Origin of the sequence: Acinetobacter lwoffii (genome assembly GCF_024129735.1) — a bacterium.
GTDB lineage: Bacteria > Pseudomonadota > Gammaproteobacteria > Pseudomonadales > Moraxellaceae > Acinetobacter > Acinetobacter lwoffii_H.
On sequence record NZ_JAMXXK010000003.1, the window covers coordinates 57,672 to 101,887 of the forward strand.

Here is a 44,216-nt window from a genome sequence, read left to right on the forward strand (position 1 = left end):
TGCTGAAATAAAGGATCGGTTTCATTCTGGATTTTTGCTGCGATTTCAACTGAATTGAGCTGCTGATGACGCTGGATATAAGCCAGCGTTTCCTCGACGCGAAGCCGTACCCGGTTTTTCAGTTCAGCCGTGGCCTTACGGGTAAATGTCGTCGCAATCACCTGATGCGGATAATACTGGTCCAGAAAAATCCGCACCATCAGACTGGATAGCGTATAGGTCTTGCCGGTGCCTGCCGAGGCTTCAATCCAGTGTAGGCCCCGAAACTTCATGTCCTGAATCGGATTGGTAGAAATGGCTGTTTGCGTCTGCTGCTTTAAGAAAGTCATACGGCTATTTCACCCATTCCAGATGTTGATGAATTGGTGCATACAGGCCATGGGCAAAATCATGACAGCAGTTTTGCAAGGCCAGATCCGGATCCTGATCTTGCAAAATAAATTGCCAATCCTGATGCAAGACACTAGATTCATTCGAAGTCAATGGCTTAGCTGTTTTAGGACTATAACTGTTGTTCCAGGCTTCCAACAATTCCTGCATTTCCACAATGGTCATTTTACCCTGTTCATTCTCGGCCCACTGCCACTCTTTTTTCATCAGTAATTCTGCCGGCAAGACCAGCGGCTGCTGTTGACCAATTTCCCAGGCCTTTAACCAGAGCTGCAAATACTCATGTGCCTTGCTCGAACTCAAGCCAGAAAACTTCAGGGTTTTATTACTGAAAATGACAATGCGCTCCAGTTCTGGTGAGCGTGCATCGTCATTCAAGTAAGCCAGCCATAGCAGATACTCCAGCCAGATCTGGGCACGGCGTTTTTCCGAGGCCGAAGAGGATTGCATACTCAGCCAGTAGCTGCTGTGTGGAACCTGAGGCACGTTTATATGAATGATCAGTTCAGGACTGAACTGCAAGGATTGCTGGGTAACTGGCGTCAGTTCTTTATCCAACTGCAGCAAACGTTCTTGTAACAGCTGCTGTTCCTGCTGGCTGCCCAGCCAGGTGGCTTGCTGAGTTTTGCCCACCGGCAAACGGTCCAGCATCAGGTTCGGCTCAATCTCCTGCTCTTGCTGCAACAGGAAATCCCGTACCTGATACTGTTCCAGTTTGTTCAATAATAAGGGTTCCCGGGAACTCGGCAAATCGGCATAGCGAATCGTGGAAACCCCGACACTTTTCAGGAATAGACGTGCCGGGAAAATCATATCGCGGATCCATTCATCACCTTTGAGTACCCGGATTTCTTTTTGTTCTAGTGCCGGATAATGTGCATTAATCCAGCTGCTGCGTTTGCCTTCGGCACTGCGGATATACTCTGCTACCGCAAACCACTGATCCTGATAACGTGGTGTCTGCATATCTGTAAATCCGGCCGGATCAAAAGGCTGCAAGGGATGTACATGATAAAGCTGCCGGATATGTTGAGCGACCGATAGACCATGAATATCCACCATCGGATCGACTTCGGCATCCGGCTGTTCAGACTGGCAGATCAGCGCGATATGCTGAACCAGTTCCTGCAAGGCAGTGGATGGATCACGAGCCTCACCATCCTCCAGATCAAAGCCATTATAGAACAGCCATAGATTTTCCTGTGCCAGCAGCAAGGCATCCAGAAAGGCGCCCTGCTCGTCATCCAGACGGGAACGGTCACCGAGTTGCGGCTTCAGGCTGCGCATCAGATCAAACGGAACCTGTTGATTACGGCTCGGAAATTTACCGCTATCCAGATTCAGCATCACCACCAGTTTATAAGGCAATGGCCGGATCTGACCAATCTGGCTAAAAGTAATCTGTCCGGTCGGTTCGGCCTGATCCAGCTGCATCTCCAGGGTATTCTGAATTTCTTCCAGCACATAAGGCAGAGGCAGACTGAGTGCCACCAGTTCCTGACTGGCATGCGGATCATCCTGGTCATGATAATCGGCCAAGGTCAGCATCCGCATTTGCTTGTCGATAATCTCGGCAACGGTTTTGAGCGATTCCACGCCAGCATCACGGAACTCGTTCAGATCGGCGCGCAGATATTCCAGCCAGGTTTTGACTGGCGTGCGCTGTCCGGTTTCATGCAAAGTCAGCCAGTCACGGCGCTCTACCAGATCCTGATAAATCCGGATCAGGGTGGATATCAAGGGAAAATCACTGGTCAGAACCTTGGCATAACTCAAGGTGTCCTGAAACAGGGTATGTTCAGGAATCGCCAGACCCAACGCCAGACGGTCCAGCGCGAATTTAAAGCTAAACCGGTAATCCTCATCGCCTGCGCTCAGGCTTTGCTGTAAATGCTGCTGGTCCAGTCCACGTTTAAAGCCAGCATCTGTCAGCAACTGCAACATCCGTTCTACCTGACTATAGTCCAGACCATAATACTGCTGGGTCGCATTCAGGCTGAGCCAGTCGGCAAAGTCCTCAATACTGAAACGGCGACGTACCCACTGAATCCGGCCCAGTACCGCGCGCCAGGCATTGCTGACATCCAGACGCGACACCCCGGCAATCTGGATCGGTAAATACAGGTTATCTTTCTGCAGTCGTTTGCTGCCAATTTCACGCTCACGCGGTGGCGGGGCAAAGACACTGCGAATTGCCGGTTCGAGTTCTTTCAGACTTGGCGTCAGCACCAGAATATCACTAGGCTGACGCGGCACGTCATTCGTATCTTGAGCCAGCCAGTGAATCAGCTGTTCTTTAAGGACTTCCAGCTGACGTAATGAAGAATGACAGACATGAATCTGTACCGAATCATCATCAGGGCTTAAAGCATATTGATGCTGCTCGGGCTCGAGCAAATACAGGATATCCGACTGGATTTTGGCCAGCAGCCTGTCCTGATATTCATCCACAAAGACATCGGCCCAGAGACCCTCTTCCCCCGAAGACAGTTTAGAGAGTAGAGAAAAATGATCCCGTGCCTGCTTGCCGAATCGGGTCAGGAGCGGATGCCGCGATTCCCGGTCTTCGGCATTAAAGTTCAGCTGCTTGATCCTGAAGTCTTTTATTTCCGCATCATTCGGTTTACGTTGACGGGTCTTTTCAAAACGCTGAATAAAGCGCTCTTCCCGCTGCAAATCAAACCTGGCTTTCCAGTCCGGATCGACACTGTCGGCCCAGTATTCCTGCGAGGGGTTGAAGTGAAAAATATAGATATCAATGTATTGCCCCAGACGGCGTAAAAAATCCAGCTGGCTGGGTGGCAGTTCTAGCAGGCTAAATACCACAATCTGGGCCGGTAGTCGTTTTAGAGCCTGGGCGCGGGTTTCTGCATTCTCCAGCCGCTCCCAATACAGGCGTTCAATCTCCAGGATTTTGGCATAGTCATCCTGAAATACATGCTGCCACAACCAGCGTTGCCAGGCTTCCAGTTCACGCGCCTGAATCTTGACAAAATCCGCCACCTGCATCTCATGGCCATTTTCATCTTTGGGGCTATAGATCATTTGCTCGATATCGAGCGCAATATCCTGCCCCCAGGACTCTAACCAGTTACTCGGACAACTACAGTTGTTTGGAGGACAGTTACGCGCGCAATAACCGCGATAATCCATATAATGACTGAACAAACGCGACACCTGCTCGGCTACCCAGTACAGCATGCTCTGTTTTTTCAGCTGCTTCTCTGTACCCTGCTCCAGCCGGTCAGCACTGTCATAAATCCGCTTCACAATAGAATACAGCGGATGATCGACGTCTAAAGGAATCTGTTCAGGCAGAATACATTTACGCAATGCCTGAAACACGCGCCATTTGATGATAATGCGCGGAATATTGGCTTCACGGACCTGCTCCACTTCTTTAGGCGCATTCAATACCCATTGATAGGAAGTCCATTGAAAGGCGCGAATCCGGTGATGAAACTGGGTATTGGCGCTAATACCTTTTTTCTCGGCAATTTTCTGGGTCAGCCAAGTTTCTACTGCCGGAGATGGCACAATAAAGTGCCGGGTTTGTAACACCTCAAATGGATTCCGGGCAGTCTGGTTGACAATACGCAGCATACTATCCAAAAGCACATCAATACGTTGACTCTGAATAACATGAATGGCCATTGGTTCCCCTGAACTGCTGAATGTGGTTTTTACTACAAAACGATAAAGATTATTTACTATACATCCCGAGCGCTCTATGACACTTTAAAACCACACTTCAGTCGAAAAATTTCTTTGAAAAAAGCATCTTAAAGATGCTTGAATAGAAAAAAACAACATAGAGCTTAGGTAGTGCCCATGAAATTAGATAAAATTCCTGAACGTCTCGATCCGAGCCTAGATTTAGAACAAATCCGCGACGAATGCCTGGAACTCACCAAAAAACGCGCCTATTATTCTGCCGGTGCTGCGGTTATTCCAGTGCCGTTTATGGACGTGGTCATTGATATAGGTATCTTGTCGCAATTGATTCCCGAGATCAATGCCCGCTTCGGCCTGGCGCCTGACCAGATCAGTGTCTATGATCCAAAAACCCGTCAGATTCACTGGCAAGAGCTGCGTAAACGTGGCGTAGAATTTTCCGGTCTGGTGGTCGCACGTACGGCAGTTAAAAAATCTTTGAACAATGTTGCAGCGAAAGTGATGATAAAGCAAGTCACAAAATTCATTCCGCTGGGTGGTCAGCTGGTGGCCGCAAGTCTGGGTTATTTTGTCATGAAAAAAATTGCCGATGCTCATGTGCAAGACTGCTATCGCACCGCTAAAAGTATTCAGCAAAAACAGGTCGCCCAAGGTTAATCCTGTTTAAGCTAAATATTTTTAAACTGTTTAAAATTCTCTACTTCAGGCAGATTATTCTGCCTGAAGTTGTTTTAAAATAGCCTTTAGTACTTCGACCCGTGCGGTATGTTTATCATCAGACGCGATAATGTGCCAAGGCGCTTCCTCAGTCGAAGTATGTTCAAACATATCGGCTGCCGCTTTCAGATAATCATCCCAGCGTTCCCGGTTACGCCAGTCTTCTTCAGTAATTTTAAAACGCTTATGTGGTGTATCTTCACGCGCCTTGAACCGTGCTGCCTGTTCCTCTTTAGAAATGGCCAGCCAGATTTTCACAATCACCGTTTGATGCTTGACCAGGCTCTGTTCAAAACGGTTAATTTCCGCATAAGCTCGCTGCCATTCTACCGGACTGGAAAACCCTTCTACCCGTTCTACCAATACCCGACCATACCAGGAACGGTCAAAAATGCAGATATCATCATCGGTTTGCAGCTTGGTCCAGAAGCGCCATAAATAAGGACGGCTCAGCTCATATTTTTCTGGTGCGGCAATGGTATGAATTTCATATTCACGTGGATCCAGTTTTTTGACAATCCGCTTGATCGCGCCGCCCTTGCCAGCAGCATCCATGCCCTCAAACAGAATTACCACATTACGCGAATCGGAACGCATGGCTTTGGCGACCTTCGCGGTTAATTTTTTTAGTTCCGGTTTGTAATCTTCTGGCTGGGCTTGAGTCTTGGAAGGATGTTTTAACTGCTCGGGAATCTTGGCCTGTTTCCATCTTCCCTTGGCTCTGGCGGGATGATCCGGACAATGTTTCAAGGCACTCAGGATATACTGGGCAAATTGCTGGTCGCGCTGCTGCTCATCTTCGCCATCAATAATGAACCAGTCCTCGGTAAAGCGCTGACGCAGGCGCTGCAAGGTGTCATATTCTTTGCGATTGCGCCAGTCCAGACCATGCAGTTGATGCCAGTGAGTTTCAATCGGATCCATGGCATCCAGACGTTTTTGCAAGACTTTCCAGGACAGGTCAAACCAGACCTTGATCACATCGACATGGTTATTTTTCAGGTCCTGTTCAAAGGCCTGCATCTCTTGCAGATATTCATCAAACTGTGCATCACTCAGCGGGCTTTCAGCTTGCATGGCACTGCCAAGCAGATCACTGTACCAGTTACCAAACAGCACCATGATCTGGCCTTCGGCAGGAATAAAACGTGCATAAGGTTGCCACAAGGTCTGCTTCGGGCCGGCTAGCTGAGGCTTATCGGCTTTCACACGCAAATAGCGCGGATCGACCCATTCACGTAACTGTTTAACCGCTTCACCCTTGCCGGCCAGCTCAATGCCATTCACCAGAATCACCAGACTTTTGGCATTTTTCTGGCCCCGGGTCTTTTTTAAATTATATTGGGCATCAATCAGCTCGACAGACAGCTGATCTTCATCCATTAACTGAAATTGTGGTTGTTCCATACGCATCTTCAACCCTGATCTTTTATTCTGTCTGCAGTATAGCGAGGAGTTTCAGCGCAAAAATAGCTCTGGCAACGTTTTTCACACGATTAAATTGGCTATTTAAACAACAGATTGACATACAAATGCCCGATCTCTGTTCAATTTGTCATAGCAGGATTGTCCGGCAGCCTCTAAGATTCTTGCATCCTCCAATCATAATTGAAGCCTCATGTCCAAACTTGCCGTACTCGATGATCTGTTAGCGCATTATTATCAACTGGCTTATCACACCCGGCCTGACATTTTAAGCCGTTTACAGGATGTGCAGGCCTGGCAGAAAGTCCGCATGCAGCGCACTCATCGCGCCCATTTTGCTGAAAAACAAAACCTGTTGATGTCCGAGTATTTCCTGAACCGTCTCTACGGCGGCGCTGACTTTGATGCGCTGGCAGAACAGATTGCCCGGCTGATGAAATATGCGCATAAAGCAGAAAAAGTTATTCCGGAAAATGCCATTAAAACCGGCACCTCAGGCGTAGAGCTGGCTATTCTGGCGGTACAACTGGATGAACAGGTCGCGATTCAGTTATTACAGGATTATCATCCACATGAACCGCTAACTGACGAGATGATGCGCCTGACCTATTTGAAGCTGGATCAGGGTGAAGCACGCCTGAAACAGTTGGCTCTGCTGGATCAGCTCGGTATGAGTCTGGATAAATACATGCGTTCATTTGTGGTCTATACCGCCTTTAAAATGTGTAAGGGCGCGGCGAATAAATATAACTTTCAGGTAATGTATGAATTTATGCAGGATGGTTTTCTGGCCATGAAGCCACTCAAATCGGCAGAAAAATTTGTACGCACGTTCACGGCAACCGAACGCCAGATTATCGAGAAAGTACATTCTGGCGATCCGCTACCATTTCAGTAAATACCCGATGAGTATTTCTGCCAAGCGTGAATTTTTCTGTATATTATTCATAACAATTGCATCATGATTGCTGAATAAGCCTTTAGAATCTGTCATGATGCAGACAATGCAAGATTAACCCGATTGATATGTTAGGAGTGACTCCAATGTCGAATGAAAATACAACGCCTACCCCTACCCCCGAGTCGGCACAACAGACAGACAAAGTGAGCCCATTCTTAACTGAACCCCTTCCACAAGGCACCCCGCAAGGTCAGCAACAATCTTTAGAACAACGTCTGACTGACACGCCTGTGACGGGTACTGTGCCTAAATATAATCTGCCGCGTGGTGCCAATACCGGTAACGTCGGCTCAACCACACACTTCGGCTATCAAACTGTTAACAGCGAAGAAAAAGCCCAGAAAGTCGCAGAAGTGTTCCACTCGGTGGCGAGCAAATACGACATTATGAATGACCTGATGTCTTTTGGTATTCATCGCCTGTGGAAGCGTTTTGCAATCAATATGTCAGGTGTACGCCGTGGCCAGCATGTGCTGGATATCGCGGGTGGTACTGGCGACTTGGCTAAAGTCTTTAGCCGTGAAGTTGGTCCGACAGGTCATGTGGTACTGTCTGATATTAACGAATCCATGCTGAATGTCGGTCGTGACCGTCTGATTGATGCGGGCTGTACCAATGTCGATTTCGTTTTGGCCAATGCCGAAACCTTAGAACCATTTGCAGACAACAGCTTCGATCTTTTAACGATTTCTTTTGGTCTACGTAACGTGACCGATAAAGATGCGGCACTGGCTGCGATGTACCGCGTCCTTAAGCCAGGTGGCCGTTTACTGGTTCTAGAATTTTCTAAACCAGTGTTTGAGCCATTCTCTAAGCTGTATGACCTTTATTCGTTCACGGCATTGCCAATCATGGGTAAAATCATTGCCAATGATGCAGAAAGCTATAAATACCTAGCTGAATCGATCCGTATGCATCCAGATCAGCGCACCCTGAAAGGCATGATGGAAAATGCCGGCTTCCAGAATTGTGACTATCACAACCTGACTGGCGGGATTGTTGCGGTTCACCGCGGTTTCAAACTTTAAGGTTCCTTGCCTATGTGGTCAATTCTGGCACTCGGTGCTGTTGAACGCGTGATTCATCATGTGATTGATCTGGATGCCATTACCCGCATCCAGCTGAATGCCCTATCCGGTAAAATGCTGCGGGTGGTGATCGCCTCGCCACAGCTTTCGGTCGATGTGTTTTTTGATGAGGGCAAAGTTCGTCTGGAGCCAACGGCAACCGGTCATACCGAAACACCTTCGGTCTTTGAACAGCGTCCATTTGACGCAAGTTCCGCGACAGTCCTTGAAGCGACCGCAACCTTGCAGGTCAGCAATGTGGTGGAATTACTCAAGCTGCTGCTTTCCGATGAAGTGGGCAATATTCCATTGCAAGGCGACTACAAGTTATTGCAGGAAATCCAGCGCATCATGCAACAGGCGGAACTGGATCTGGCGGCGCACTTAAGTCCCTGGATTGGCCCGACACTGGCACATGAAATTGGTAAATTGCAACTGCTGCCCCAGCAGCTAAAACGTACCCTGCAAAGTCAATTATTCTTTGCCGAAGATGCCTTAAAAGAAGACAGTGGTCTGTTTGCCCCACGCTGGCAAATGGATGACCTGAATCAGGACACCCGTATCCTGAATCAAAATTTAGATCGGGTTGAAGCGAAAGTCCAGCAGCTTCGGGCCCAGATCGATACCTCAAACAATTCTACTCAAGACTAGGTACGCCGCTTTATGATTCCGCATGTTTCACGTTTACTCGAACTTTGGCGCATCGCCGCGCACTATCGACTCGACACGTTGTTTCCTGCGGAAGAATTACCAGAAAAAGCCCGGCATATTCTGTCTTTGATCCGTATGCATCCGGCCGCCTGGTCCAGTCGTGAACGTAAGAATCCACTCAAGCTGAAACTGGCTTTAGAAGAAATGGGACCGCTGGCCATCAAAATGGGCCAGCTGCTCTCCACTCGTCGCGACCTGATTGCACCTGAAATGTTACAGCAACTGGTTTTGCTGCAAGATCAGGTCAAGCCCTTTGACAATGACGTGGCGCGGATGCGCATTCAGGAATCGCTGAAAGCCGATGTAAATACCCTGTTTGCCCGTTTTGATGTGCAACCACTCGCAGCAGCCTCGATTGCACAGGTACATACCGCAGCCCTGCACGATGGTCGTGAAGTGGTGGTCAAGGTGACCCGTCCGAATATTCGCCAGCAGATTTTGCAGGATTTTGAAATTCTGCAATGGCTGGGGGACTTTTTGGAAAAACGTCTCGAAGCTGCACGTGCTTTACATTTGTCTGAAATTATTCAGGATTATCGTCAGATCATTTTGAATGAACTGGACCTGACCCTGGAAGCGGACAATACCCGCCGTATGCGCCATCACTTTACCGGCTCCAGCATGATGTACGTGCCGGAAGTGTATATGGACAGCAAAGATGTGCTGGTGGCCGAGCGCATTACCGGAGTGCCAATTTCAGATATCGCGACCTTTGACCGACTCGGCATGGATCGTGCTGATCTGGCACGTAAAGGCCTGACTATTTTCTTTACCCAGGTCTTTCGCGATAACTTTTTCCATGCCGACATGCATCCGGGCAATGTCTTTGTCGAAACCATCAATCCGAGCAATCCGCGCTTTATTGCGCTGGACTGCGCGATTATGGGTGAGCTGTCCAAACACGACCAGATGACCGTAGCACGCATGCTGCTGGCGGTCATGAACAGCGACTTCATGCAACTGATTCAGGTGGTGCATCAAGCTGGCTGGATTCCACCGGGTACCGATCAGGATGCTTTGGCTCGTGAAATGCGCCGCAGTGTCGGGCCGATGGTCTCTAAACCAATGCATGAGCTGGATTTTGCCGGTATTTTGATTGAAGTGATGGACATTGCCCGTCGTTTCCATCTGGAAATTCCACCGCAACTGATGCTGCTACTCAAAACACTAGTGCATGTCGAAGGCTTGGGAACCGACCTGTATCCGGAACTGGATATCTGGAGTCTGGCCAAACCGATCCTGACAGACTGGATCAAGGCCCAGATGAATCCGCAAAAGAACCTAAAAGAACTGGGACAGAAAATCCCGGATCTGCTTTTAGGGGCGCAGGATTTACCGACCCTGATGATCGACAGCTTAAATGGTTTAAAAAACCAGTCGGCATGGCATGCCAAACAGCTCAATGAATTACAAAGCATGCGCCTGCAAATGGAACATCAGCAAAAACGCAGCTGGATGTTTGGCAGCGTCATGGCCATTCTGCTGGCAATTGCGATTATTTCACCATGGTTTGTGTCGGTGATTCTGATTGTGTTGGCAAGTGTGCTTGCCGTCTGGCGAATTGCGAAATAAGCGATTTACATATGCAAAAAGCCTGAATAGTCTCAGGCTTTTTTATGTCTTAAAGATGAGGATGACTTCAAAGTCACCTTAGGACATATCTTGCCATTGGGTCTTTAAACCTATCGCTTAAAATAAGCACACATTTGACTGGTATAGGTTCAACCATGGTACAGATTTTACAAAAACGTGCGCCTGCGCTGACGATTCGTGCTGGCCATCTGGCACGTGAGCTGATTCTGCAACAAGGTTTGCAACCCGAACAGGTCGATATTGTACCTGGTGCTGCAGGTGGCCCAAAAGGCATCGGTATCCAGGGACTGGATCAGGCGATTTTTGGTGAGTTTTTTTCACGTGCACCTCAGCGTAGAACTTTGGTGGGTTCTTCGATTGGCAGCTGGCGTTTTGCCAGTATGGCTGCACATGGAGTTCAACAGGGAACCGAACGTTTGGGTGAGCTGTATACCAACCTCTATTTTCATAAAAAAATGACCCGTCAGGATGTCAGCGAAGTTTGCCGTGGCATGCTGCTGGATCTGGTACAAGGCAAAGAAAACGATCTGGTCAATCATCCAGATTATCATCTCGCAGTCATTTCAATTAAAGCCCAACACATTTTCCAGAGTGACAAGGCATTGCCGTTGCTGGCTTCTGTGGCTGGAATTCTTGGAACGACCGCAGTCGCGCGCCGGCACAGCCGTTATTTCATGCAACGTGTGATCAGCCAGCCCAATATCGGTGAACAGTTTAAAATCGCTGAAGATGGATTTACCACGCATTATCATGCACTGACCGAACAGAGTGTGTTGTCTTGGCTGATGGCTTCAGCCTCTATTCCCGGGGTAATGGCAGCGGTGAACAATATTCCGGATGCACCGCAGGGTTATTATCGTGATGGTGGCCTGATTGATTATCACATTGACCTGCCCTTTCAGAGCAAAGGCATTGTGCTGTATCCACATTTTACCGATAGCATTACCCCTGGCTGGTTTGACAAGTTATTTAAACGTACCTCAAATCCGGAAAATCAGGCACGAACTTTGCTGCTTTCTCCATCGCAGCAATATCTGCAAAGTTTGCCTTTGGGTCGTTTGCCTGATCGTAAAGACTTTAACTTAAAAGATTTGGATCAAACCCAACGGATTCAGCTGTGGAAGCAATGTATTGCGGAAAGTCAGCGTCTGGGCGATGAATTTCTGGAACTGGTCGAGAAGCAGAATTTTGCTGAGGTGATGCAAGCCTTGTAATTGGCAGCAGCTGCCCGATTATTTGTATAATTGCTTTAATTTTGTGAACTGTTGAAATTTATGCAGAAGTTTTTAGTTGTCCTGCAATACCTGTGTCTGGCCTTTGCCATTTATCTGATTTATAGCGTCAGCATGTCGCTGTATCGCCAGGATTTTGTCCTGATGGAACTGGTCGCTGATATCGGTACGATTCTGATCTGTATCGACCTGGCGGTGTTTTTATTTACCAGTAAAGGCAAGCCCGGCATTAGCATGGAAGAATATGCAAAAAGACTGGAACAGCCACCATCTAAACTGGTCTATGTGACACGAAAATTGGGGCATCTCGGTATTTTGCTGATTATCACCAGCTGGATTGTGCCGATGATTAACTCATAATGATCCAATAAAAAACCTCCCAATTGGGAGGTTTTTTTAAATTAAAGATATCTGAAAATTATTTAGAACCTTTAATCCCTGCTTGCAATAGCAATGCACCCAAACCACCAATTTTTTGCTCTTGTGGTTTAGCCGCTTGCGGTTTCTTGCCCTGAGGACGGTCGCCTTGCGGACGTGCTTGCTGTGGACGTTTGCCTTGAGGCTTACGTTCACCGCGCTGTTCATTATTTTCACGGCGTGGCTGACGTGGTGCTTTCGCTGGCGCTTCTGAACCTTCAGGACGCATCGACAGGTTCACGCGGTTACGTTCAGCATCGACATTCAATACACGTACTTGCACGATTTGACCCGGTTTCACCACTTTATGCGGATCCGCGACAAATTCATTAGCAAGTTCAGAAATATGCACCAAACCGTCTTGATGTACACCCACATCGACAAATGCACCGAAGTTAGTCACATTGGTCACGACACCTTCAAGCTGCATGCCTTCAGACAATTGCGCCACTTCGGTAATATCATCTCGGAACTTGGCAGTACGGAATTCTGGACGTGGATCACGACCCGGTTTTTCCAGTTCAGCCAATACGTCTTGAATCGTCGGCAGACCGAATTGTTCATCCGCAAACTTTTCAGCATTCACCTGACGAATGATTTCAGTATTGCCAATAATGTCTTTGACCGTGGTTGCTTTCGCTTCAACAATTTTGCTGACCAAAGCATATGATTCAGGGTGCACTGCAGAAGCATCCAGTGGCTCAGAGCCATCCAGAATACGCAAGAAGCCCGCAGCCTGTTCAAAAGTACGCTCGCCTAAACGTGGCACTTTCTTCAACGACTGACGGTTATCAAAACGGCCATTTTCCTTACGGAAGTCGACAATTTGCTGTGCAATCGATTTGTTCAGACCCGCGATATAACCCAAAATTGCAGAAGATGCCGTGTTGACATCCACACCCACCGAGTTCACACAGTCTTCGACCACCGCTTCAAGGGTTTTCGCCAGACCAGTCTGGTTCACATCATGTTGGTACTGGCCTACACCAATTGATTTCGGATCGATTTTCACCAGTTCAGCTAGTGGATCCTGCAAACGGCGTGCAATCGATACCGCACCACGAATAGATACATCTAGTTCAGGCAGTTCTTGAGAAGCCAATTCAGACGCAGAATACACCGATGCACCCGCTTCTGAAACAGAAACACGCGTCAGTTTTAGATCGCTGTTCGCTGCCATCATTTCAGCAACCAACGCTTCTGTTTCACGGCTTGCCGTACCATTCCCAATTGCAATCAGGTCAACATTGAACTCGCGGCATAAACGCGCCAGCTCAGCCAATGAACCTTCTTTATCATCTTTTGGTGCAAATGGATAAATCGTGCTGTGTGCAAGTACATCGCCAGATTCATTCACGACTGCCAGTTTCACACCGGTACGGATACCCGGGTCCACGCCCAAAGTGGTACGTGCACCAGCAGGTGCAGACAGCAGTAAATGACGTAGGTTTTCAGCAAAGACGTTCATCGCTTCTGTTTCAGCAGCCAGACGTTTTTCAGTTAGCAATGAATGTTCGATACTTGGGCGAACTTTACCCAGCCAGAACAGTTTTGCAGTTTGCTTCAAGAAATCCTGACGTGCTTGCGGTTGAACCGTTTCTAGATTGTATTCAGTCTCAATACGTGCCAATGGCGCATCATCTTCGCCATCCACTTTTAAGCCCAAAACGTTTTCTTGACGGCCACGCAGCATCGCCAATAAACGATGTGAAGGCACTTTGTTCAAGTTTTCAGAGAAATCGAAATAATCACGGAATTTTTTACCGACTTCTTTTTTCTCATCACTGGCAACCAAACTTTTCAGCACGGCAGTTTTTGCAAATGTCGCTTTAAGTTCAGTGGTCAGCGCGATATTTTGCGCCCAGTCATCAATCAGGATGTGCTGGATCGCATCAAGCTGGCTTTCAGTATCTGGGTAATCTTCATGGCTAAAACCCACCAAAGCTTCAGCTGGATCAACGGCTTCATTAAAGATTTTTTCGGCAATCGGGCCTAGACCGGCTTCTTTGGCCTTGAATGATTTACTGGTACGTTTTGGACGGTACGGCGCGTAAATTTCTTCTAATGCATTTTTGGTTTCAGCGGCATTCACACGCGCCAATAAATCATCAGATAATTTATCTTGTTCTTTGAGTGATTCAATCACCTTTTCACGGCGCTCATACAAATCACGCAAGTATGATAAACGCGTATCGAGTTGACGTAGTTGCGTATCGTCTAAGCCTTGCGTTACTTCTTTACGGTAACGTGCAATAAAAGGAACACTGGCACCTTCATCAATAAGCTTGATGGCAGCCTCAACTTGATTTGGACGTACGGCAAGTTCTTTTGCCAACTGCTGAACTAAGTCAGTCATCGTGTTTGATCCCACAAGGATAAGTACTAAATGGCATGATTATAAAGACCGGGTCTATAAAATCCACCATTGTTTTTATTAATTTACCTCATCTTTATATTATGAAGTGCCACAGTTTTCAGCTTTTCCCGATAAAGTTTGTATGAACTTTGCTTTTTATCCAGCTTAAAATCGTATTTTTTGCTCATTTAGATGTATATATTTGGTATCTATGTCTTGATTTTAACTGCAATATTTGGTGCTTTAGAGCATAGTCAATTAATATCAATGAATCGTATACTCAAAGCCTATTTGATTTTTGTTTATGACGACAATAAAGAATAAAGGAGCATCTCATGAGTTTAGTTGTACCTGCTGAAAAAGCCGATGCCGTACATACCGAAACGGACCGGGTCGAACGGATCCTGGTGGTTGATGATGATGTTCGTCTGCGTACCTTATTACAGCGTTTTCTCGAAGATAAAGGTTTTGTGGTTAAAACTGCACATGATGCCACGCAGATGGATCGACTTTTACAGCGGGAACTGTTTTCTCTGATCGTGCTCGACTTTATGCTTCCGGTCGAAGATGGCTTGAGTATCTGTCGTCGTTTACGCCAATCCAATATCGATACGCCTATCATTATGCTCACCGCTCGTGGTAGCGACTCGGATCGTATTGCCGGTTTAGAAGCAGGTGCCGATGATTACTTGCCTAAACCGTTTAACCCGAATGAGCTGCTGGCACGTATTCGTGCGGTATTGCGCCGTCAGGTACGTGAAGTGCCGGGTGCACCAAGCCAACAGATGGAAGTGGTTTCTTTTGGCCCATGGTCGCTAGATCTCTCTACCCGCACTCTGACCCGTGAAGGCCAAGTGGTAACGCTCACTACTGGTGAGTTTGCAGTACTGAAAGCACTGGTTCAACATCCACGCGAACCATTAACCCGCGACAAGCTGATGAATCTGGCGCGTGGCCGTGAATGGGGTGCCATGGAACGTTCAATTGATGTTCAGGTGTCACGTTTACGCCGTCTGGTTGAAGAAAATCCTGCGCGTGCACGTTATATCCAGACCGTATGGGGTGTGGGTTATGTCTTTGTTCCAGATGGTGCTGAATAAAGGAAAAATTATAGGATAAAGATTACCCCAGTCTATTGTCCCTAAAAGTCATTCGCTGCTGTTTGAGCCTCCCTTCTTTAAAGGCTCGTATACAAATGCGCGAGTTCAGCGAATGGCAAAGTTTTTACTTGCGTAACAGTGTTACTCATTTTTTCAAAAAAAGTAACACAACAAGCTCCTTCCATCGAAGGTTCAAGCAGTAAGATTCCATTACAAATATTATTACTGCTCAATTTGGAAAATGCCTACAGGGAGCTGGTGTGAAACTCGACCCCATCGATCCACAAAAATTTACCGATTTTGTCAGCTACTCGGAAAAAAAGCGTACCCGCGGGGAACGCTTTCTCGACAAGATCAAACCGCGTTCTGCTGCCATGCGTACCACGGTACTGGTGGTTTTCGTGGTCTGTTTCAGCCTGTTCATGTCCTTATGGTTCTTTTGGCGTACCCTGTTTTTACCTGAAATCCAGCAACATGCGCGTTATCTGGCCATGGAACTGGAAATTCTCAACAATCCCGATCTGCGCCTGTATCACAAACAGCAGGAAGTCGACATTGACGATTGGTTAAGAAATCGGGTCGGCATTGAATACGTGACCAATCCAGCAGAATATCCCACTGTCCGTGAAAAGCTGATTGCAGAATTTTTTACCCGGCAGATCGAAACCAAACTGGCCAAAGAGTTACGTATCGAACAAGCCACAGTCTATTTCCAGTTTAAGCCGAGTCCACGTATCTGGATCCAGACCCCTGAAATGAATGGCCACTGGGTACAGGAACCTTTAAAGACTTATGCCAATTATAGCAATGAACTGATTTTGGGCTGGTTGCTTGGCACGCCGATTATTGTCGGCATCATTATTTTGACCTTGGTGCGTCAGCTCAACCGTCCTTTACGCCGTTTGCAGAATGCCGCCAACAGTTATAGCCGAATCGGCTCAGCACCCTATCTAGATACCAATCATGGTCCACTGGAAATCCGTCAGGTCAATCATGCCTTTAATCAGATGATTTATACGCTGGACCAGACCGAGCGGGAACGCCGAATCATGCTGGCCGGCATTTCACATGACTTGCGCACGCCCTTAACCCGAATCCGCCTCAGTGCCGAAATGATGCCAGATGAAGACTTTCTCAAAGAAGGCCTGATTTATGATGTCGAAGATATGGACGCGATTCTGGATCAGTTCATTTCCTATATGCGCGACGGTTCCGATGAAGAACCGCAGGACACCAATGTCAATGTACTGCTACAGGAACTGGTCAAGCAGTTTAAACCGCTAGATATCCGTTTCACCCCACAAGATATACCGACCATTCAGGCACGTAGCATGTCGCTAAAAAGACTGATTGGCAATCTGATCAACAACTCAAAACGCTATGGTTCAGAACCAATTGAGCTTTCTGCGCATGTTGAAGAAGATCAACTGTTGATTTGTGTCGCAGACCATGGCGAAGGCATTCCGGAAGATCAGATTGAAGCCTTGATGCAGCCTTTTGTTCGGGGCAATTCGGCACGAACGGTACAAGGCAGTGGCTTGGGGCTGGCCATTGTTAAACGGATTGTCGATATTCACCATGGTCAATTACGTATCCATAATCGTCCTGAAGGTGGGCTGGAAGCTATCATTTCACTACCCGTGAATCAGGCGAACCCTGAGACACTTCCCCCCGCCACTACACTCGATAAAATTCGCCAAACCTTGACTGATCACTTTTAAGAAGTGATCAGTAATTCAACAAATGACTTTTTAGTTTTTCTATACAATTCATTTTATAGTTCACGAATTCAATCATTTAAAAATCATCATTTTTTATTATACCTACATTTAGCTAAAAAATTAGACCTTAGCCTAACACCTATGCACAATACATTTTTTGAGCGGTACAATCCGTATCATAGTTTAAGAATTAATGAGAGTTAAAATGTCTTTAGATCGTATCCGTTTAGCCTCCCTACACAACAAAGTCATCAGCCCTGAACAAGCGGCTGAATTCATCCAAGATGGCATGACTGTGGGTATGAGTGGCTTTACTCGCGCTGGTGAAGCGAAGGCGGTTCCTTTAGCTTTGGTTCAACAGGCAAAAGCAAATCCATTAAAGATCACGTTAATTACTGGTGCATCACTAGGGAACGATCTAGACAAACAACTGACTGAAGCTGGTGTATTGGCACGTCGTTTACCGTTCCAGGTAGACAATACTTTACGTAAAGCGATCAACAACGGCGAAGTGATGTTCATTGACCAGCACTTGTCTGAAACTGTTGAGCAAATGCGTAACCTGCAGTTGAAAAAACCAGACGTTGCGATCATCGAAGCCGTAGCAATTACTGAAGATGGCGGCATCATTCCAACAACATCTGTTGGTAACTCTGCAAGCTTTGCGATTTTTGCTGAAAAAGTGATTGTAGAAATCAATACCAACTTAAGCCCGGCATTTGAAGGCTTGCACGATATCTACATCCCGACCTATCGTCCAACGCGTCAACCGATTCCATTGACTCAAGTTGATGAGCGTATCGGCACGCATGCGATCAATATCGATCCATCTAAAATTGTTGGTATCGTATTTAACAGCGAATTGCACGACTCTCCATCTACTGTAACTGCACCAGATGATGAGACGCAAAGCATTGCCAACCATTTGATCGCTTTCTTTGAAAAAGAAGTGGCTGAAGACCGTCTACCGAAAAACCTGGGACCTCTTCAAGCAGGGATCGGTTCAATTGCAAATGCCGTATTGACCGGTCTGAAAGATTCAAACTTCGAAGACCTGATCATGTACTCAGAAGTTCTGCAAGACTGTACTTTTGAATTGATCGATGCAGGTAAGATGAAGTTTGCTTCAGGTTCGTCTATTACGCTTTCTGCTAAATATGGCGAAAAAGTATTTAACAACCTTGAACAATACAAAGACAAACTGGTATTACGTCCACAGGAAATTTCAAACCATCCTGAACTGGTACGTCGTTTAGGTATTATCGGCATCAACACTGCACTTGAGTTTGATATTTACGGTAACGTGAACTCAACTCACGTATGTGGTACCAAAATGATGAACGGTATTGGTGGTTCAGGTGACTTCGCACGTAATGCGCATTTGGCGATCTTCGTGACCAAATCCATCGCGAAAGGTGGTGACATCTCTTCTGTAGTGCCATTTGCTTCACATATCGACCATGCGGAACATGATGTTGATATCCTAGTGACTGAACAAGGTCTTGCGGATCTTCGTGGTTTGGCTCCGCGTGAGCGTGCACGTGCAGTGATTGATAACTGTGCGCACCCAATGTACCGCGATGCGTTGAATGATTACTTTGACCGTGCATGTGCAAAAGGCGGCCATACCCCTCATCTTCTTCGTGAAGCGCTTTCTTGGCACTCAAACTTCGAAGAAAATGGTCACATGCTTGCTGTTGAAGCTGCAGTAAAAACTGCATAATTGACTGCATTCACAAAACGCCCTACGGGGCGTTTTTTTATGGCATTTTTATATTTTTTTTGAATAGTCAGAACCTGATTATATTAAGGAAGCCATCTGGCTATCACCTACTCTTTCTTCTTTTATTTATCCTGCCGATCTGCTGTAGAAATACACTTCTGATGCTCAAGGGCTTTAAATTCTGATTCTTCACCCTCATACTTGAACACAAGAGCAAAATTAGAGACATGACATGCGCGTAGATATCTGGTCAGATGTGGTTTGCCCCTTCTGCTATATTGGTAAAAAACGTTTAGAAGCTGCTGCACAAGAAGCAGGTATTGAGCTAGAAGTACATTGGCACAGTTTCCAGCTCGATCCTGAAGCACCGGTACGTCAGGAAATTTCTAACTCTGAGCGTCTGGCGCAAAAATATGGCCGTACTGTGGCTGAAGTCGAAGAAATGCAGCGCAATATTGCTGAAATGGCCAAAGCCGAAGGTATCGAATTTAACTGGGAAGGTGCCAATTCAGGCAATACCTTTAATGCGCATCGCCTGATTCACCTGGCGCAAAGCAAGGGTCTGGGCAATGAAGCACAGGAAGCATTCTTCTATAGTTATATGACCCAAGGTCTGGCGATTGGAGAACGTGAAACGCTGGAAGATGTCGCAGCGCGTATTGGCCTGAATCCGGTCGAAGTCGATGATCTGTTGGATTCGGAGGAATATGCTGATTTCGTCAAATTCGATCAGGAAGTGGCACACGAACAACTCAAAGTGACTGGTGTGCCTTTCTTTGTTTTTGATCAACGTGTGGCATTGGCAGGCGCGCAGCCTAAAGAAGTTTTCCTGCAAGTATTTGAAAAAGCGCTCGATACATCAACCAACAGTCAGGCAGCACAGTGCTCACCAGAAACGTGTGACACGCCAGACCAAGCTAAATAAAACAACGTTCAATAAAAAAACCCCATTTTAAATGGGGTTTTTTTATTTGTTATTGAATGGCATTCGCTTAATCAACCAGAAAACTAATTTTTAAATTGACACGATATTCCGTGATTTTATTTTCTTTAATGACAACCTTCTGTTCATTGATCCAAGCACCTTGTACATTTTTGACCGTTTCTGTGACTTTTTGAATGCCCGTTTGAATCGCATCTTCAAAGCTTTTATTGCTGCTTGAATTAACTTCTACCACTTTTGCAATTGCCATAATAAAACTCTCAGCATGAAAATGAATGGAATTCCATCTTAGTCCATTCTCAGAAGATTGCAGCAGCCCGTAAACAAGCGATAGCAAAAACTTACATGGATTGAACAAAGCTCGAAATTCAATCTTAAATTGGCAGATCAAAAACACATCGCCGCTTGTTTTGGCACTCGATCAAGTCCAGATTCTCATCGCCAAAACAAAGCATAAAGTCCTGTAAAATCATAAAAATCAAACTAGAGTAAATACACTAATTTATTGTTTTATAGAGTAATTTATCTAAAATTTACTGCCTGAATTTGCCGAATCTATCATTTTATATTAAGTCTTATTTGCTATTATTTCACTCGAATTAAGTTTAAATATTCTCCTCTGTTCAAGTCATTGAACACTCTGATATTAAAGGTCATCCTATGAATGCTCTTAAATTTGCTTTCGCAGCAACTGTTATGGCTTTTTCTGTTCAAGCGTCTGCACAAATGGCGCAAGTGGTTCATCTGCCAGACTTTCCAGCGACTAAAGCACCTGCTGAAACAGTAAATGCAGAGGCTGCGACTGCAGCAACTGAAAAAACAGCTTAATGCAAAGCTGTTCTTTCATTAAAACAGGCTGATTGATTCAGCCTGTTTTTTTTGATCATATTGAACACATTCAATGTGAAAGATGCTCGACTCTAAAAAAATATCGACTATTTCCTACTCTCATTTTTTCTATTGATTTTTATCACTTTTAATTAAAAAATTTGTTTATAAAATACTCAAAATAGATCACTATTTTATGTGATCTCTGCTTATAATTGCAGCAATATAAATAGATTAATGATAAGAAAATTTTATATGCATGAACTTCAGGCATTGGTACAGGGCAAAATTCCGCCTCAGTCAGTTTCTATTGATTATTTAATTGAGATGGCGGAAAGCTATACAGACTCGAATTCTGCTGAATACAGACTGGTCGAGCTGGCGGTTAACATTGTACTGGCACAAACCCTGGATAAAGCACTGAAACATCTCTAGAGATCAAAAAAAATGAATGCTTTAGAAAAAGCACACTTAATTAAAGAACTACATGGACTGGCGCAGCAACTGGAGCATAAAGTCCTGCCTTTCTATGAAATTGCCCGTTCTAAAAAAAGGATACGCGATATTTTTAATCTGTGTGATGAGCCTATTTTCAAAACCCAGATTTCAGCATTTAAAGCCCGCACTCAGCCTGAACTTGTCGCCTACCAATTTTCTGCTAACACGTCTTATCATCTAAGCTTTCGTGGCTATTTCACCGAAGTCTTGGCGCTGGAACAAGCATTGTCTGCCCATCCGGATTCTGGCTGGGCAGTTTTACATCATCCTGAACGTGGCTGGCAAATCTGGCTGATTCCGGCCCCCCAATCTCCTGCCCTGCACAGCCAATGGGCTGAATTGCAACACTGCTATATCTGGCTGTTGCAACAACAGCAGCGGTTTTCTTGTCTGCAACAGGATCCCCCCTTAATCGTTCCTGCCTTATCCTTAAACGAAGCTGAAACCAGCTCAAAAGCTATGGAAACAACCAAATATCATCGGGGACGACCGCGCGTAAGAATTCATGCACTAGAATTAAATCGCTCAGATGAGTCAACCAATCAGATACAAATTGAACGCGAGGCGTTAAATCCTCAGTTAAAAACTGAAACGACCATTCCGCAAGAACAGATCACAGCCTCCGAATTGATTCAATTCCCTGCACAGATTCAACTAGGCGAACTAAACGCCCATGTACACCCTTTAGGCTTAGAAGAAACCAATATCCAGCGGCTCTGTGCTTTAGAAATGACTGAGAAGATCGAGCATCCTGCCTATTTGGATATCGCACTGTATTATGCAGCAGAAGATAATTGGCAGGCACGTCAGGTTTATTTGGTTGAACAACTGAATCTGCAAGGCCAGTTTGTTAAATATCTGATGCTCTTAGGGGTACCGAGTCAGTTGCAGGCTCACTATTGTATTCAACATTGGCTTACCCACCATCAACGCCAGGCTGCTGCGATTAAATCACTGGCCTGGTCTGTTATAAGCATCAGGTTCATGCAACTCGAGCTTTTTTCAACGGCTTACTTGCAGCAGGCTGAAACAGTCTGGACAAAGCCAGATTACCATCCTTTTATACCCGCCCAGTTTATTCAGAAGCAAAAATTTATCTCGTTTCAAGAAGCTGCTGCGAATTTTTCTACTCCTGTACTCTTACTGCAGGAACATCAAAAAATCCGAGTGATTCATGGTGAAAAACGCATGTCTATGGCAGAGAAGGAGCTGGCCTATCCACACATCTTGCTGCAACGCGACAAACAGCTAAATTGGCAGAATATTCACAATATTATTTTAACAATGCCGCAACCGATTCATGTGCTGGAACTTTATCGGGAAATTCAGGCTCAAATGATTGAATAATTGCTGTTATTTTGTAGCTTTAACTTGCTTTTTAAGGCGATTTTTTAGAAAACTACAGCTAAATATAAGCATACAAGAGCAACAAATATCTCATGCAAATAAACAGGATTACTCAAACTTTACTGCTCTCTCTGGGCCTAGGAATGAGCGGTAGCATTTCCTGGGCAAATTCAGTCACAGCTGCTCCTGCCAGTTCAACAAATACAGAGCCCAGCCGATCAGGCTTACTGGATCAGATTCCACGTTTGATCGATGCAACACCAACGGTTCTGCCAGAGCAATCAAGTGTCGCCATCGTTCCATCCACGCTAGAGACAGAAAATTATTCATGGGCGGATCAAAAACAGAAAGGCATCCGCGAATGGGCTGATCGTACTGCACATAAAATTGATAACTGGTTTGGTGAAACCGATCCGGATCAGCCAGCTGCAGCCACATTACGGATCATTCTAGATAATCGCTGGGATGAATATGAAGGCTATGAGATTAAGCCCCGAATCCGCGGCAAGATCAAGCTTCCGACCTTGGAACAAAAGCTGAGTGTGGTTTTTGGTGATGACAGTCTGGACAATGAATTAGACAGTAATGTCGCGATTACCAATGAAAATCCTGCCACTTCCGGAGATAAACGTCTGGATACTAAACGTGCACGTGAAGATAACAGCTCTTTTGCCTTACGTTGGTCTGAATGGTCAGATCGCATTCCTTTCGAAACCGATCTGGATCTGGGCTTGCGTTCTGGAGATGATATTTACCTGCGTGTCAAAGCCAGTAAAGATTGGACGCTGGAAAATGACTACTCTTTTCATGCCGAACAGATTTATCGCTACGGCATTCAAAGCGAAAACTATTTACGGACCAATCTGGAGCTAATCCATGCCCGTCCCAATCAGGCCTTTTTCTCCAATCAGCTTAGTCTGACTTATGCAGATGATCAAGACGATGATCTGACCTGGGACAACTACACCTTCAGGCAACATCAGTTTTTTCAGGACAACCGTTTCAGTTACGGCATTTATACCGGTGGTTATCTAAATGACAAGGATCTGCGTCTCAACCGCTGGGGCCCCTATGTGTCGTGGAGACAACCTTTTTTACGTGAATGGTTTTTTGTCCAGACCGACCTGAACTATTTGAATGATCATCGCGAAGATCGTGATCACTATGTCGGAGCTTTGGTGCGTTTAGAAGCGTTATTTTAAACTGACTGATACGAGAAAATAATAAAAGCCCATCATTCATGGGCTTTTTTCAATATTACTGAGGCAATCAGCGCGGTAAGTATTAGCTGGTTTTATTCAAGATAATACGATCACTGCGTAGCACTCGTTTTTGCTGTAATGAAGGTTGCTCCATCACTGGCATATTGAAGCGAATACGATCGCTATGTTGCACACGTTGTAGTTTTGCTGCCTCTACTTTCGCAACTTTATAAAAACTGATTCGATCTGTGCGTACCATTTTTTCTGCAGCAGGTGCCGCTAGACTAACTTGGCTCATCGACATCAGGATTACAGCGCCCATACTGATCATCAGCTTAGATTTCATAACATTCTCTCTCCTTACTTAATGATCGTAATTATAAATCAAAAAACCAGTATTAATTTAAAATTCAGATTTAAAATCCGCAGGGATTTTTTTATCTTCACTATCGTTTTTCCAGATCATTTCTAGAAATGAAAAATGAAGCAGGCATAAAAAATCCCTCCGAAGAGGGATTTTCTCATTCAACACATCACCAGTTAAGCAAGCAGCAAGCTATTAATCCGCTTGACATATTCAGCAGGATTTTCTGGTAATCCACCTTCTGCAATCACTGCCTGGTCAAAGATCACATTGGCCAGATCATCAAACTGCGCCGAGCCATCCAGTTTTTTCACCAACGGATGTTCCGGGTTGATTTCCAAAATCGGCTTGATATCCGGCACAGGCTGACCTGCATCTTTCAGCATACGAACCAGCTGTGGAGACAATTCACCTTCTCCAGTCACCAGACAAGCCGGAGAATCGACCAGACGCGTCGTCACCCGCACTTCTTTGGTCTTGTCTTTTAATGAATCCGTCAACTTATCCACCACCGGTTTAAACTGGGCTGCGGCTTCTTCAAGGGCTTTCTTCTCTTCGGCATCCTGAAGGTCACCTAAGTCAACTGCACCTTTCGACACGTTTTGCAAAGGCGTACCATCGAACTCATTCACAAAGTTCATCGCCCATTCATCCACGCGTTCAGTCATCAACAGAACTTCAATGCCTTTTTTCTTGAACAGTTCCAGTTGCGGTGAATTTTTCGCAGCATTCAGGCTATCTGCAGTCACATAATAAATGGCTTTCTGGCCGTCTTTCATGCGTGCTTTATAGTCTGCCAATGACGTGCTAACTTCATCATTGGTCGAAGTCGCATAACGCAGCAGTTTCAAGATACGTTCACGGTTACTGAAATCTTCACCCAGACCTTCTTTCAATACTGAAGCAAATTCCTGATAGAAAGTCTTAAAGTTTGCCTGATCTTTTTCATCTTCAGATTTAGCCAGATTATCCAAAATGGTCAGGATACGGCGGGTATTGCCTTCACGGATGGTTTTTACATCACGGCTTTCTTGCAGTAATTCACGACTCACGTTCAATGGCAGATCGGCACTGTCCACCACACCCTGTACAAAGCGCAGATAGTTTGGAATCAGATTATCCGCATCATCCATAATGAACACACGTTTCACATACAGTTTGATACCCGCTTTGGATTCACGGGTGAAAATATCATGTGGCGCTTTGCTTGGAATATATAATAACTGGGTATATTCAGTGCTGCCTTCCACCCGATTATGCGCCCAAGCCAATGGCGCTGCGAAATCATGGCTTAAGTTCTTGTAGAACTCGACATACTGCTCTTCAGTGATTTCAGACTTGTTACGAGTCCATAATGCGCTGGCCGAGTTAATGGCTTCCCACTCATCGGTTTTGACATACTGGCCACCTTTAGATGTTTCACCTTCAGCCGCTTCTTCTTCCTGCCAGACTTCTTTTTGCATCTGGATTGGCAGGCTGATGTGGTCTGAATATTTATTGATAATCTGCTTCACTTTATAGCTTTGCAGATAATCCAGCGCATCGTCACGTAAGTGCAGAATAATATCGGTACCACGTCCTTGTTTCGTGATCTGTTCAACTTCGAACTCACCAGTACCACCACTGATCCAGCGCACCCCTTCAGAGACATCTGTGCCAGCACGACGCGATTCTACCGTGATCTTGTCAGCCACAATAAAACCGGAATAGAAACCGACACCAAACTGGCCAATTAGCTGGGCATCAGCTTTTTGATCGCCGGTCAGTTTGGACATAAAGTCTTTGGTGCCTGATTTGGCAATAGTCCCTAAATTATCAATGGCTTCCTGCTCGCTCAAGCCAATCCCGTTGTCTGAAATGGTAATGGTTTTATTGTCTGCATCCAGACTGACACGAACGCGCAGATCAGGATCATTTTCATAAAATTCAGGATGGTTAATCCCTTCAAAACGTAATTTGTCACATGCATCTGAGGCATTCGAGATCAATTCGCGTAGGAAAATTTCAGGGTTTGAATAAAGCGAATGGGTCACGAGATGTAGTAACTGAGCCACTTCAGCCTGGAAACTATGTTTTTGTGCGCTAGACTCGCTCATTAATCACTCCTTTTATTTTAAATACAGGTCAATACTGTTGCCTATATGAATGGAGTGAGTTACTAAATTTTCAATAGCCAGTTGTATATTTTTTCTCAAGATATTTTATAAAGGATCTCTTGATCTAAAATGACTTGGATTTGTAAAGGCTTAGGTTTAAGGCTTAATAAGGCCCAAGCTTATAAATACGTTGAAATTGCAGGTCTATTTGCTGCTGACGCATATTATAGACCTGACTCAGACAGGACACAGATTCCTGACAGCGGTCACGGAACTGTAGCCATTTCACCTGATCACGCTGGATCACCGAACGGGTTCCCATAGGCACCATACGGCGTAAAATATGATAGCTGGTACTCATCTTGACATCGGCATCATTGAGCAGGCGATGTTCACAAATCGCTTTCTCTGTCACGGTTTCAGCTTTCTGACAATCAAAACTTGCCGCATAGGCAGACCCTGCCAGCAGGGTGAAGAAGATCACAATACCTTGGCTTAAAAACTTCATGCTGATCTTCCTTATTATTCAATTATTAAGTCGTATTCAATTAATATTTACTTTATTCGTTTTAATATAGTTGAACATTGCCGATCTGCTCAATTTCAATAAGTTATAAATCGTTGTTATTTTGAAAAAAAAGCCTCATTTAAGATGAGGCTTTTTTGTTGAGCAAGGCTAGAATTTAGAACTTGTAGCTATAACCGATCGTGTAAACCCAAGGATCAATATTCAAGTCGAATTTAGTATTATCAGCATCATCTAATGTCACTTCAGGACTCAAATCTGCATAGCGCACGTCAGCAAATACCCCCCAGTTTTTGGCATCTGCTGGCTGATAGTTAAAACCAACTTGTCCGGCAACACCAAATTCCTCTTTGACGTCTTTTGCTGCACCTTCTTCATCCCAAGCGATAAAGGCTGTTCCACCCAAACCTACGTATGGCGTAAAACGTGTAGAGTTTTTAAAGTGATATTTAGCGGTAATAGTTGGTGGGAGATGTTTAATCTTGGCAATTTTCCCTAGACCCTGAGCAGAAATGTCATGGTTAAACGGGGTAGCCAATAATAATTCTGCCGAGATATTGTCATTAAAGAAGTATTCGACTGAAGGCGTAAAACCATATTCTTGATCCGCTTCTACGACTAAACCTGGTGCAATTTCAGTGTCACTTGATGGTGCTAAAGAACTGGCACCAACTTTCACCTGCCATTGACCAGCCATCGCAGATGCAGAAAGACCCATTAATGCAATTAGAGCTACTTGCTTTAACATTTTAAAACACCCCACAGGAAGAATAATTATTAAGAAAATAAATCTTAATTAATAATAAACACGAGGAAAAATAATATGCAATAAGGATTATAAAACTAATTTTTAATTATTATTTAACATACTGATTTAAGAAGTAATTTATTTTAAATTGACTAGAATGGTTGGTTTTAAATACCAAGTATATTAATCAGATAAATATGGTTTTATTCAGACCAAAATAATCAAGTTTATATTAATTTTTATTTAAATATATATTTTAAATACATCTTATAATTTATTTTAAATCTAGGCAAATCTGCTCCGATTTATATCAGAGCAGATTAAAAAGGACTTACAGAACCATGGCTGCAATCCAGCCAAAAATCATCAACGGAATATTAAAATGAATGAAGGTTGGAACCACACTATCCTTCATATGGTCATGCTGACCATCCATATTCAGACCAGAAGTTGGGCCTAAAGTTGAATCTGAAGCAGGAGAACCGGCATCACCCAAAGCCGCCGCAGTCCCGATAATCGCAATGGTCGCAGCCGGGCTGAAACCAAACTGGATACACAGCGGCACATAGATAATCGCTAGAATGGGAATGGTTGAGAAAGACGAACCAATGCCTAGGGTAATTAGCAAACCAATCAATAACATCAGGAAGGCAGCCAATGCCTGACTATTACCAATCCAGTTCACTGATGCTTCAACCAAGGTTGGTACCTGATTAGTCGCTTCAATCACCGCGGCAAAGCCTTGTGCCGCAATCATGATAAAGCCAACTAGCGCCATCATGCGCATACCGGTAATGATCACATCATCCGCTTCTTTCCATTTAAAGATCCCGGCACAACTCAGGATTGCGACACCGACCAGACCGGCCAGAATCATCGAGTCTGAATACAGCTGTACCGCCAATGTGGCAATAACTGCAAGGCCGGCCATCCAGATGGTAAATTTGGCAATCTGCGGTTTAACCTGCTCAGCCACACCTAATTCAGCGGAAATACTTTGCTGTTCCTGGACATGAATATCTTGATATTGACGTGGTTTGCGATAGCTAATAAAGATCGCCACCAATAAGCCCACAAACATACCGAATACTGGAATTGCCATCGCAGATGGAATCTGGTCATAGCTAATTTCAAATCCATATGGCTTACCAAAAGTATTGATGTTATGACCCAGAATGTCATTCAGGAAGATGGCACCAAAACCGACCGGAATCAGCATATAGGTGCCTACCAGACCAAAGGTCAGCAAACAGGCAATCAAACGACGGTCGAGCTTTAAATGGTTAAATACAGCCAATAGTGGCGGAATCAGTACCGGAATAAAGGCAATATGCACGGGAATAACGTTCTGCGAGAACACGGCAGCAATAGCAACTGTGAAAAAGATCAGATATTTCACCCGGTTTTGCGCTTTAAAATCGGCCTCACCTTTTAAGGTACTGATCATTTTATAAGCCAGCAAATCCGGTAAACCCGAACGTGCCAGAGCCAAAGCAAATGCACCTAAAATACCGTAAGCCAAGGCAATTTTAGCACCACCACCCAAGCCATTGTTAAACGCGTCCAAGGTTCCCTGCAGGCCTAGACCTGCCAATAAACCACCTGTAACAGCACCAATGACCAGGGCAAAAACCACAGGTACACGTGCCAACGAGAGTCCGAACATGACTCCAATAGCAGCAAGAATTGCGAACATAATGAATCGGAATAGAGAGAAAGCGGCTATTTTATCAGAAAATACGGATAAAAATTCCGCCACTTTTTTCTGGTCGGGTCATGTTTTGCGGAGTGGCTTATCAATGAGTGGTCGCAGATTTACGCTGAATAAACTCATCAATCAATTGAGCGACTTGCTCCGACTGACTCAGAATCGCCCAGTGATTGGCAGCCAGTTCTACTTTCGAGAAATCATCCACCCATTTTGACACCTCATCGACCAGATCTGGCCCGACAAACTGGTCATATTTCAGCACAATCGCCTGTACCGGACAGATGGCAAAGCGCTGCCGTGGTTGAGCTAAGCGTGGCAAAAAATTGGCCCGATACAGGTTCACACCATATTTGCCATCTTTGACAATATGCGGGTTGAGTGGCAGATCATCGTGTCTTTCCAGTTGCTGCACGATCTTGCCCCAACGCTGCGGATTAAAAAAATTCCAGGCCAACGGCGCCACTAAAGGCAACTGAAACATCGCGATATACCAAGATTTGCTCATTTGCTTTAAAAATTTTGCTTTGTTTTGCTGGAACTGTTCACGCATCCAGAAAGCGGCATGATCCAGACATGGCCCAGATAAGGTGCTATAAGACAGAATTCGCCCTTTAAAGCGTGGATCGGTGACAGATTCCCAGGACTGAATTGAGCCCCAGTCATGCGCAGCCAGATGAAAAGCTCGATTCGGCAATACCTTATTCACCACCTCTTCCAGATCCTGACTTAAACGGGCCAAGCGGTAATCGGAGATTTTTTTGGGAATACTGGACTCCCCTGCGCCACGGACATCATAGGTCACCACAAAATAATCCTGACTCAAATGAGCAATGACTGGCTCCCAAACCGCTTGATGATCAGGATAGCCATGAACCAGTACCAAGGCCGGCTGTTCGGGTTGTCCATAAGTTTTGACACAGAGACGCTGCTGATCCGTGGTATCGACCCATTGCATGTGCATTTCCATCTTTTAATCCTGTTTTTATTATTGACCACTTAGTTTATAAATCGGCATGATTGATCAATGCCAGCGCATTTTTGTTGCTCTAGTATGCATAATCACAGCCGCAAAAAGAATGTCAGTATGAGCCTATTCCAGAAAATTCAAAAACTGCCTCTGGTTTCAAAATTTATTCTGAACCGCTATGCCCCTTATCGTGGTGCAGGCATTGAAATTAATAAGATTGATTTTAATAATTATCACGTTCGGGTCAAAATGCCGCTGACCCGTAAAAACCAGAATATTGTCGGTGTGCATTTTGGTGGCAGCCTGTATTCGATGGTCGATCCCTTTTACATGTTATTGCTGATGCATCATTTGGGGCCGAAATATCTGGTCTGGGATAAAGGCGCCAGCATTCAGTTTTTGGCACCGGGTCGCGGCACAGTGGTGGCGGATATTCGGATTTCTGCTGAAGAAATTACCACGATTATCAATCTGGCGGCCGATAATGCGCCAGTGTATCGACATTATCAGCTGAATATTTATGATGAAGCCGGGGTCAGAATTGCCGAAGTAGAAAAAACGGTGTATATCCGGCGGAAACAGAGCAAAGCGAAAATTAACGCTCCTAAATAAGATAAAAGCGCCACATTGGCGCTTTTAAATCTAGCTAAATCTGAAATGACTTTCGACTTAACGACGACGGTTATCCTGTTCAATCGCAGCACCGGCACCACCACCGATTGCACCACCAATTGCAGCACCCGCGTTACCACCGAAGATGCTTTTACCGACTGCTGAACCAACAGCACCACCTACACCACTATAGGTCGCATTACGATTTGAACCGCCTTGGGATTTACTACCCACTGCCGCACCGGCACCACCACCAACAGCTGCACCAACGCCACCGCCGACTTTATTACCGACACCACCACCGACTGCACCACCAAGGGCCGCAGCACCGATCCGTTGCTCATTGGCAGACATACTTTCACAACCCGCCAACATAAAGGTGGAAAGAGTGGCAACTGCCATAACACCCATTAATTTTTTCATGACCTTGGCCTTCCTGTCTTGCTTTAATTAAGCTTATCTTCATTTTATGAAACTAAAATCTGTAGCGTGTTACTTCTCTCGGTATTCCTGCTGAGTTTTGTAAATATCAATGGATTATTCTTCTGTTCAAGATGTCTTATTTATAAATTTCAGACAAAAAAAGACGCCCGAAGGCGTCTCTTTTCTCAGCTTTAACTAGAATTAGAATTCTTCGTTAAATGCCTGACTTAGAGCTTGGTCTACATCAGAGAAGTCATTGTGCAGTTCAAATTCTGCAGCTTCTGCTTCTTGACGACGACGCTCTAGGTGGTAAGCCAAACCTGTACCCGCTGGGATCAGACGACCTACAACCACGTTCTCTTTCAAGCCACGTAAGTCATCTTCTTTACCTGTTACAGCCGCTTCAGTTAACACACGCGTGGTTTCCTGGAACGATGCAGCAGAGATGAACGAGTCAGTAGAAAGCGACGCTTTCGTAATACCCATCAATTGACGTTCAAACTTCGCAGGGAACTTGTTTTGCGCAAGAACTGCTTGGTTTTCCTGAACAACACGGATGTAATCCACTTGTTCGCCTTTGATGAAGCTGGTATCGCCACCGTCAGTGATATCAACTTTACGCAGCATTTGACGTACGATCACTTCAATATGCTTGTCGTTGATTTTTACACCTTGCAGACGGTATACGTCCTGAACTTCGTTCACGATGTAGTTTGTCAGCGCAACTTCGCCTTTCAAACGCAAGATATCGTGCGGGTTCTGTGGACCATCAGAAATAGTTTCACCACGGTTCACATGTTCGCCTTCGAACACGTTAATCGTACGCCATTTCGGAATCAGCTCTTCATAAATCTCAGAGCCATCATCCGGCGTAATCACCAGACGGTTCTTACCTTTGGTCTCTTTACCAAAGCTTACAACACCCGACACTTCTGCAAGGATTGCATGCTCTTTTGGCTTACGTGCTTCGAACAAGTCAGCTACACGCGGCAGACCACCGGTAATATCACGGGTACGTGAAGTTTCTTGTGGTACACGACCGATGACATCACCGACACCAATCGTTTCGCCATCACGAACAGAAAGAATCGTGTTCTGTGGCAGGAAGTAGAACTGTTCGCCACCATCAACGGTATCTAACACAACAGCAGGACGCAAATCTTTACCTGACGCAGGACGTGAAGTCACTGGCAAGATTTCAATGGTTGACATACCTGTTGCATCATCAGTTTTAGAAGTTACGGTTACGCCATCAGCAATCTGGCTGAAACGTACTTTACCTGCAACTTCTGTTACTAATGGATGTGTATGCGGATCCCAAGTCGCCACAATACCGCCTGCTTCTACAGCTTCGCCATCTTTCAGCAAGATAGACGCACCGTAAGGAAGTTTATAGCGCTCGCGCTCACGACCTAAATCATCCGCAATACCGATTTCACCTGAACGTGAAGTCGATACCAAGTGACCTTTGGCATGTTGTACTGTTTTCACGTTGTGGAAACGTACTGTACCTTGGTTACGAACTTGTACGCTGTTTGCAGCAGAAGTTCGGCTTGCAGCACCACCGACGTGGAAGGTACGCATCGTTAACTGTGTACCTGGCTCACCAATCGATTGAGCTGCCATTACACCAACAGACTCACCCGGGTTCACCTGATGACCACGTGCTAGGTCACGACCGTAACATTTCGCACATACACCGAAGGTAGACGCACAGTTCACGACTGAACGTACTTTAATTTCGTCGACACCTTGGCTTTCGATAAACGTCGCCAATTTCTCGTCAATTAACGTATTACGAGGAAGTAGAACTTCATCTGTACCTACACGTTTCACATCTTCAGCAACCACACGACCCAATACTCGTGCACCCAGGTTTTCGATGACATCGCCACCTTGAATGAACGGAGTCATTACCAGACCGTCATACGTACCACAATCTGGCTCGGTAATGACCAAGTCCTGCGCAACGTCTACTAGACGACGAGTCAAGTAACCAGAGTTCGCAGTTTTCAGTGCTGTATCGGCCAAACCTTTACGCGCACCGTGTGTCGAGATGAAGTACTGAAGTACGGTCAAACCTTCACGGAAGTTCGCTTTAATCGGCGTTTCAATGATCGAGCCATCCGGCTTCGCCATCAAACCACGCATACCCGCCAACTGACGAATCTGAGCTGCCGAACCACGGGCACCCGAGTCAGACATCATGTAGATCGAGTTGAATGATTTTTGCTTCTCGTCTTCACCCTGTTTGTTCTTCACAGTGGTAAAAGACAAGTTGTCCATCATCGCTTTAGCAACCTGGTCATTGGTACGCGCCCAAATATCGACCACTTTGTTATAACGTTCGCCGGCAGTTACGAAACCTTGTTCGAACTGTTGTTCGATTTCACGAACTTCAGCTTCCGCTTTACCAATAATTGCTTGTTTTTGCGGTGGAATAACCATGTCTTCCATACCGACAGATACACCTGAACGCGTCGCTTGACGGAAGCCCAAGTACATCAACTGGTCAGCGAAGATAACAGTATCTTTCAGACCCAATTTACGGTAGCAAGAGTTAATTAATTTCGAGATGTTTTTCTTGGTCATCTCAACGTTAATTTGCTGGAAATCCATACCTTCAGGTACAACTTCCCAAAGTAGGCAGCGACCAGGCGTCGTATCTACAATAATGGTTTGCTGTTCACGGTTACCATCTTCGTCGATCACAGTCTGGTGTACACGTGCTTTAACGCGAGCGTGTAGATCAACCTGACCTGTTGCCAGTGCACGGTTTACTTCGTGAGTATCCGCGAACACCATGCCTTCACCTTTGGCATTGATTGCATCACGCGTGATGTAATACAAGCCCAAGACAACGTCCTGAGACGGTACGATGATTGGCTCACCATTCGCTGGAGACAAGATGTTATTCGTCGACATCATTAACGCACGAGCTTCAAGCTGAGCTTCAAGTGTTAATGGTACGTGTACCGCCATTTGGTCACCATCGAAGTCGGCGTTAAACGCAGCACATACGAGTGGGTGTAGACGGATCGCTTTACCTTCGATCAGGATCGGTTCAAATGCTTGAAGACCCAAACGGTGAAGAGTTGGCGCACGGTTCAACATCACTGGATGTTGACGAATCACGTGAGCAAGAACGTCCCAAACTTCCGGGGTTTCGCGCTCAACCATTTTCTTCGCAGCTTTAATGGTAGTTGCTTGACCAGAAGCTTGTAGTTTCGCGAAAATGAATGGCTTGAACAGTTCAAGTGCCATTTTCTTCGGAAGACCACATTGGTGCAAACGCAGGTTTGGACCAACAGTAATTACCGAACGACCAGAGTAGTCAACACGCTTACCAAGTAAGTTTTGACGGAAACGACCTTGCTTACCTTTGATCATGTCTGCCAAAGATTTAAGCGGACGCTTGTTCGAACCGGTAATTGCACGACCACGACGACCGTTATCTAGCAATGCATCTACAGACTCTTGTAACATACGTTTTTCGTTACGTACGATGATGTCTGGCGCTGCAAGGTCAAGAAGACGCTTCAAACGGTTGTTACGGTTGATCACACGACGATAAAGATCGTTCAGGTCAGAAGTCGCGAAACGACCACCTTCAAGTGGTACAAGCGGACGAAGGTCTGGTGGAAGAACTGGAAGTACAGTTAACACCATCCATTCTGGCTTGTTGTTCGAATCGTTGAATGCTTCCATCAACTTCAAACGCTTAGACGCTTTTTTCAGCTTGGTTTCTGAAGTTGTAACAGGAATTTCTTCACGAAGACGTGCAATTTCAGCTTCAAGATCGATGTCTTTCAACAAGTCTTGAACCGCTTCAGCACCCATTTTCGCTGTGAATTCATCACCGTGTTCTTCTAATGCATTGAAGTATTCTTCATCATTTAGAAGTTGGTATTTCTCAAATGGAGTCATACCCGGATCGGTCACTACATAAGATTCGAAATACAATACACGTTCAATATCACGTAGCGTCATGTCTAATAATAGACCGATACGGCTAGGCAATGATTTCAAGAACCAGATGTGTGCAACTGGAGAAGCCAGCTCGATGTGACCCATACGTTCACGACGAACTTTCGCAGTTGTTACTTCAACGCCACATTTTTCACAAATGACGCCTTTGTATTTCATACGCTTGTATTTACCACACAAGCATTCGTAATCTTTCACTGGACCAAAGATTTTGGCACAGAACAAACCATCACGTTCAGGCTTGAACGTACGATAGTTAATGGTTTCTGGCTTTTTAACTTCACCGTGAGACCATGACTTAATCATTTCTGGTGACGCAAGACCAATACGGATGCGGTCAAACTCTACTGGAGCATGACCGTCTGAATCCGTCTTTTTGCGCATGATATCGAGCAAGTCTTTCAATTTTTTTCTCCGTGTGTTGTGGAGATTTTCACTCAACAACTGGGTCACAAATATTGTTTTTTAACTGAATTGGGAATCCCAAGAATCCCCCTCAATCCCCCTTTGTTAAGGGGGGAAGCCCCTCTTTATCAAAGAGGGGTTTGGGGAGATTTAATGGAGATTCTTAGTCACCATTTTTCAGTTCAATGTTGATACCTAAAGAACGGATCTCTTTGGTCAATACGTTGAACGATTCAGGCATGCCCGGGTCCATATAATGGTTGCCATCTACAATGTTCTTGTAGATACGGGTACGGCCTTCAACGTCATCCGATTTCACAGTCAGCATTTCTTGTAGCGTATATGCTGCACCGTAAGCTTCTAGTGCCCAGACTTCCATCTCACCGAAACGCTGACCACCGAATTGTGCTTTACCACCAAGCGGCTGTTGCGTAACTAGAGAGTAAGAACCAGTTGAACGCGCATGCATCTTGTCATCAACCAAGTGGTTCAGTTTCAGCATGTACATGTAACCAACAGTTACCGGACGGTCGAAACGCTCACCAGTACGACCATCATATAATACGGTCTGACCAGTACTAGACAGGCCTGCAAGTTGTAACAACTCTTTGATCTGACCTTCTTCAGCACCATCGAATACAGGAGTAGCCAAAGGTACACCAGCACGCAAGTTGCCAGAAAGTTTCAAGATTTCTTCATCAGTCAAGCTATCAAGATCTTCTTGCTCGCCACCAACTTTGTTGTAAATCTTGTCTAGGAAATCACGAAGCTCAAGTACAGTACGTTGCTCTTTCATCATCTTGTCGATTTGATCGCCAAGACCTTTCGCCGCCATACCCAAGTGAGTTTCAAGAATCTGACCCACGTTCATACGCGATGGTACGCCCAGCGGGTTCAATACGATATCAACAGGTACACCGTTGGCATCATGTGGCATGTCTTCTACTGGCAAGATGTTTGATACAACACCTTTGTTACCGTGACGACCCGCCATCTTATCACCCGGCTGGATGCGACGTTTTACAGCAAGATAAACTTTAACTACTTTCAATACGCCAGTCGTCAGTTCATCACCTGTAGAAAGTTTGCGTTTTTTCTCAGCAAATTTCTCGTCAATTTCGAAGCTCTTCTCTTTCAAGAACACTTGAATTTGAGTTAAACGTTCAGCAATTGCTTCATCAACTGGTTGAATTTCAAGAAGATCAACAAGCTCTAAACCAGACAACACATCTTCAGACAGTTTGTCGCCACGTTTAGTTGTACCGCCACCATTCGACTCTTGGCCATTCAGTAGACGGATTACACGTTCACGTGCAGCTTCTTCGAAGATTTTAAATTCTTCTTTCAAGTCTTTACGGTATGCGTCCAATTGTGCTTTTTCAATTGCTTGAGCACGTTCGTCTTTTTCAAGACCGTCACGTGTAAACACTTGAACGTCAATCACAGTACCTTTTGTACCTGATGGAACGCGTAAAGATGAGTCTTTTACGTCAGCCGCTTTTTCACCGAAGATTGCACGTAGCAATTTTTCTTCTGGAGTAAGCTGTGTTTCACCTTTAGGGGTTACTTTACCTACAAGGATGTCCCCAGCAGTTACTTCAGCACCAATGTAAACGATACCTGACTCGTCCAGTTTAGACAGAGCAGCTTCACCTACGTTCGGAATATCAGCAGTGATTTCTTCCGCACCCAGTTTGGTATCACGTGCGACACATGATAATTCCTGGATATGAATAGACGTTAAACGGTCTTCTTGAAGAACACGCTCAGATAACAAGATCGAGTCTTCGTAGTTGTAACCATTCCAGGTCATAAACGCAACGCGCATGTTTTGACCCAATGCCAACTCACCGCCATCAGTCGATGGACCATCAGCCAGTACATCACCACGACCTACTTTATCGCCCAGGTTCACAAGAACTTTCTGGTTGATACAAGTGTTCTGGTTCGAACGGGTGTATTTGATCAGGTTGTAGATATCTACACCTGCTTCACCTGCGATCATTTCGTCTTCATTCACACGAATAACCACACGAGATGCATCAACAAACTCGATACGACCACCACGCTGAGCGATCACACATACACCTGAGTCATGTGCTACGTTCGCTTCCATACCGGTACCAACAAGCGGCTTGTCAGCGATCAACGTCGGAACTGCCTGACGTTGCATGTTCGAACCCATTAACGCACGGTTGGCGTCATCGTGTTCTAGGAATGGAATCAGTGAGGCTGCTACAGATACGACCTGCTGAGCAGATACATCCATATGCGTTACTTTTTCAGGAGGAATACGTACGAAGTCACCCTGATGACGAACAGATACAAACTCTTCTGTTAAGTTACCGTCTTTATCCATTGCAGAATCGGCCTGTGCAATCACAGTGCCTACTTCTTCAATTGCAGAGAGGTATTCAACTTCATCTGTTACACGACCATCAACAACCTTACGGTATGGGGTTTCCAGGAAACCGAAGTTGTTACATTTCGCATAAACAGAAAGCGAGTTGATCAAACCAATGTTTGGACCTTCCGGTGTTTCAATTGGACATACACGACCGTAGTGAGTTTGATGTACGTCACGTACTTCAAAGCCTGCACGCTCACGTGTTAAACCGCCGGGACCAAGCGCAGAAACACGACGTTTGTGGGTAATCTCAGATAACGGGTTGTTTTGATCCATAAACTGAGATAACTGGCTTGAACCAAAGAATTCTTTGATTGCAGCAGCTACTGGCTTCGCATTGATCAAATCTTGCGGAGACAGGTTGTCAGTTTCAGCTTGGCTTAAACGTTCTTTAACAGCACGTTCTACACGAACCAGACCTACACGGAATTGGTTTTCTGTCATTTCACCAACAGAACGAACACGACGGTTACCCAAGTGATCGATATCGTCGACTTCACCTTTACCGTTACGGATTTCAACTAATGTTTTTAATACATCAGTGATATCTTCGTTCGAGAGAATGCCTTCAACTTCACGTGACTTCTGATCTGTACCGACTTCGTAAGGACGACCCAAACGACGGTTGAACTTCATACGACCCACTGGAGACAAGTCATAACGTTCAGAAGAGAAGAACAAGTTATTGAATAAGTTTTCAGCAGCTTCTTTTGTTGGTGGCTCGCCTGGGCGCATCACTTTGTAGATTTCTACCAATGCTTCTTCACGATTGCTCGTTGTATCTGCACGTAGAGAATCTGCAACGAATGAACCGCGGTCGATATCATTGGTGAACAGAATATTGAACTGCTTCACGCCGCCTTCTGCAATTTTCACCATGATTTCATGGCTTAATACAGTATTGGCTGCAATCACATCACCATCTTTTAGTGGGATGTCTTCAGCAGTGATACGCTCATACAGGTACTCATCAGGCACTGCAAGTTTTTCAAGACCTGAAGCTTCCATTTGACGTACATGACGCGCATTGATACGTTTACCTTGCTCAACAATTGCCTTGCCATCCTTGTCCAGGATGTCAAATTGTGCCATTTCGCCACGCAGACGTTCAGGCACCAGGTCAATCTGGTAGCTACCCATGTCAAGATACACAGGTACTTTCTCGTAGAACATGTCGAGAATGTTTTCGTTGCTATAACCCAAGGCACGAAGCACCACAGTCGCAAGCAATTTACGACGACGGTCAATACGTACATAGACGAGGTCTTTGGCATCGAATTCAAAGTCTAACCATGAACCACGGTAAGGAATGATACGTGCTGAATAAAGGACTTTACCACTTGAGTGAGTCTTGCCTTTATCGTGGTCAAAGAATACGCCTGGTGAACGGTGTAATTGTGACACGATCACACGCTCGGTACCGTTAATCACAAAGGTACCGTTATCCGTCATTAATGGCATTTCGCCCATATAGACTTCTTGTTCACGTACGTCTTTAATTGACTTCGTTTCACGATCTTTCAGGATCAAACGAATTTTTACACGCATTGGTGCTGCATAAGTTGAGCCACGAAGAATACATTCGCGTACATCAAACTCAGGCTTACCAAGACTATACTCAACAAATTCTAAAGCAGCATTGCCAGAATAACTTTCAATAGGAAAAACTGAACGAAATGCGGCTTGGAGACCGATATCTTCGCGGTTTTTTGGTGATTTGCCATCTTGTAAGAATGTTCTGTACGAGTCGACTTGAATCGCGAGCAAGTACGGAGCATCCATGACGCTAGGCAATTTACCAAAATTCTTACGGATCCGTTTCTTTTCGGTATATGAGTATGCCATCTGGAGTCCTCGGAAAGTGTAAACCAAGCCCGCCTGCAGAACGGGCTCAGAAGGAATTACGCTGGCCGATATGGCCACCACTCTTTACAAATGCTGCAATTTTTAGTGGTATTAAAACGCTTATCAATATTTTTTAATGAAAAATATTGGTAAACGTTTGTTCATTATGTTTATTTTCAATTTGTATGATTTTTATATCATGCAAACAAAAATCGAGCCGATTATTGTAACGCAAAAAGGCTGATGACCCAAGAGCCATCAGCCAATTTTTGGAGCCGATTATAAAAAAACCGGCTCCCTTAAGAAATTACTTAAGAGTAACTGTAGCACCAGCTTCTTCAAGTTTCTTCTTAAGCTCTTCGCCTTCTTCTTTAGAAACGCCTTCTTTAAGAACTGCAGGAGCGCCTTCAACCATGTCTTTAGCTTCTTTCAAGCCAAGGCCAGTCGCTTCACGAACTGCTTTAATTACAGCAACTTTGTTCGCGCCGAAAGAAGTCAATTCAACATTGAATTCAGTTTGTTCTTCAGCAGCAGCAGCAGCAGGACCAGCAGCAACAGCTACAGCAGCAGCAGATACATTGAATTTCTCTTCGAAAGCAGAGATAAGTTCAACAAGTTCAAGAACAGTTTTTTCAGCAACTGCGTTTAGGATTTCTTCGTTTGTTAAAGCCATGAGATTAACTCCAAATGGGTATTGAATGATGTGTGTTTAAGTTTGAGCTTAAGCAGCTTCTGACTCGTTTTTCTCTTGAAGCGCTGTAAGTAAGCGGCCCAATTTCGAAATAGGAGCTTGAAGAACGTTTGCAAGCATAGTAAGCGCTTTCTCTTGGTTCGGAAGATTCGCGATTACGCTAACTTCTGCACCTTGATAAAGTTTGCCATCAAATGCAGCAGCTTTAAGTTCAAATGCTTTATTAGTTTTAGCGAATTCTTCGAACAAACGTGCAGCAGCACCCATGTCGTCTTCAGAATTCGAGAAAGCTAAGATTGTTGGGCCAACAAGGTTGTCGTTCAAGATATTGAATTGAGTATCTTGAAGAGCACGTTTAGCCAAAGTGTTACGCACGATACGTGTAGTAACACCAAGTTTACGCGCTTCAACACGTAGAGTAGTTAACTGCTCTACAGTCAAACCTTGGTAGTCAGCAACAACAGCAGCAAATGCAGTAGAAGCAACTTCAGCTACTTCAGCTACGATCTGTTTTTTGCCTTCGATAAGAAGAGCCATTGTAAAACCTCCTAACGGTGATTTATGTACTTACGCGAAGTACACTCCCAATTCGCAAGACCATCACTGGACTCACACGCGGAGGATGAACAAATCACACCACCGCGTCTACGCAGGCTGGGCTATTAAGAGAGAAGCATAAAACTTCCCTCGCCCGCGGTCTTTGACGCTGATAAATTTTCATTTACCAATTCAAAGTTTGCCTAAATTATCCCCTCTCCTTTTAGGAGAGGGCTAGGGAGAGGTTTAACCCTCTTCCCGACCTTCTCCCAGAGGGAGAAGGAGACATCTTCAGGGCTTTAAAATTCTGTAATAAGTCGAGACTTATTTAGAAACGTTTGCTACATCAACGATCAAACCAGGACCCATAGTTGAGCTCAAAGTGATCTTTTGAATGTATACGCCTTTAGACGTAGCAGGTTTCAAACGCTTCAAGTCAGCAACAAGTGCTTCAACGTTTTGACGAACAGCAGCAGCTTCAAAACCTACTTGACCGATCGCAGCGTGGATAATACCAGCTTTGTCTACGCGGTAACGTGCTTGACCAGCTTTTGCATTTTTAACTGCAGTAGCAACGTCAGGAGTTACAGTACCCACTTTAGGGTTTGGCATTAAGCCACGTGGACCAAGGATCGTACCAAGTTTACCTACAACGCGCATTGCATCTGGAGCAGCAATTACTACGTCAAAGTCAAGGTTACCCGCTTGGATGCTTTCAGCAAGATCGTCGAAACCAACAACGTCTGCGCCTTCAGCTTTAGCAGCTTCAGCAGCAGCGCCTTGAGCGAATACAGCTACACGTACAGTTTTACCAGTACCTGCAGGAAGTGTAGTCGCGCCACGAACAACTTGGTCAGATTTACGAGGATCAACACCTAGGTTTACCGCGATATCTAGAGATTCTTTGAATTTAGGAGCTGGAAGGCTCTCTAAAACTGCAACAGCTTCTTCTAGCGTGTAAACTTTGTGCGCTTCTACAGCAGCTACAATCGCTTTTTGACGTTTAGTTAATTTAGCCATGTCTTAAAGCTCCACTTCCAAGCCCATAGAACGCGCAGAACCAGCAATGGTACGTACACGTGCGTCTAAATCAGCACCAGTCAAATCTGGTTCTTTAGTAGTCGCGATTTCTTCGATTTGAGCACGAGTCAACTTACCAACTTTAGTTTTGTTAGGTACAGCTGAACCCTTCTGGATACCAGCAGCTTTCTTAAGAAGAACAGCAGCAGGTGGAGTTTTCATGATGAATGTGAACGACTTGTCGTTGTACACAGTGATCACGACTGGAATTGGCAGACCAGCTTCAACTTTTTGTGTCGCAGCATTGAATTCTTTACAGAATGCCATGATGTTCACACCACGTTGACCTAGTGCAGGACCAATCGGTGGAGATGGATTCGCTTTACCAGCTGGAACTTGCAGCTTGATATAGCCGTCAATCTTCTTAGCCATTTCAAATTACCTCTGGGTGCAAACGCCGGTGAAGGCTCCCCAATGATTTCAAGTAACGATACCGTTACAACAACAATGCCTGACTTATAAATAAGTCAGGCGTTTTCAACCCATACAAATTAGACTGATTTTTCGACTTGACGAAATTCCAATTCAACTTGAGTTGGTCGGTTAAATACATTAATGGTCAGCGTTAAACGCGACTTTTCGTACTGAACTTCTTCCACCACACCTTTAAAGTCGGTGAATGGCCCGTCAACCACGAGTAATTCTTCGCCTGGTTCAAACATCGTCTTAGGACGAGGTGCTTCGCCAGTATTGCGTACACGCGCAAGAATCGCATCTGCTTCTTTTTGCGTAATCGGTGCCGGTTTTTCAGCCGTACCACCAATAAAACCTAAAACTTTTGGACATTCTTTAACAATGTGCCAAGTATCATCGTTCATTTCCATTTCGACTAGGACATAGCCAGGAAAGAACTTACGCTCTGATTTACGCTTCTTGCCATCCTTCATTTCTACCACTTCTTCGGTAGGAACAAGGACTTCACCAAAGCTATCGGCAACAGCGCTACGCTGGATTCGATCATTAAGCGAACGCATCACTTGTTTTTCATAACCTGAATAGGCATGAATAATGTACCAACGTTTCATAGCTCTCTTACCCGATAATAAACTTCATTAACCAGCCTAAAATATAGTCAAAACACCACAATAAGATGGATGCAATTACGACTACAACAAGAACTTGCCAAGATGTGGACATAGTCTCTTGTTTGGTAGGCCAGGTCACTCGACGCAACTCAATTCGTGCATCTTTCAGCAGACGAATAAAGCCTTTGCCTTGATGGGTGGCGTATAATAAACCGAATGCTGCAACGATACAAGCCAAAATCACCCCAACGCGCACCCAAATATCATTCGCAGGTGCCCAGTACGCTGGTAAATATTGGTTTACCATCATTGCACCAACCAATAAAATCAAGGCGATAACCCATAGAACCATGTCTAATGGAGAACCAGAACTTACATCTACTGCAGGATTATTTCTTTGAGGAATTGCCGCTTCGCCTAATGCGTCGCGTGATTTTTCATTCGACATTTTTGTACTCGTCGTAGGTTTCGCGACTTATTATATGACCAATTTTGCCGACATCAAGCGTCTTTTTAGAAACTTGGCAGGTCAGGAGGGACTCGAACCCCCAACATTCGGTTTTGGAGACCGACGCTCTACCAATTGAACTACTGACCTGCAAAACAACAAGTTGGAGCCTAAGCTCCAACCTGCTTGTCTTATTCTATGATTATGCAGTTACTTTAGCAACTACACCAGCACCCACTGTACGACCGCCTTCACGGATCGCAAAACGTAGACCTGGGTCCATTGCGATTGGGTGGATTAGCTCTACTGACATCTCAACGTTGTCACCAGGCATAACCATTTCCACACCTTCTTTAAGCGCGATCGCACCAGTTACGTCCGTAGTACGGAAGTAGAACTGTGGACGGTAACCGTTAAGGAATGGAGTGTGACGACCAC

The 44,216-nt window shown here is 45.1% G+C and carries 37 protein-coding genes and 1 tRNA gene (1 of these 38 only partly in view); 16 read left to right on the top strand and 22 right to left on the bottom strand.

Going from position 1 to position 44,216, the window contains the following annotated elements; translation table 11 throughout:
* Together NI469_RS01775 and NI469_RS01780 are read right to left on the bottom strand one after the other, a co-directional pair.
* Nucleotides 1-329 carry the beginning of a UvrD-helicase domain-containing protein gene (locus NI469_RS01775; protein WP_253174290.1) on the bottom strand. The gene continues 3,796 nt to the left of window position 1, outside the view, so the window shows 329 of its 4,125 coding nt (coding positions 1-329); it begins with the start codon at nt 327-329; its stop codon lies beyond the left edge, outside the window.
* A gap of 4 nt (nt 330-333) precedes the next feature.
* Nucleotides 334-4,044: an exodeoxyribonuclease V subunit gamma gene (locus NI469_RS01780; protein ID WP_253174292.1), complete on the bottom strand. Its 3,711-nt coding sequence runs from the start codon at nt 4,042-4,044 to the stop codon at nt 334-336.
* A gap of 177 nt (nt 4,045-4,221) precedes the next feature.
* Between NI469_RS01780 and NI469_RS01785 the strand changes: the two genes are divergently transcribed.
* Entirely contained in the window at nt 4,222-4,722 is a 501-nt protein-coding gene (locus NI469_RS01785; protein WP_253174293.1) for a hypothetical protein, read from the top strand.
* A 54-nt stretch (nt 4,723-4,776) separates the two neighbouring features.
* Here the strand turns inward: NI469_RS01785 and pap are convergent, their stop codons facing one another.
* Entirely contained in the window at nt 4,777-6,195 is a 1,419-nt protein-coding gene (gene pap / locus NI469_RS01790) for a polyphosphate:AMP phosphotransferase (RefSeq protein ID WP_195725231.1), read from the bottom strand.
* A gap of 205 nt (nt 6,196-6,400) precedes the next feature.
* On the opposite strand from pap, the gene NI469_RS01795 reads away from it, so the two are divergent.
* The 6 genes from NI469_RS01795 to NI469_RS01820 all read left to right on the top strand — a co-directional run bounded on the left by NI469_RS01795 (nt 6,401) and on the right by NI469_RS01820 (nt 12,131).
* Complete coding sequence (locus tag NI469_RS01795; protein WP_004647334.1) at nt 6,401-7,105, top strand: DUF8198 family protein; 705 nt, start codon at nt 6,401-6,403, stop codon at nt 7,103-7,105.
* A gap of 146 nt (nt 7,106-7,251) precedes the next feature.
* Nucleotides 7,252-8,196 carry a bifunctional demethylmenaquinone methyltransferase/2-methoxy-6-polyprenyl-1,4-benzoquinol methylase UbiE gene (gene ubiE / locus NI469_RS01800; protein WP_004647333.1) on the top strand — a complete coding sequence of 315 codons (945 nt, stop codon included), beginning with the start codon at nt 7,252-7,254 and terminating at the stop codon, nt 8,194-8,196.
* A 12-nt stretch (nt 8,197-8,208) separates the two neighbouring features.
* On the top strand, nt 8,209-8,886 hold the full coding sequence (locus NI469_RS01805) for a ubiquinone biosynthesis accessory factor UbiJ (protein WP_253174294.1): 678 nt from the start codon (nt 8,209-8,211) through the stop codon (nt 8,884-8,886).
* Between the two features lie 12 nt (nt 8,887-8,898).
* On the top strand, nt 8,899-10,518 hold the full coding sequence (locus NI469_RS01810; protein ID WP_253146772.1) for an ABC1 kinase family protein: 1,620 nt from the start codon (nt 8,899-8,901) through the stop codon (nt 10,516-10,518).
* Nucleotides 10,519-10,673: 155 nt separating this feature from the next.
* Nucleotides 10,674-11,753, top strand: a complete 1,080-nt coding sequence (locus NI469_RS01815; RefSeq protein WP_253146774.1) for a patatin-like phospholipase family protein — start codon at nt 10,674-10,676, stop codon at nt 11,751-11,753.
* A gap of 60 nt (nt 11,754-11,813) precedes the next feature.
* On the top strand, nt 11,814-12,131 hold the full coding sequence (locus tag NI469_RS01820; RefSeq protein WP_004729331.1) for a hypothetical protein: 318 nt from the start codon (nt 11,814-11,816) through the stop codon (nt 12,129-12,131).
* Nucleotides 12,132-12,189: 58 nt separating this feature from the next.
* Here NI469_RS01820 and NI469_RS01825 read toward each other — a convergent pair whose 3' ends face one another.
* Nucleotides 12,190-14,544, bottom strand: a complete 2,355-nt coding sequence (locus NI469_RS01825) for a Tex family protein (RefSeq protein WP_253174295.1) — start codon at nt 14,542-14,544, stop codon at nt 12,190-12,192.
* A 335-nt stretch (nt 14,545-14,879) separates the two neighbouring features.
* Between NI469_RS01825 and ompR the strand changes: the two genes are divergently transcribed.
* The 4 genes from ompR (at nt 14,880) to NI469_RS01845 (ending at nt 20,013) form a co-directional block, all read left to right on the top strand.
* Nucleotides 14,880-15,644: an osmolarity response regulator transcription factor OmpR gene (gene ompR / locus NI469_RS01830; protein ID WP_004278590.1), complete on the top strand. Its 765-nt coding sequence runs from the start codon at nt 14,880-14,882 to the stop codon at nt 15,642-15,644.
* A 260-nt stretch (nt 15,645-15,904) separates the two neighbouring features.
* Nucleotides 15,905-17,365 (top strand): ATP-binding protein, encoded by a 1,461-nt coding sequence (locus tag NI469_RS01835; RefSeq protein ID WP_180038619.1) that lies wholly within the window; start codon nt 15,905-15,907, stop codon nt 17,363-17,365.
* 205 nt (nt 17,366-17,570) lie between these two features.
* A complete protein-coding gene (locus NI469_RS01840) occupies nt 17,571-19,088 on the top strand; it encodes an acetyl-CoA hydrolase/transferase family protein (RefSeq protein ID WP_180038620.1) in 1,518 nt (505 codons plus the stop codon).
* A gap of 232 nt (nt 19,089-19,320) precedes the next feature.
* On the top strand, nt 19,321-20,013 hold the full coding sequence (locus NI469_RS01845; RefSeq protein ID WP_253174296.1) for a DsbA family oxidoreductase: 693 nt from the start codon (nt 19,321-19,323) through the stop codon (nt 20,011-20,013).
* A 67-nt stretch (nt 20,014-20,080) separates the two neighbouring features.
* Here NI469_RS01845 and NI469_RS01850 read toward each other — a convergent pair whose 3' ends face one another.
* Nucleotides 20,081-20,281 (bottom strand): dodecin family protein, encoded by a 201-nt coding sequence (locus NI469_RS01850; protein ID WP_004278594.1) that lies wholly within the window; start codon nt 20,279-20,281, stop codon nt 20,081-20,083.
* A gap of 410 nt (nt 20,282-20,691) precedes the next feature.
* Here NI469_RS01850 and NI469_RS01855 point away from each other — a divergent pair, with 410 nt between their 5' ends.
* The 4 genes from NI469_RS01855 to NI469_RS01870 all read left to right on the top strand — a co-directional run bounded on the left by NI469_RS01855 (nt 20,692) and on the right by NI469_RS01870 (nt 23,906).
* Complete coding sequence (locus NI469_RS01855; RefSeq protein ID WP_253174297.1) at nt 20,692-20,859, top strand: hypothetical protein; 168 nt, start codon at nt 20,692-20,694, stop codon at nt 20,857-20,859.
* Between the two features lie 255 nt (nt 20,860-21,114).
* Nucleotides 21,115-21,294: a hypothetical protein gene (locus tag NI469_RS01860; protein WP_004647321.1), complete on the top strand. Its 180-nt coding sequence runs from the start codon at nt 21,115-21,117 to the stop codon at nt 21,292-21,294.
* A 12-nt stretch (nt 21,295-21,306) separates the two neighbouring features.
* The gene (locus NI469_RS01865; protein WP_253174298.1) at nt 21,307-22,704 is read left to right on the top strand and encodes a hypothetical protein; all 1,398 of its coding nucleotides are present in this window, start codon (nt 21,307-21,309) and stop codon (nt 22,702-22,704) included.
* Between the two features lie 92 nt (nt 22,705-22,796).
* Nucleotides 22,797-23,906, top strand: coding sequence for a hypothetical protein (locus NI469_RS01870; protein ID WP_253146780.1), 1,110 nt, complete (start codon nt 22,797-22,799; stop codon nt 23,904-23,906).
* 82 nt (nt 23,907-23,988) lie between these two features.
* Here NI469_RS01870 and NI469_RS01875 read toward each other — a convergent pair whose 3' ends face one another.
* The 6 genes from NI469_RS01875 to NI469_RS01900 form a co-directional block, all read right to left on the bottom strand.
* Complete coding sequence (locus NI469_RS01875) at nt 23,989-24,252, bottom strand: hypothetical protein (protein WP_005102851.1); 264 nt, start codon at nt 24,250-24,252, stop codon at nt 23,989-23,991.
* A gap of 194 nt (nt 24,253-24,446) precedes the next feature.
* Nucleotides 24,447-26,366, bottom strand: coding sequence for a molecular chaperone HtpG (gene htpG, locus NI469_RS01880; protein ID WP_253174300.1), 1,920 nt, complete (start codon nt 26,364-26,366; stop codon nt 24,447-24,449).
* Between the two features lie 163 nt (nt 26,367-26,529).
* Nucleotides 26,530-26,874 (bottom strand): lysozyme inhibitor LprI family protein, encoded by a 345-nt coding sequence (locus tag NI469_RS01885; protein WP_195725242.1) that lies wholly within the window; start codon nt 26,872-26,874, stop codon nt 26,530-26,532.
* A gap of 175 nt (nt 26,875-27,049) precedes the next feature.
* Nucleotides 27,050-27,640 carry an OmpW/AlkL family protein gene (locus NI469_RS01890; protein ID WP_253174302.1) on the bottom strand — a complete coding sequence of 197 codons (591 nt, stop codon included), beginning with the start codon at nt 27,638-27,640 and terminating at the stop codon, nt 27,050-27,052.
* 331 nt (nt 27,641-27,971) lie between these two features.
* The gene (locus NI469_RS01895; protein WP_253146785.1) at nt 27,972-29,336 is read right to left on the bottom strand and encodes a Na+/H+ antiporter family protein; all 1,365 of its coding nucleotides are present in this window, start codon (nt 29,334-29,336) and stop codon (nt 27,972-27,974) included.
* A 100-nt stretch (nt 29,337-29,436) separates the two neighbouring features.
* On the bottom strand, nt 29,437-30,318 hold the full coding sequence (locus NI469_RS01900) for an alpha/beta fold hydrolase (protein ID WP_253146787.1): 882 nt from the start codon (nt 30,316-30,318) through the stop codon (nt 29,437-29,439).
* Between the two features lie 117 nt (nt 30,319-30,435).
* On the opposite strand from NI469_RS01900, the gene NI469_RS01905 reads away from it, so the two are divergent.
* Nucleotides 30,436-30,930, top strand: a complete 495-nt coding sequence (locus tag NI469_RS01905) for a DUF4442 domain-containing protein (RefSeq protein ID WP_253174304.1) — start codon at nt 30,436-30,438, stop codon at nt 30,928-30,930.
* Between the two features lie 57 nt (nt 30,931-30,987).
* On the opposite strand, the gene NI469_RS01910 is transcribed toward NI469_RS01905, so the two are convergent.
* The 11 genes from NI469_RS01910 to NI469_RS01960 form a co-directional block, all read right to left on the bottom strand.
* Nucleotides 30,988-31,353, bottom strand: coding sequence for a glycine zipper domain-containing protein (locus NI469_RS01910; RefSeq protein WP_005108070.1), 366 nt, complete (start codon nt 31,351-31,353; stop codon nt 30,988-30,990).
* A 201-nt stretch (nt 31,354-31,554) separates the two neighbouring features.
* Nucleotides 31,555-35,745, bottom strand: a complete 4,191-nt coding sequence (rpoC, locus tag NI469_RS01915; protein WP_004278609.1) for a DNA-directed RNA polymerase subunit beta' — start codon at nt 35,743-35,745, stop codon at nt 31,555-31,557.
* 163 nt (nt 35,746-35,908) lie between these two features.
* On the bottom strand, nt 35,909-39,997 hold the full coding sequence (gene rpoB / locus NI469_RS01920; protein ID WP_005102827.1) for a DNA-directed RNA polymerase subunit beta: 4,089 nt from the start codon (nt 39,995-39,997) through the stop codon (nt 35,909-35,911).
* Between the two features lie 307 nt (nt 39,998-40,304).
* Entirely contained in the window at nt 40,305-40,670 is a 366-nt protein-coding gene (gene rplL, locus NI469_RS01925) for a 50S ribosomal protein L7/L12 (RefSeq protein WP_004278611.1), read from the bottom strand.
* Between the two features lie 48 nt (nt 40,671-40,718).
* On the bottom strand, nt 40,719-41,225 hold the full coding sequence (rplJ, locus tag NI469_RS01930; protein WP_004278612.1) for a 50S ribosomal protein L10: 507 nt from the start codon (nt 41,223-41,225) through the stop codon (nt 40,719-40,721).
* 324 nt (nt 41,226-41,549) lie between these two features.
* Nucleotides 41,550-42,245: a 50S ribosomal protein L1 gene (gene rplA, locus NI469_RS01935; protein WP_004278613.1), complete on the bottom strand. Its 696-nt coding sequence runs from the start codon at nt 42,243-42,245 to the stop codon at nt 41,550-41,552.
* 3 nt (nt 42,246-42,248) lie between these two features.
* Nucleotides 42,249-42,677, bottom strand: coding sequence for a 50S ribosomal protein L11 (rplK, locus tag NI469_RS01940; protein WP_004278614.1), 429 nt, complete (start codon nt 42,675-42,677; stop codon nt 42,249-42,251).
* Nucleotides 42,678-42,796: 119 nt separating this feature from the next.
* Nucleotides 42,797-43,330, bottom strand: a complete 534-nt coding sequence (gene nusG / locus NI469_RS01945) for a transcription termination/antitermination protein NusG (RefSeq protein WP_004278615.1) — start codon at nt 43,328-43,330, stop codon at nt 42,797-42,799.
* Nucleotides 43,331-43,337: 7 nt separating this feature from the next.
* A complete protein-coding gene (secE, locus tag NI469_RS01950; protein ID WP_004278617.1) occupies nt 43,338-43,778 on the bottom strand; it encodes a preprotein translocase subunit SecE in 441 nt (146 codons plus the stop codon).
* Nucleotides 43,779-43,852: 74 nt separating this feature from the next.
* Nucleotides 43,853-43,928: transfer RNA gene (locus tag NI469_RS01955), tRNA-Trp, on the bottom strand.
* Between the two features lie 52 nt (nt 43,929-43,980).
* Nucleotides 43,981-44,216: EF-Tu C-terminal domain-related protein (locus NI469_RS01960; RefSeq protein ID WP_475653502.1), on the bottom strand; the 236-nt coding region annotated here is incomplete at its 5' end.

Bases quoted from the DNA above. Each gene is read 5' to 3' on its own strand.
- NI469_RS01780 (WP_253174292.1), bottom strand. From the start codon at position 4,044: ATGGCCATTCATGTTATTCAGAGTCAACGTATTGATGTGCTTTTGGAT.
- NI469_RS01785 (WP_253174293.1), top strand. From the start codon at position 4,222: ATGAAATTAGATAAAATTCCTGAACGTCTCGATCCGAGCCTAGATTTA.
- pap (WP_195725231.1), bottom strand. From the start codon at position 6,195: ATGCGTATGGAACAACCACAATTTCAGTTAATGGATGAAGATCAGCTG.
- NI469_RS01795 (WP_004647334.1), top strand. From the start codon at position 6,401: ATGTCCAAACTTGCCGTACTCGATGATCTGTTAGCGCATTATTATCAA.
- ubiE (WP_004647333.1), top strand. From the start codon at position 7,252: ATGTCGAATGAAAATACAACGCCTACCCCTACCCCCGAGTCGGCACAA.
- NI469_RS01805 (WP_253174294.1), top strand. From the start codon at position 8,209: ATGTGGTCAATTCTGGCACTCGGTGCTGTTGAACGCGTGATTCATCAT.
- NI469_RS01810 (WP_253146772.1), top strand. From the start codon at position 8,899: ATGATTCCGCATGTTTCACGTTTACTCGAACTTTGGCGCATCGCCGCG.
- NI469_RS01815 (WP_253146774.1), top strand. From the start codon at position 10,674: ATGGTACAGATTTTACAAAAACGTGCGCCTGCGCTGACGATTCGTGCT.
- NI469_RS01820 (WP_004729331.1), top strand. From the start codon at position 11,814: ATGCAGAAGTTTTTAGTTGTCCTGCAATACCTGTGTCTGGCCTTTGCC.
- NI469_RS01825 (WP_253174295.1), bottom strand. From the start codon at position 14,544: ATGACTGACTTAGTTCAGCAGTTGGCAAAAGAACTTGCCGTACGTCCA.
- ompR (WP_004278590.1), top strand. From the start codon at position 14,880: ATGAGTTTAGTTGTACCTGCTGAAAAAGCCGATGCCGTACATACCGAA.
- NI469_RS01840 (WP_180038620.1), top strand. From the start codon at position 17,571: ATGTCTTTAGATCGTATCCGTTTAGCCTCCCTACACAACAAAGTCATC.
- NI469_RS01845 (WP_253174296.1), top strand. From the start codon at position 19,321: ATGCGCGTAGATATCTGGTCAGATGTGGTTTGCCCCTTCTGCTATATT.
- NI469_RS01850 (WP_004278594.1), bottom strand. From the start codon at position 20,281: ATGGCAATTGCAAAAGTGGTAGAAGTTAATTCAAGCAGCAATAAAAGC.
- NI469_RS01855 (WP_253174297.1), top strand. From the start codon at position 20,692: ATGAATGCTCTTAAATTTGCTTTCGCAGCAACTGTTATGGCTTTTTCT.
- NI469_RS01860 (WP_004647321.1), top strand. From the start codon at position 21,115: ATGCATGAACTTCAGGCATTGGTACAGGGCAAAATTCCGCCTCAGTCA.
- NI469_RS01865 (WP_253174298.1), top strand. From the start codon at position 21,307: ATGAATGCTTTAGAAAAAGCACACTTAATTAAAGAACTACATGGACTG.
- NI469_RS01870 (WP_253146780.1), top strand. From the start codon at position 22,797: ATGCAAATAAACAGGATTACTCAAACTTTACTGCTCTCTCTGGGCCTA.
- NI469_RS01875 (WP_005102851.1), bottom strand. From the start codon at position 24,252: ATGAAATCTAAGCTGATGATCAGTATGGGCGCTGTAATCCTGATGTCG.
- htpG (WP_253174300.1), bottom strand. From the start codon at position 26,366: ATGAGCGAGTCTAGCGCACAAAAACATAGTTTCCAGGCTGAAGTGGCT.
- NI469_RS01885 (WP_195725242.1), bottom strand. From the start codon at position 26,874: ATGAAGTTTTTAAGCCAAGGTATTGTGATCTTCTTCACCCTGCTGGCA.
- NI469_RS01890 (WP_253174302.1), bottom strand. From the start codon at position 27,640: ATGTTAAAGCAAGTAGCTCTAATTGCATTAATGGGTCTTTCTGCATCT.
- NI469_RS01895 (WP_253146785.1), bottom strand. From the start codon at position 29,336: ATGTTCGCAATTCTTGCTGCTATTGGAGTCATGTTCGGACTCTCGTTG.
- NI469_RS01900 (WP_253146787.1), bottom strand. From the start codon at position 30,318: ATGGAAATGCACATGCAATGGGTCGATACCACGGATCAGCAGCGTCTC.
- NI469_RS01905 (WP_253174304.1), top strand. From the start codon at position 30,436: ATGAGCCTATTCCAGAAAATTCAAAAACTGCCTCTGGTTTCAAAATTT.
- NI469_RS01910 (WP_005108070.1), bottom strand. From the start codon at position 31,353: ATGAAAAAATTAATGGGTGTTATGGCAGTTGCCACTCTTTCCACCTTT.
- rpoB (WP_005102827.1), bottom strand. From the start codon at position 39,997: ATGGCATACTCATATACCGAAAAGAAACGGATCCGTAAGAATTTTGGT.
- rplL (WP_004278611.1), bottom strand. From the start codon at position 40,670: ATGGCTTTAACAAACGAAGAAATCCTAAACGCAGTTGCTGAAAAAACT.
- rplJ (WP_004278612.1), bottom strand. From the start codon at position 41,225: ATGGCTCTTCTTATCGAAGGCAAAAAACAGATCGTAGCTGAAGTAGCT.
- rplA (WP_004278613.1), bottom strand. From the start codon at position 42,245: ATGGCTAAATTAACTAAACGTCAAAAAGCGATTGTAGCTGCTGTAGAA.
- rplK (WP_004278614.1), bottom strand. From the start codon at position 42,677: ATGGCTAAGAAGATTGACGGCTATATCAAGCTGCAAGTTCCAGCTGGT.
- nusG (WP_004278615.1), bottom strand. From the start codon at position 43,330: ATGAAACGTTGGTACATTATTCATGCCTATTCAGGTTATGAAAAACAA.
- secE (WP_004278617.1), bottom strand. From the start codon at position 43,778: ATGTCGAATGAAAAATCACGCGACGCATTAGGCGAAGCGGCAATTCCT.